This is a genomic window from Peribacillus sp. NPDC097225, from assembly GCF_044761955.1.
Lineage (GTDB): Bacteria > Bacillota > Bacilli > Bacillales > DSM-1321 > Peribacillus.
In genome coordinates, this window is record NZ_JBIWDJ010000005.1 from 115344 (window position 1) to 173014 (window position 57671).

At 43.2% G+C, this 57671-nt stretch carries 51 protein-coding genes, 1 pseudogene and 1 riboswitch (2 of these 53 cut by a window edge); of the genes and pseudogenes, 35 read left to right on the forward strand and 17 right to left on the reverse strand.

All coding sequences use genetic code 11. The features are described 5' to 3' along the window. Positions 1 to 225 carry the start of an ATP-binding cassette domain-containing protein gene (locus ACIQXH_RS15575; protein ID WP_402871994.1) on the reverse strand. 528 nt of this gene lie to the left of the window's left edge, so only the first 225 of its 753 coding nucleotides appear in the window; its start codon is at positions 223 to 225; its stop codon lies off the left edge, out of view. 162 nt (positions 226 to 387) lie between these two features. Between ACIQXH_RS15575 and ACIQXH_RS15580 the strand changes: the two genes are divergently transcribed. From ACIQXH_RS15580 to fosB, 3 genes are read left to right on the forward strand one after another with little or no spacing between them, the layout of a single operon-like run. Next, positions 388 to 1086 carry a LytR/AlgR family response regulator transcription factor gene (locus ACIQXH_RS15580; RefSeq protein WP_402871991.1) on the forward strand — a complete coding sequence of 233 codons (699 nt, stop codon included), beginning with the start codon at positions 388 to 390 and terminating at the stop codon, positions 1084 to 1086. Between the two features lie 12 nt (positions 1087 to 1098). Beyond that, positions 1099 to 2070: a sensor histidine kinase gene (locus tag ACIQXH_RS15585; RefSeq protein WP_403124434.1), complete on the forward strand. Its 972-nt coding sequence runs from the start codon at positions 1099 to 1101 to the stop codon at positions 2068 to 2070. A gap of 28 nt (positions 2071 to 2098) precedes the next feature. Beyond that, on the forward strand, positions 2099 to 2527 hold the full coding sequence (gene fosB, locus ACIQXH_RS15590; protein ID WP_402958644.1) for a metallothiol transferase FosB: 429 nt from the start codon (positions 2099 to 2101) through the stop codon (positions 2525 to 2527). Between the two features lie 148 nt (positions 2528 to 2675). On the opposite strand, the gene ACIQXH_RS15595 is transcribed toward fosB, so the two are convergent. Next, positions 2676 to 3236, reverse strand: coding sequence for a nitroreductase family protein (locus ACIQXH_RS15595; protein WP_403124437.1), 561 nt, complete (start codon positions 3234 to 3236; stop codon positions 2676 to 2678). A gap of 455 nt (positions 3237 to 3691) precedes the next feature. Between ACIQXH_RS15595 and ACIQXH_RS15600 the strand changes: the two genes are divergently transcribed. Together ACIQXH_RS15600 and ACIQXH_RS15605 are read left to right on the forward strand one after the other, a co-directional pair. Then, complete coding sequence (locus tag ACIQXH_RS15600) at positions 3692 to 5440, forward strand: ABC transporter ATP-binding protein (RefSeq protein WP_402958492.1); 1749 nt, start codon at positions 3692 to 3694, stop codon at positions 5438 to 5440. After that, entirely contained in the window at positions 5415 to 7196 is a 1782-nt protein-coding gene (locus tag ACIQXH_RS15605; RefSeq protein ID WP_403124464.1) for an ABC transporter ATP-binding protein, read from the forward strand. The genes ACIQXH_RS15600 and ACIQXH_RS15605 overlap by 26 nt, the downstream gene beginning before the upstream one ends. Before the next feature lie 57 nt (positions 7197 to 7253). On the opposite strand, the gene ACIQXH_RS15610 is transcribed toward ACIQXH_RS15605, so the two are convergent. Further along, positions 7254 to 7982: a MerR family transcriptional regulator gene (locus ACIQXH_RS15610; RefSeq protein WP_402958488.1), complete on the reverse strand. Its 729-nt coding sequence runs from the start codon at positions 7980 to 7982 to the stop codon at positions 7254 to 7256. A 341-nt stretch (positions 7983 to 8323) separates the two neighbouring features. Here ACIQXH_RS15610 and ACIQXH_RS15615 point away from each other — a divergent pair, with 341 nt between their 5' ends. From ACIQXH_RS15615 to ACIQXH_RS15650, 8 genes are all read left to right on the forward strand, one after another. Further along, on the forward strand, positions 8324 to 10372 hold the full coding sequence (locus ACIQXH_RS15615) for a carbon starvation CstA family protein (protein ID WP_402871971.1): 2049 nt from the start codon (positions 8324 to 8326) through the stop codon (positions 10370 to 10372). A gap of 19 nt (positions 10373 to 10391) precedes the next feature. Further along, positions 10392 to 10595 (forward strand): YbdD/YjiX family protein, encoded by a 204-nt coding sequence (locus ACIQXH_RS15620; protein WP_402871969.1) that lies wholly within the window; start codon positions 10392 to 10394, stop codon positions 10593 to 10595. A gap of 253 nt (positions 10596 to 10848) precedes the next feature. Beyond that, positions 10849 to 12063 (forward strand): ammonium transporter, encoded by a 1215-nt coding sequence (locus tag ACIQXH_RS15625; RefSeq protein ID WP_402871966.1) that lies wholly within the window; start codon positions 10849 to 10851, stop codon positions 12061 to 12063. Positions 12064 to 12077: 14 nt separating this feature from the next. Beyond that, a complete protein-coding gene (locus ACIQXH_RS15630) occupies positions 12078 to 12437 on the forward strand; it encodes a P-II family nitrogen regulator (protein WP_402871963.1) in 360 nt (119 codons plus the stop codon). Between the two features lie 24 nt (positions 12438 to 12461). Further along, positions 12462 to 12638, forward strand: coding sequence for a hypothetical protein (locus tag ACIQXH_RS15635; RefSeq protein ID WP_402871960.1), 177 nt, complete (start codon positions 12462 to 12464; stop codon positions 12636 to 12638). A 336-nt stretch (positions 12639 to 12974) separates the two neighbouring features. Continuing rightward, complete coding sequence (locus ACIQXH_RS15640) at positions 12975 to 13625, forward strand: LytTR family DNA-binding domain-containing protein (RefSeq protein ID WP_402871957.1); 651 nt, start codon at positions 12975 to 12977, stop codon at positions 13623 to 13625. Between the two features lie 130 nt (positions 13626 to 13755). Further along, entirely contained in the window at positions 13756 to 15282 is a 1527-nt protein-coding gene (gene scpC / locus ACIQXH_RS15645; RefSeq protein WP_402871954.1) for a succinyl-CoA:acetate CoA-transferase ScpC, read from the forward strand. Between the two features lie 340 nt (positions 15283 to 15622). Next, entirely contained in the window at positions 15623 to 16729 is a 1107-nt protein-coding gene (locus tag ACIQXH_RS15650) for an AI-2E family transporter (protein WP_402871952.1), read from the forward strand. A 55-nt stretch (positions 16730 to 16784) separates the two neighbouring features. Here ACIQXH_RS15650 and ACIQXH_RS15655 read toward each other — a convergent pair whose 3' ends face one another. From ACIQXH_RS15655 to ACIQXH_RS15675, 5 genes are all read right to left on the reverse strand, one after another. Further along, a complete protein-coding gene (locus tag ACIQXH_RS15655) occupies positions 16785 to 18203 on the reverse strand; it encodes an NAD-dependent succinate-semialdehyde dehydrogenase (protein WP_402871949.1) in 1419 nt (472 codons plus the stop codon). A gap of 283 nt (positions 18204 to 18486) precedes the next feature. Beyond that, positions 18487 to 19755 carry a dicarboxylate/amino acid:cation symporter gene (locus ACIQXH_RS15660; RefSeq protein ID WP_402958484.1) on the reverse strand — a complete coding sequence of 423 codons (1269 nt, stop codon included), beginning with the start codon at positions 19753 to 19755 and terminating at the stop codon, positions 18487 to 18489. 186 nt (positions 19756 to 19941) lie between these two features. Continuing rightward, complete coding sequence (locus tag ACIQXH_RS15665) at positions 19942 to 20862, reverse strand: ketopantoate reductase family protein (protein WP_403124626.1); 921 nt, start codon at positions 20860 to 20862, stop codon at positions 19942 to 19944. Between the two features lie 128 nt (positions 20863 to 20990). Continuing rightward, on the reverse strand, positions 20991 to 21542 hold the full coding sequence (locus ACIQXH_RS15670; RefSeq protein WP_402871940.1) for a 3D domain-containing protein: 552 nt from the start codon (positions 21540 to 21542) through the stop codon (positions 20991 to 20993). A 430-nt stretch (positions 21543 to 21972) separates the two neighbouring features. Then, positions 21973 to 23040, reverse strand: a complete 1068-nt coding sequence (locus ACIQXH_RS15675; protein ID WP_403124470.1) for a M20 family metallopeptidase — start codon at positions 23038 to 23040, stop codon at positions 21973 to 21975. Positions 23041 to 23203: 163 nt separating this feature from the next. Between ACIQXH_RS15675 and ACIQXH_RS15680 the strand changes: the two genes are divergently transcribed. Continuing rightward, on the forward strand, positions 23204 to 23710 hold the full coding sequence (locus ACIQXH_RS15680; protein ID WP_402871935.1) for a YflT domain-containing protein: 507 nt from the start codon (positions 23204 to 23206) through the stop codon (positions 23708 to 23710). A gap of 52 nt (positions 23711 to 23762) precedes the next feature. On the opposite strand, the gene ACIQXH_RS15685 is transcribed toward ACIQXH_RS15680, so the two are convergent. Beyond that, positions 23763 to 25754, reverse strand: coding sequence for a methyl-accepting chemotaxis protein (locus tag ACIQXH_RS15685; RefSeq protein ID WP_403124473.1), 1992 nt, complete (start codon positions 25752 to 25754; stop codon positions 23763 to 23765). 202 nt (positions 25755 to 25956) lie between these two features. Here ACIQXH_RS15685 and ACIQXH_RS15690 point away from each other — a divergent pair, with 202 nt between their 5' ends. Then, on the forward strand, positions 25957 to 26628 hold the full coding sequence (locus ACIQXH_RS15690; RefSeq protein ID WP_403124475.1) for an aspartate/glutamate racemase family protein: 672 nt from the start codon (positions 25957 to 25959) through the stop codon (positions 26626 to 26628). 31 nt (positions 26629 to 26659) lie between these two features. Here the strand turns inward: ACIQXH_RS15690 and ACIQXH_RS15695 are convergent, their stop codons facing one another. Next, positions 26660 to 28120: a PH domain-containing protein gene (locus ACIQXH_RS15695; RefSeq protein ID WP_403124479.1), complete on the reverse strand. Its 1461-nt coding sequence runs from the start codon at positions 28118 to 28120 to the stop codon at positions 26660 to 26662. A gap of 1 nt (position 28121) precedes the next feature. Next, positions 28122 to 28616 (reverse strand): PH domain-containing protein, encoded by a 495-nt coding sequence (locus tag ACIQXH_RS15700; RefSeq protein ID WP_402871923.1) that lies wholly within the window; start codon positions 28614 to 28616, stop codon positions 28122 to 28124. A 236-nt stretch (positions 28617 to 28852) separates the two neighbouring features. On the opposite strand from ACIQXH_RS15700, the gene dacB reads away from it, so the two are divergent. Further along, a complete protein-coding gene (gene dacB / locus ACIQXH_RS15705; RefSeq protein WP_403124481.1) occupies positions 28853 to 30301 on the forward strand; it encodes a D-alanyl-D-alanine carboxypeptidase/D-alanyl-D-alanine endopeptidase in 1449 nt (482 codons plus the stop codon). Here dacB and ACIQXH_RS15710 read toward each other — a convergent pair. Beyond that, positions 30257 to 30937 (reverse strand): HAD-IA family hydrolase, encoded by a 681-nt coding sequence (locus ACIQXH_RS15710; protein WP_403124484.1) that lies wholly within the window; start codon positions 30935 to 30937, stop codon positions 30257 to 30259. The two genes, dacB and ACIQXH_RS15710, sit on opposite strands and share 45 nt — an antisense overlap. Before the next feature lie 88 nt (positions 30938 to 31025). Between ACIQXH_RS15710 and ACIQXH_RS15715 the strand changes: the two genes are divergently transcribed. The 4 genes from ACIQXH_RS15715 to ACIQXH_RS15730 all read left to right on the forward strand — a co-directional run bounded on the left by ACIQXH_RS15715 (position 31026) and on the right by ACIQXH_RS15730 (position 35672). After that, positions 31026 to 31631, forward strand: a complete 606-nt coding sequence (locus ACIQXH_RS15715; RefSeq protein ID WP_403124487.1) for a uridine kinase family protein — start codon at positions 31026 to 31028, stop codon at positions 31629 to 31631. A 208-nt stretch (positions 31632 to 31839) separates the two neighbouring features. After that, a complete protein-coding gene (gene bluB / locus ACIQXH_RS15720; protein WP_402871915.1) occupies positions 31840 to 32481 on the forward strand; it encodes a 5,6-dimethylbenzimidazole synthase in 642 nt (213 codons plus the stop codon). A 37-nt stretch (positions 32482 to 32518) separates the two neighbouring features. Further along, a complete protein-coding gene (locus ACIQXH_RS15725; RefSeq protein WP_403124490.1) occupies positions 32519 to 33952 on the forward strand; it encodes an NAD(P)H-hydrate dehydratase in 1434 nt (477 codons plus the stop codon). A 394-nt stretch (positions 33953 to 34346) separates the two neighbouring features. Then, complete coding sequence (locus ACIQXH_RS15730) at positions 34347 to 35672, forward strand: aminotransferase family protein (RefSeq protein WP_403124493.1); 1326 nt, start codon at positions 34347 to 34349, stop codon at positions 35670 to 35672. Positions 35673 to 35852: 180 nt separating this feature from the next. Here the strand turns inward: ACIQXH_RS15730 and ACIQXH_RS15735 are convergent, their stop codons facing one another. Next, the gene (locus ACIQXH_RS15735; protein WP_403124496.1) at positions 35853 to 37895 is read right to left on the reverse strand and encodes a molybdopterin oxidoreductase family protein; all 2043 of its coding nucleotides are present in this window, start codon (positions 37893 to 37895) and stop codon (positions 35853 to 35855) included. 175 nt (positions 37896 to 38070) lie between these two features. Here ACIQXH_RS15735 and putP point away from each other — a divergent pair, with 175 nt between their 5' ends. The 4 genes from putP to megL all read left to right on the forward strand — a co-directional run bounded on the left by putP (position 38071) and on the right by megL (position 43600). Then, entirely contained in the window at positions 38071 to 39543 is a 1473-nt protein-coding gene (gene putP, locus ACIQXH_RS15740) for a sodium/proline symporter PutP (RefSeq protein ID WP_403124498.1), read from the forward strand. Between the two features lie 154 nt (positions 39544 to 39697). Continuing rightward, a complete protein-coding gene (locus ACIQXH_RS15745) occupies positions 39698 to 40972 on the forward strand; it encodes an ATP-binding protein (RefSeq protein ID WP_403124501.1) in 1275 nt (424 codons plus the stop codon). Positions 40973 to 41023: 51 nt separating this feature from the next. Then, positions 41024 to 42160: a DEAD/DEAH box helicase gene (locus ACIQXH_RS15750; protein ID WP_402871896.1), complete on the forward strand. Its 1137-nt coding sequence runs from the start codon at positions 41024 to 41026 to the stop codon at positions 42158 to 42160. Positions 42161 to 42424: 264 nt separating this feature from the next. Then, entirely contained in the window at positions 42425 to 43600 is a 1176-nt protein-coding gene (gene megL, locus ACIQXH_RS15755) for a methionine gamma-lyase (RefSeq protein ID WP_403124504.1), read from the forward strand. Positions 43601 to 43626: 26 nt separating this feature from the next. On the opposite strand, the gene ACIQXH_RS15760 is transcribed toward megL, so the two are convergent. Both ACIQXH_RS15760 and ACIQXH_RS15765 read right to left on the reverse strand, forming a co-directional pair. Continuing rightward, complete coding sequence (locus tag ACIQXH_RS15760; protein ID WP_403124507.1) at positions 43627 to 44355, reverse strand: tryptophan-rich sensory protein; 729 nt, start codon at positions 44353 to 44355, stop codon at positions 43627 to 43629. 223 nt (positions 44356 to 44578) lie between these two features. Next, positions 44579 to 45169 (reverse strand): GNAT family N-acetyltransferase, encoded by a 591-nt coding sequence (locus ACIQXH_RS15765; RefSeq protein ID WP_402871885.1) that lies wholly within the window; start codon positions 45167 to 45169, stop codon positions 44579 to 44581. 287 nt (positions 45170 to 45456) lie between these two features. Continuing rightward, a riboswitch (FMN riboswitch) is annotated at positions 45457 to 45587 on the forward strand. A 148-nt stretch (positions 45588 to 45735) separates the two neighbouring features. Here ACIQXH_RS15765 and ribE point away from each other — a divergent pair. The 3 genes and pseudogenes from ribE (at position 45736) to ribH (ending at position 47529) form a co-directional block, all read left to right on the forward strand. Next, complete coding sequence (gene ribE / locus ACIQXH_RS15770; protein WP_403124510.1) at positions 45736 to 46374, forward strand: riboflavin synthase; 639 nt, start codon at positions 45736 to 45738, stop codon at positions 46372 to 46374. An 18-nt stretch (positions 46375 to 46392) separates the two neighbouring features. Then, positions 46393 to 46995 (forward strand): annotated as a pseudogene (ribB, locus tag ACIQXH_RS15775) (3,4-dihydroxy-2-butanone-4-phosphate synthase); the annotation flags it as partial. 63 nt (positions 46996 to 47058) lie between these two features. Further along, positions 47059 to 47529, forward strand: a complete 471-nt coding sequence (gene ribH, locus ACIQXH_RS15780; RefSeq protein ID WP_402871881.1) for a 6,7-dimethyl-8-ribityllumazine synthase — start codon at positions 47059 to 47061, stop codon at positions 47527 to 47529. A 54-nt stretch (positions 47530 to 47583) separates the two neighbouring features. On the opposite strand, the gene ACIQXH_RS15785 is transcribed toward ribH, so the two are convergent. Continuing rightward, on the reverse strand, positions 47584 to 49089 hold the full coding sequence (locus ACIQXH_RS15785) for a methyl-accepting chemotaxis protein (RefSeq protein ID WP_403124513.1): 1506 nt from the start codon (positions 49087 to 49089) through the stop codon (positions 47584 to 47586). Positions 49090 to 49313: 224 nt separating this feature from the next. Between ACIQXH_RS15785 and ACIQXH_RS15790 the strand changes: the two genes are divergently transcribed. The 7 genes from ACIQXH_RS15790 to ACIQXH_RS15820 all read left to right on the forward strand — a co-directional run bounded on the left by ACIQXH_RS15790 (position 49314) and on the right by ACIQXH_RS15820 (position 56523). Beyond that, complete coding sequence (locus tag ACIQXH_RS15790; protein WP_402871875.1) at positions 49314 to 50483, forward strand: DHH family phosphoesterase; 1170 nt, start codon at positions 49314 to 49316, stop codon at positions 50481 to 50483. A gap of 192 nt (positions 50484 to 50675) precedes the next feature. Beyond that, on the forward strand, positions 50676 to 51464 hold the full coding sequence (locus ACIQXH_RS15795; RefSeq protein ID WP_402871873.1) for an ABC transporter ATP-binding protein: 789 nt from the start codon (positions 50676 to 50678) through the stop codon (positions 51462 to 51464). A 2-nt stretch (positions 51465 to 51466) separates the two neighbouring features. Then, the gene (locus ACIQXH_RS15800; protein ID WP_403079942.1) at positions 51467 to 52399 is read left to right on the forward strand and encodes an ABC transporter substrate-binding protein; all 933 of its coding nucleotides are present in this window, start codon (positions 51467 to 51469) and stop codon (positions 52397 to 52399) included. Between the two features lie 11 nt (positions 52400 to 52410). Continuing rightward, positions 52411 to 53409 carry a FecCD family ABC transporter permease gene (locus ACIQXH_RS15805; RefSeq protein WP_403079940.1) on the forward strand — a complete coding sequence of 333 codons (999 nt, stop codon included), beginning with the start codon at positions 52411 to 52413 and terminating at the stop codon, positions 53407 to 53409. Between the two features lie 19 nt (positions 53410 to 53428). Next, on the forward strand, positions 53429 to 54403 hold the full coding sequence (locus ACIQXH_RS15810; protein WP_403124629.1) for a FecCD family ABC transporter permease: 975 nt from the start codon (positions 53429 to 53431) through the stop codon (positions 54401 to 54403). Between the two features lie 834 nt (positions 54404 to 55237). Beyond that, positions 55238 to 55390: an aspartyl-phosphate phosphatase Spo0E family protein gene (locus ACIQXH_RS15815; RefSeq protein WP_403124633.1), complete on the forward strand. Its 153-nt coding sequence runs from the start codon at positions 55238 to 55240 to the stop codon at positions 55388 to 55390. A gap of 764 nt (positions 55391 to 56154) precedes the next feature. Continuing rightward, positions 56155 to 56523 (forward strand): hypothetical protein, encoded by a 369-nt coding sequence (locus ACIQXH_RS15820; protein WP_403124527.1) that lies wholly within the window; start codon positions 56155 to 56157, stop codon positions 56521 to 56523. Between the two features lie 151 nt (positions 56524 to 56674). On the opposite strand, the gene ACIQXH_RS15825 is transcribed toward ACIQXH_RS15820, so the two are convergent. Further along, positions 56675 to 57124, reverse strand: a complete 450-nt coding sequence (locus ACIQXH_RS15825; protein WP_402958890.1) for a MarR family winged helix-turn-helix transcriptional regulator — start codon at positions 57122 to 57124, stop codon at positions 56675 to 56677. A gap of 187 nt (positions 57125 to 57311) precedes the next feature. On the opposite strand from ACIQXH_RS15825, the gene ACIQXH_RS15830 reads away from it, so the two are divergent. Next, positions 57312 to 57671, forward strand: partial view of an alpha/beta fold hydrolase gene (locus tag ACIQXH_RS15830; protein ID WP_403124553.1) — the 5' end (the start) only. 495 nt of this gene lie beyond the right edge of the window; only the first 360 of its 855 coding nucleotides appear in the window; its start codon is at positions 57312 to 57314; its stop codon lies off the right edge, out of view.

Genomic DNA, 57671 nt, shown 5'->3' on the forward strand with positions numbered 1-57671 from the left:
CTCGTTGGGATGATCCAATGTATCGAATCCGGCCACTTTGATAGACCCTTCTGTCGGTGTCAGGAGTGTGGCAATCGAACGTAACAGCGTGGTCTTTCCGGCACCATTTTCCCCTAGTAATCCGACAATCTGGCCTTTTCCGATGGTAAGGGAAACATGTTTAAGGGCGGTGATGAATGTTTTTTTATCTTGGAATGTTTTTGTGACTTCATGTATTTCAATCATTTTTCTAACCTCCTACATCTCTTTTGGTTAACTCAATCATACAAATAAAGGAGAGGGGAATCTGTAGTTATGTCGCGAAAGTGCCGTTTTATGTCGCGAAAGTATCGATTTTCCATATTTTGATGGTAAAATAAAGGTAATTTCAGAGAAGGAGAGTTGTAGATGAAGGTAGGCCTTGTGGATGACCGGAAGATTGATTTGGATAAGTTGAATGGGATCGTGGCCCAAATGCCTGGCATCGAATTGGTTTTTTCTACGGATTCCGCTGAATATGCGTATGAGCAGATCAAACAGGAAACGATAGATTTGCTGATTGCGGATATCGAAATGCCTAACTTGTCCGGATATGAAATGGCCGACATCATCCATTCCCATGCATTGAACATAGCGGTCATTTTCGTGACAGGTACGAGCGGGTACGCCGTCCATGCCTTTGAGCTCAATGTGCATGACTATATTATGAAGCCCTATTCGAGAGACAGGCTCATCAAATCAATCGAACGGTTCCGGGAAAAGTCAAGAACCGCTGAAGTGGCGGGAAGGCTGTTTATAAAACAGAAAAATGATATTCATATTTTGCAGAAGAAGGACATTATTTTCATTGAACGTTCAGGGCGTTCAACGACCATACATACTAAAAACGGTCCTATCAAAACCTATCAAACATTGAATGAATTGGAGGGAGAACTGCGGGAAAGGGACTTTATCCGTTCACACCGTTCTTTCATCATTAATATTCATTTTGTGAAGAACTTTTCACTGTACGCCAAAAACTCGTATGTCGTCAGCTTTGACGGGATCCAGGAACAGGCGATGATCACGAAGGAAAGGGTGGACTTCCTGCAAGTCCAATACTTTTAAGGTGTGAAAACTATGTATGCATTCATTATAGCCATATTGGGGGTATGGCATCTCTACGAAATAATTAGACTATCACCTTGGCAGATCTCTCCTTCGCTAGTCATCCTTCTGATTTGTCTGATTGGCATGGGACTTTACCTCAAGTTCCGCCCCTTATATAAAAAAGCTTCCCTAGGAATCTATATGGAAGGAACTCTATGGGGCATGCAGCTTATCGTCATTCTTCTCTATTTTTCCATGCCACCCTCCCTTTCGTACTTAGGATTAGCTGCGACTTTTATAGGAATCGAAACGGTCCGCCTCCATATGTCTGGAATGGGGGATCGTCTAGAAAGAGAGCAAAAAGGAATGGAAAAGGAGCGACTGCAGGTCAATGAAACGTTCCGGGTGGTCCGCAGTCAGCGCCATGATTTCCTGAAACATGTATCAGCGTTGCAGTTTATGATGGAGCAGGACGAGATGGCTGCCGCGAAAGAATATATGAATGAGTTGGTGGATGGCTTTGAAGAAACGAATCTTTCCATTAAAGGAGAAAAGGGGGTCGTCGCCGGGATCCTGCATCAAATGTTCCGCAAGGCCAAGGAAGAACGGATCCAGATGACCTATCACTTCGATGTGCCGCTCTCGTCCCTCCCTTTTTATGATCAGGACCTTGTCGCCCTGATTGGGAACGTGCTTGCCAATGCGGTGGAAGCGGCAAAAGGATGGCAGGAAGAAAAAGGGGGCAGTGCTCAAGTCACGCTTCAGTTTTACAAACGGAGTGGGGTCTATATTCTGACTTGCACCAATCATTGCCTGACGATTCCTCCCTCCATCTTGGATACGATGTTTGAGAAATACGGACAAACGACGAAGGATGGTGAACACGAAGGAATGGGAACGAAAATCATCTCCGATATCGTAAGGAAACATCAAGGCCATTTGGACTTTACGTATAAGAACGAGGAATTCATATTGAAAATCAAGGTCCCGGCCATCGTGTAAGAGGTTATTTGTGCGAAAAGGGAGGAGGATGGTCATCCATATTCAAGGATTGAATCACTTATTATTTTCCGTTTCGGATTTAGAGAAGTCCATTGAATTCTATCAGGCCGTTTTTGGGGCGAAATTGTTAGTGAGAGGGAACCAAACGGCATACTTCGACCTGAATGGGATATGGCTGGCTCTCAATCTGGAAAAGGATATTCCGAGAAATGAAATAAAAGAATCGTATACGCATGTCGCATTTTCCATTACCGAAAAGGATTTTGATGGCATCCAGGACCGGCTTGAGCGTTTACAGGTGAATATTCTTAACGGCAGAAAGAGAAATAAGCGTGATAATAAATCCATCTATTTTACTGACTTGGATGGCCATAAGTTCGAATTCCATACGGGAACGCTAGAGGAAAGACTAGATTATTATAAACAGGAAAAGCCGCATATGAGGTTTTTCCAATAGATTGATATAATGCAGGGATTGACCGATAAATGGGACGACTTGACTGATAAAAAGTCCAGTTTGACCGATAAAGGACTTAATTTGACCGATAAAAGACAAAAACGGGTTGAAAAAGGAGCCTCCAATAAGCTTGGAGGCTCCTCCCGATTCAATCCATTATGGTGAGCAGTTCATCTATTGGTGTACGCGGACGGGGCGTAGGAATCATGTCCGGGTATCCGACGTGCAGGCTTCCGACGATCTTCTCCCCGGGTTTTACGCCTAAAGCTTCGCGGAATTCTTGGCTGTGAATCATGCCGTACGTTTCCCAAATCATGCCGATTCCTTGTTCCCAGGCAAGTAAACTGAAATTCTGGATCAAGGCGCTCGTGGCTGCATAATCCTCTTCGCGGGTCATGAGATTCGGATTTTCCTCCATGATGACCGCAACGAACATCGGAACGCCGTTCAGTTTATTGTACCCACGCTGACCGGCTTCTTTCTTCTTTGACGGATCCTTTTCTTTACCTGCCATAAAGGCCCGTGTCGCTTCTGCTAGCTTCACGCGGCTGTCACCGTGAACAACGACGAATCGCCACGGTTGGGTCATTTTATGATTGGGTGCCCACGTGGAAGTTTCCAAAAGTGATTGAATGGTTTCGAGGGGAACGGGTTGGTCCTTGAATCGTTTGATGCTCCGTCGTTCTTTTATGATTTGTTCTAGTCTCATATTTGTATTTCTCCTTATTCTTAATGATCTATGTATAGGAATTGTTTTTTTGAAAAAAAAGGACCCCGGATGCCTAATATGCTTTAAATTGAATAAACTGACTTGAATAAAGAGGGGGCAATATTCTAGTGACTTGCATTCGCAACTAAGCATATAATTTTTACTAGGCACAGAGAGACCGGGGCGACATTGTATCTATGTACAATATCAAATGGGTACGATAAGAAATTATCGTAGTACTTAACAAAATTCAGAGATCGATAATGAAATTGAAAATCATTATCAATTAGAATTTTCTCTTATTTCCTGTTTTTTGTCAAGAGGATCTCGAAAAAAATTAAAAAACTTTTTCCAATGCTAACCAAGCTTGCTAATTCTTTTATTAAATCTGTATAAAAATGTATAATGAAAAGATAAAAATGTTACCTACATATGAAGATTGAAGGGTGTCGTAGATGAAAAAACTGTTTTCGTTCCTTAAACCATATCGTCTCTTCATCGCTCTTGCTTTATTTTTAATGTTAGTCGAGCTCGGTGTTGAACTTTTACAGCCACTCTTCATTGCAAAGATCATTGATGATGGCATTTTACAAAAAGACCTTTCCGTCGTGATAAAGTGGGGAGCGATCATGGTCGGCCTATCGATATTTTCGTTCCTTGGCGGAATCGTCAATTCCTTTACAGCTTCTCATGTGAGCCAAAGTTTTGGACATGAAGTAAGGAAAAATCTCTTCGGCAAAATCCAGGCCTTTTCTTTTGCCAATTTAAACAACATCCCGACCTCTTCCTTGATCACCCGGATGACGAATGATGTGACGCAGCTTCAGAATACGGTATTTATGGGATTGCGTATCATGGCAAGGGCACCGCTGATTGTCCTTGGGGGCACAATCATGGCGATAACGGTCAATCTGAAGTTATCCCTTGTATTGATCATTTCGATTCCCGTTCTCGTGCTGTTCCTGGGATGGGTCATGAAACGTGCGGCAAAGCTGTTTCGACTTGTCCAAAAAAGGCTGGATAACGTCAATAGTGTCATGCGGGAAAATTTGATTGGGATGAGGTTGATCAAAGCATTTCTTCGTAAGGATCATGAAATCGGCCGTTTTGACGGGGCAAACGATGAATTGAAAATGAAGACCGTCCAATCGCTTCGCTTGATTGAAACGACGATGCCCGTGCTGATGCTAGTCATGAACGTGGCAATCCTTGTAGTCCTATGGTTCGGTAGCGGCTTTATCTCGACGGGAGATATCCAGGTCGGGGAAGTCGTGGCGATTGTCAATTATGCCACAAGAATCGCAGGCTCCTTATCGGTCTTTTCTTGGTTGATCATGGTCTTGTCCCGAGCAAAAGCGTCAGCTGACCGCGTGACCGAAATTTTCGAGACGCCCATTGATCTCGATGAAGGTAGGGTGGAAAGCAGGGGGGACCTTATCAAAGAGGGGCATATCGAGTTCGAGGATGTGTCATTCCGCTATCCTGGCGGCGATGAACAGGTATTGAAACACTTGGATTTCACCGTCGAAGCGGGACAAACTCTCGCGATTATCGGTGCGACTGGGTCGGGGAAAACCTCCCTATTTCAGCTCATTCCACGTTTATTCGAAGCGGAGAGTGGAACGATCACGATAGATGGGCAGGATGTGAGGGACATTCCTCTGGACTCACTCCGAAAAAGGATTGGCTACGTGCCGCAGGAAGCGATGCTATTTTCCGGGTCCATCCAGACCAATATCGCCTGGGGGAAAGAAGACGCGTCACTGGAGGAAATCATGATAGCTGCCCAACATGCCCAAATCCATGAAACGGTAATGAGACTGCCAAAGCAATATGAAACGCGGTTAGGACAAAAAGGAGTGAATCTCTCAGGCGGGCAAAAGCAACGGCTATCGGTTGCGAGGGCATTGGTCCGCAGGCCGAAGATCCTCCTTTTGGATGACAGCACAAGCGCCTTGGATCTAAATACGGAAAGTAGGCTGCTTACGGCATTGGAATCCTATACGTGCACGACGCTCATCATTACGCAAAAAATAAGTACAGCGATGAAAGCCGATAAAATCTTATTGCTTGAAGATGGCGAGGTACTCGCGGAAGGCAAGCATGATGAGTTGAGTAAAACGAATGCCCTTTATCGGAAAATCGTTGCATCACAATATGGGGAGGAGGAGATTTCCTATGAAACGAAAAACGTCTCCCGCTAAAAAGCCGTCCAATTCTGCAGGCACGGTCAAACGGATCCTCCCTTATTTAACGACGAATAGAAGTATGCTCGTCATGGTCCTGTTCATGGTCCTGGTCAGTTCAGTGTTAGGACTGCTTGGTCCATTTCTTGTCGGAATGGCCATCGACGATTATATCGTCACGAAGGACAGCGATGGTTTGATCAATCTGCTGTTTGGGCTCTTTGCGGTTTATGTGTTTTATTCACTGTCCATGTGGCTACAAAACTATTGGATGATCGGGATTGCCCAGGATACGGTTTATCTGATGCGCAACCAGCTGTTCAAGAAGCTCCAGCAGCTGCCGATTCCCTTTTTTGACCGTCGCCAGCATGGGGAACTGATGAGCCGGGTCACGAATGATATTGAAAATGTCAGCTCTACATTGAACAGTTCGGTCATTCAAATCTTTTCAAGCGTCCTGACTCTTGTCGGGACACTGGCTGTCATGCTGTATTTGAGTCCATTACTGACGATTCTAACCCTTTTCATTGTCCCGCTTATGTTCTTTGGGTTGAAATGGATTACGAACCGGACAGGCAGGCTTTTCAAGGAACAGCAGAAAAACCTGGGTGAATTGAATGGATTCATTGAAGAAACAATTTCCGGACAGCGCATCGTGAAGGCCTTTTCACAGGAAGAAAAAGTGATTCGTGATTTTATCACTTGCAGTGAGAACTTGAAAAAAGCCGGTTATTGGTCTCAATCCTATTCGGGATTGATACCGAAGCTGATGAATTTATTGAATAACTTAAGCTTCATCGTGATTGCTGCCGTCGGTGGCTATTTGGCCTTGGAAGGAATGGGTGGGGTCACCATTGGCGTGATTGTCATCTTCACCGAGTATTCCAGGCAATTCACGCGTCCGCTCAATGACTTGGCTAACCAGTTCAATACCCTGCTTTCGGCTGTCGCTGGTGCTGAGCGGGTATTCTCGATCCTGGATGAAGAGGAAGAGGGCATGGATGAGAAAGATGCGGGTGAACTACGGGACATCCGTGGAGAAGTTGATTTCGAAGGGGTGTCCTTTTCCTATGATGATGACGATCAAACAATCACCGATATTAGTTTCCATGCTGAAAAAGGAGAGACCATTGCATTAGTCGGTCCGACCGGTGCGGGTAAAACGACGATTATTAATCTGCTCGCCCGGTTTTATGAACCGAACAGTGGCAGGATCCTGGTCGATGGACAAGATATCCAACAGGTAACGAGGGCGAGCCTCCGTAAACATATGGGATTCGTTTTACAGGATTCCTTTCTATTTCAAGGAACAATTCGTGAAAATATCCGTTATGGCCGTTTGGAAGCCATGGATATGGAGGTAGTGGAAGCGGCCAAACTTGCCAATGCACATACCTTTATCATGAAACTGCCCAATCAATATGATACGGTTTTGACCCAAGATGGCAGTGGAATCAGCCAGGGGCAACGACAGCTCCTTTCAATTGCGAGGGCGATTTTAGCCGATCCGATTCTTTTGATTTTGGATGAGGCGACAAGCAGTATTGATACGATCACCGAAATCAAAATACAGGAGGCGTTACATCGATTGATGAAGGGGCGAACAAGTTTCGTCATTGCGCATCGACTGAATACGATTCAGCAAAGCGATCAAATACTGGTATTGGATGAGGGGAGAATCATCGAAAAAGGGTCCCATTCGGAGTTATTGAAGCAAAAAGGTTTCTATGCTGAACTTCATCGCGGTTCCTTAAATGGAAATCATACGGGATGAAAAAAAATGTGTGCCTCTTGGCGCACATTTTTTTTAGTTGGTCCAAAAAACTGGAACCTATCGGGTACATTCCGTTACCGAGGCAATTGCCTCATCCAAGAAGGTCAGCACATCTTCGTTTATCGGATACAAACCTGCGGAAGCGGATCCTTCCTTGGACTTTCGAATTTCCCAGAATTTCTCCTCAAGCTCTTTGTTTCCCTGAAATACCAACTCGGACAGCAGGAGGGAATCTTCGGCAATGAGCCGTCCTTCTTCCGATAAGGGGGAAACGCCTTTTTCAAGGGACCATTCGATTCTCTTCATGAGATTGATCCATTGCCTCGTGCTGATATCATTTTGTTCCATTTTGGGTAGTTTATTGATGGTTTTCTGTTCTTCCTCGTTGAAGTGTGACCCTCGATTATGCTCTTTTCTTTTGAATAATGGAAGCAGTAACTCCCAATTGAATTCCCCTTCGATTTCGATACTGTTTAATAAAGTCTGGATGTTCTTTAATGTATTTTCCTCTTCTTTTATATCGGCTTGTATTTGTTGTTGGTGCTGGAGAAGTAATTCTTTGAAGGATTCTTTATTCAATACGGTTTTGATATCGTCCAATGAAAAAGAAAGGGCTTTAAGCAGGCAGATTTTCTCAAGTCGCTTCAGGTCATTGGCCGAGTAATATCTGCGGCCATTGGCGTGCCTGTATTCAGGCGTTAATAATTGAATCTGGTCATAGTAACGGATGGTTCTTATCGTCACATTCGCTCGCTTAGACAATTGTCCAACGGTCAAAAATTCCATTGTCATACCTCCCATTCGTTCATCAGCTCAGGTGATGGCTAAACTTTCCTTTTTATTATAGCGGAATAGGCGATAGGAATTAAATAGGTAGTATGGAAATAAACGTTAAAAACGGAGTCTGGACGTAGGGGGAGGAAGTCTGGGTAGTCTGAAAAAATCGTAACGGTACATGCCGTGCTATTAATTTCGGCTAGTGAAGAAAACCTATTGCTTATTAACCATAAAATGACATATAATTCAGAATATATACAAAATTAACGTTGTTTAGTCGTTTTAAGGAGGCTGTGGAAAACGTTCAGGCACAATGAATTGGTAAATACAATGGGGTAGGAGATGAAAAAATGAAAGCGCTTAAATCAGTTGTTCTTTGGGGAATCATCTCTGCGTTGGGAGCTGTGAGCTTCGGTGTTGTCGCCTTAAATCGCGGGGAAAGCATTAATGCTATGTGGATTGTTACGGCTGCTCTCTGTGTCTATTCGATTGCTTATCGCTTTTATAGTAAATTTATCGCACAGAAAGTATTCGAGCTTGATGATAAACGTAAGACTCCAGCTGAATTGAATAATGATGGTAAAGACTATGTACCGACGAATAAATGGGTACTGTTTGGTCATCATTTTGCCGCGATTGCTGGGGCAGGGCCACTTGTAGGGCCTATCTTAGCGGCACAGATGGGGTATCTGCCGGGTACACTATGGCTCGTGGTGGGTGTCGTTTTGGCCGGTGCGGTACAGGATTTCGTCATTCTCTTCGGATCGATGCGCCGAAATGGTAAATCGCTTGGTGAAATGATAAAAGAAGAAATCGGTCCCGTCACAGGTTTCATTGCCATGCTAGGGATTTTTGGCATCATGGTCATTTTATTGGCCGTGCTTGCGCTAGTAGTCGTGAAGGCCTTGGTAGGAAGCCCTTGGGGGATGTTCACGATTGCTTCGACCATACCTATTGCGGTCCTTATGGGTGTTTACATGCGGTATATCAGGCCTGGACGAGTCGGGGAAGGATCCATCATCGGGATTATCCTGTTGATGCTTGCTTTGTACTTCGGACGTTTTGTAGCGGAAAGTGCAACATTGGCTCCCATGTTTACATACTCAGGTGAAACGATTGCCATCCTCTTGATTGTGTATGGTTTTGTTGCTTCTGTGCTACCGGTTTGGATGCTTTTGGCTCCGCGGGATTATCTAAGTACCTTCTTGAAAATCGGTACGATCATCGCTCTTGCACTAGGCATCTTCATCGTCATGCCTAATCTTGAAATGCCTGCGGTCACGCAGTTCATTGATGGAACGGGGCCGGTTTTCTCGGGTAACCTATTCCCATTTTTATTCATCACGATTGCATGTGGGGCGGTGTCTGGATTCCATGCGCTCGTTTCATCGGGTACGACGCCTAAGATGATCGAACGTGAATCCCATGCACGCCCAATCGGATATGGAGCCATGCTGACTGAGTCATTCGTGGCCATCATGGCGATGGTAGCGGCCTGCGTATTAACACCGGGTATTTACTTTGCCATTAATAGTCCGGGTGCTGTCATTGGGACGGAGCCGGCTCAGGTTGCGACGACGATATCTGATTGGGGATTTGTCTTGACGCCTGATATGATTACGGACCTTGCCGATGATGTCGGGGAGGAAACGATATTATCCCGTACTGGAGGAGCTCCCACGTTTGCGATTGGGATGGCGCATATTTTCTCACAAGTAGTCGGGGGTGCTTCCTTGATGGCGTTTTGGTATCATTTCGCGATACTATTCGAGGCATTGTTCATCTTGACGACGATTGATGCCGGTACCCGGGTGGGCCGTTTCATGATTCAAGATATTATCGGTACTTTTTATAAACCATTTGCGCAAACGAATAAATGGGTGCCGAACATCATCGCGACAGCCATTTGTGTTCTAGGGTGGGGATACTTCCTGTACCAGGGGGTCATTGATCCGCTTGGAGGAATCAATACACTATGGCCATTGTTCGGGATTGCGAATCAAATGCTATCCGCGATTGCGTTACTGCTTGGTACGACCGTCTTGTTCAAGATGGGCAAGAAAGCGTACACATGGGTCACACTTTTACCGACGACCTTTATATTAATTGCGACGATGACAGCGGGTTGGCAAAAGCTATTCCACGAAAACCCTGCAATTGGCTTTTTGGCGCATAAGGACAAATTCAAGGCTGCCTATGATGCAGGAGAGGTCCTTGCTCCGGCGGCGAATTTAGCGGAAATGAAACGAGTCATCTTCAATGATTATTTAGATGCAGCCCTTTGTGCCTTCTTTATGATCGTGGTCATCACTGTCTTGATTTCCGCGGTACGATTATGGATCAAAATCATCAAAAATGAAAAAATTGACATGCATGAATCTCCTTATATATCAAGGTGATAATGGAGGGAAGGAAACCATGTTAAAAAAAATTACCCGGATTCTTAGCTACCGAAAGCAATTCATTAGTCTACTTGTCGGAGTTCCTAGTTATGAAACGTATGTAGCCCATATGAAGCTGGAACATCCTGATAAAACGATTAAGACAAGGAAAGAGTTCTTCTGCGAAGCGCAGGACGAAAGGTATAACGCTAAGGATGGGAAGGTATCACGCTGTTGCTAGTCATATAGTTAGGAGGGGCCCTTATTATTAGGGCCCTTTTTTGCGCGGATTTTTATAAGAAGAGTATGAAACCATGTGAGGAAAGGACTAAGAATCTATTTCGTACCGTTCGTTTTCCGGTGCTTATTACATAGAATTTTCAAAAAAAGTAAATAAAATGGTTGAATTTTTTGAAAATTAAGTATATGATAAATTACATCACATAACAATGTTATATAACATAACATATTAAAAATTTAAGGGGGAAAAACAAATGCAGATGGCAGATTCGGTATTCATGTTTTTAGCGACAATGATGGTTTGGCTTATGACTCCAGGAATTGCCCTATTTTATGGAGGGATGGTAAAAAGCAAGAATGTCCTCAATACGGCAATGCATAGTTATATGCCACTCGCTGTCATTTCTATTCTTTGGGTGCTAGTTGGGTATTCATTATCCTTCTCACCAGGAAATACTCTCCTAGGCGGTCTGGATTGGGTAGGTTTAAAGGATGTCGGTTTCGCTCCTGGCCCATACAGCGACACAATTCCTCATAGTTTATTCATGCTATTCCAAATGACATTCGCAGTATTGACCGTTTCCATTATCGCAGGCGGGATCGCTGAACGAATGAAATTTTCCGCTTTCTTAATTTTCACCATTCTTTGGTCTTTATTCGTATACGCACCCGTTGCTCACTGGGTATGGGGAGGCGGCTGGTTAGCTGAACTTGGTACGCTTGATTTCGCCGGCGGTAACGTCGTTCATATCTCTTCAGGTGTTGCTGGTTTAGTGTTGGCTATCATGTTGGGGAAAAGGAAGGAATCAGGAAACAGTGCCCCGCATAATCTACCTTTAACATTCCTTGGTGGATCGTTGATATGGTTTGGCTGGTACGGTTTTAATGTCGGCAGTGCCTTGACGATCGATGCAGTGGCGATGAATGTTTTCGTGAATACGGCTGTTGCAGCTGCGGCTGGTATCATTGGCTGGTTAATCGTTGAGTACATGACAAATAAGAAGGCAACCTTGCTTGGTGCAGTATCGGGTGCCATTTCTGGATTGGTGGCCATTACACCAGCCTGTGGGTTCGTGACGACAGCATCTTCCATCCTGATTGGGGTCATTGGCGGAGCGGTTTGTTACTGGGGTGTATTCTTCCTTAAAAACAAATTGGGCTATGATGATGCACTTGATGCTTTCGGCTTACATGGCATTGGAGGCACTTGGGGTGGAATCGCGACGGGATTATTCGCGACTACTTCGGTGAATGAAGGGGGAGCCAACGGTTTGTTCTACGGAGACTTCAACCTACTCTGGAAACAAGTTGTAGCGATTATCGCCACATATATCTTCGTGGCTGTAGTCACATATATCATCGCAAAAGTCATTAGCTTGTTCGTTCCATTACGTGTCAGCGAAGAAGATGAAACAACGGGGCTCGATCTTACACTCCACGGTGAAAAGGCCTATCACGAATCAATTTAAAGGAGGGAATTCATATGTCTCAGGTATTGACGAAAATCGAAATCATTACGCGGCCAATCAAGTTTGAACAGTTCAAAGAGGAGTTGGCGAAGATTGGTGTCAGTGGTATCACGGTGTCAGATGCGAAAGGTACTGGGCTACAGAAGAGTTATGTCGAAACATATCGAGGCCGAAATCGGGAAATATCCTTACATGACCGAATGAAAATAGAGATTGTAGTATGTGAAGTCCCCGTTCAAGATGTAGTGGATGTTGCCAGGAAATTCTTAAGCACTGGAAAACCTGGAGACGGAAAGATCTTCATCTATGAATTAGCCAATGTGGTGAATATCCGGACAGGAAAAGAAGGGCACGATGCATTAAAGAACGACTGAGGAAAACATTAAAGGAGGGGACAGATGGGCAAGTTGATTGAGATTGTTTCCAGGAAAAAGCAAAAGATTGTGACTGAACTGATATCCGAAAACATTTACCAACCTACCGACAGGTCTTATTTATTAGAATTACCATTGAAGAATTTAGAATCAATCTTACTTCTCCGAACCAATTCCCCGTCTAAAAAAGCAGATGTCTAAGTTAGGAAGCCGTTTCTTCTATAAAAAGAGGAACGGTTTTTCCTGTGTTTTAGAGATAGTGGCAAACCTTTTCGGCAGCGTATTTGAATAGTTTATATCCTGGAAGTGAATTTTATAATAGAAGGACGGATTTTTTATTGGTTCCACCATAGAAATTGGTGGGAGTACCCACTATAATGAAATGGGACAGGTAATTTAAATCCTGTTTTCTGGCTTTTTTCGACGATTTTCGCTTATTTACTTCCATTTTTCATTAATATGGGAAAAATCAGAAGAAAGTCTTTTTCTTTAGAGTGAAAATAATCAATCAATATGTTCTTTATGGGGTGGGGAAAAATGGATCAATTTACGGTTAAATCCGTTTTAAATATCATTAGTGAGTTTGTTCCAAAAAACGCTTCGATTGCAGTGGCTGATTCTGAACAGTTTATCTATTATCAACCAAGCAAACAAATCGATGTCGGGATTAAACCTGGAGATTTAATAAGTGAAGGGACGGCCGCTTTCAAGGCATTGCAGAGCCGGAAGAAAATTGCCGTTCAAGTTGAAAGTGATGTATTTGGCGTCCCGTATTATGGTTTGAGCGTTCCCATCCTGGAAGGTGAAAATCCAATGGGCGCCGTGACAGCCATCCTTCCCTCCAAGCCGTTCGTGTTGCCGACTTCCTTTTTAACCGTCAAGACGGAAGACAGATGGATTCCGCTTCCTTATGAGGAAATCATGTTTTTAGAAGCGCAAAATAGGAAGACAAGGATCCAGTCTGAACGCGTGAGTGGTTTCCATAAATTGAATTTAAGTGAATTGGAGTTCGTTTTACCAAGTGAAATGTTTATTCGGGTGCACCGTTCCTATATTGTCAACATTCATTTCATTGAGGAAATCTTGCCTGACTTTCACTCTACATTCTTGCTTGTGATGAAGGATCATTCGAAAATTCAAGTTAGCCAAACGTACGCAAGCCAGTTCCGAAGAGCACTTGGTTTTTAGAGTTTCTGTTTCGTGTAATAAAAATGCTGTTTTGTGCTCCTTTTAAGGCTTTTCATTCATAAAAGAATGTGACAATTACACGTACTTGATAAAATTAGGTGTAAGAAAAGCGAAAATGGGGGTCTTTTGTATGAACGAAAGCGTTTTCAAAAAAATCCGCAATGAGCAACTTAAGGGGAAAGTTGTCACTGCAGAAGAAGCTGCTTCATGGATTAAAGATGGTATGAAACTAGGTATGAGTGGATTTACTCGTGCTGGTGATGCGAAAGTTATTCCAATGGCTCTAGTTGAAAGAGCGAAAACTGAAAAATTCAAAGTTGACGTATATACAGGTGCATCATTAGGACCTGAAGTCGACCAACATATGGCGGAAGCCGGACTCATAAATAAACGTTTACCATTCCAAGCGGATAAAGGTATTCGTAATAAAATCAATGCTGATGAAATCACTTATGTCGACCAACATCTATCTCATACGGCTGAATTAGTTCGTCAAGGGATTGTTGGACCAATCGACTTTGCTATCATCGAAGCAGTGGCTATCACAGAAGACGGATTAATCATTCCGACAACTTCTGTAGGTAACTCAGCTATCTTCGTACAAGAAGCGAAGAATGTCATCATCGAATTAAACGTGTCTCATCCAGAAGGATTAGAAGGCATGCATGATATATATTTACCAGCTCAACAAGGTGAGCGCCAACCGATTCCATTGACGAGTGCAAGTGATCGTATTGGTTCGATCGGTATTCCTGTTGATCCTGAAAAAGTGAAAGGGATTGTTGTGGCAACAGTTACGGATGCACCTTCTACAATCGTGCCTCCTGATGAAGAGACTGCTGTCATGGCCAATCACCTTACTAACTTCCTTCGCGAAGAAATCAAGGCTGGTCGTTTAACTGAATCGCTTGCACCACTTCAATCAGGTGTAGGTTCCGTTGCAAACGCCGTGTTGAATGGTTTAATTGATTCTGAATTCAAAGATTTAGAAGTATACTCTGAAGTGTTACAAGATGCAGTATTCGATCTTATCGATGCTGGAAAAGTTAAATTCGCTTCAGGTTGCTCCATTACTTTGGCTGAAGAAAAAGGTAAGCAAGTATATGGCGAACTTGATAAATATCGTGATAAACTCGTTCTTCGTCCACAAGAAATTTCTAACCATCCGGAAGTCATCCGTCGTCTTGGATTGATTTCTATCAACACTGCGTTAGAATGTGACATTTACGGCAACGTAAATTCAACACATGTTTCTGGTACAAGAATGATGAATGGTATCGGTGGTTCTGGAGACTATGCTCGTAATGCACGCTTAGGTATCTTCGTAACGAAGTCCTATGCAAAAGGCGGCAAAATCTCAAGTATCGTTCCTTTCGTATCACACGTTGACCACACTGAGCATGATGTGGATGTCATCGTTACAGAACAAGGTTACGCTGATTTACGCGGTCTAGCACCAAAAGAACGTGTACATGCAATCATTGAAAACTGTGCACATCCGGATTACCGTCAACAACTTCGTGATTATTTCAACGAAGCTGTCGCTCTAACTGGTGGACACCAAACACCGCATGTTCTTGAAAAAGCATTCTCTTGGTATACAAACCTTGCCAAGAACGGTACAATGCTTGAAGCTACTCTTCAAGATCAAAAATAAGAAGATGGACCCCGCTCATTGCAGCGGGGTTTTTTTGTGTGCTGAGATGGGGTTTGACCGATAAATAGGTTGAATAGACCGATAAAAGCCAAGTTTGACCAATATATTGATCGTTTTGACCGATAAAAGGGTTTCCCGCTCTAAAAGACTGCCTTGAGAAGGATGATTTTTTCCCAATGTAAATCCTGGGAATCATTGAAATAAATTTTATACAGAATTTTACGTTGTGGTAATGGAAGTATGGTAAACTTCTATCAATGATAGGTAGCATTATAAAATTTTACATACATAATGGATCATCTTTCTTTAGAAAAAGAAGAGTTATATAGGAGGAGATAACTTGTTCAAGGCTAAACTGCATTTTTGGACATTAGAGCTATTGCTATTGTCCGTGTTATTTTATGTGGGGACGAAGATTTCGTTTCTTTTTGAACCAATCGTGATTTTCACTTCAACTTTGTTCTTTCCAATACTCATTTCCGGTTTTCTTTATTTCTTGTTCAATCCGACGGTCGATTTGCTCGTGAAAAGGAGAGTGCCGAGGGGATTGGCGATTTTATTGCTGTATGTGATATTCCTTGGTCTAGTAAGTTTATTGGTCGGTCTTGTCGGCCCGTCCCTTTCACGTCAGGTCACGGATTTGATTAATAACCTTCCTGATTATTTTAATCAATCCAGAACGTTCATCGAAGATTTATCCAAATCAAGATGGTTCATGTGGACGATGGAACAGGATTATGTGTCTTTGAAAGAAGTGGGAGATTCCCTTCAAAGATACTTGACGGATCTACCGGGCAATATTACTAAAAGTCTGTCTTCTGTATTCAGCGTTGTCACGAATATAACGTTGGTAGTCGTAACGGTTCCATTCATCCTGTTTTATATGTTGAAGGATGGCGATAAGCTACCAAGCTCCATCATGAAATTTGTACCGGTCCGTTATCACAAACCGGCATTATCCGTTCTTAAGGAAACGGGAGAGACCCTTACGACATACATACAGGGGCAAATGCTAGTCTGCTTGTTTGTTGGAATTGGGACGTTCGTGGGGTATTTAATCATTGATTTGCCTTATGCCTTCCTGTTTGCATTGATAGGTGCCGTTACCAATATCATTCCCTATGTCGGCCCATTTATTGGAGCCGCTCCTGCAGTGATCGTGGCCTTGATTCATTCGCCGACACAGGCGCTTTTGGTCATAGTGGTCATCACGATTGTTCAGCAGTTGGACGGTAATGTCATTTCACCGCTGGTCATCGGGAAAAAGCTAAATACGCATCCGTTAACCATCATCATCCTTTTATTGGTTGCGGGAAACATCGCAGGCATCATTGGGATGATCCTGGCTGTACCGACTTATTCCGTCATTAAAACGATTGTATTGAATATCGTTAAGTTCATCAGGATCAGGAAAGAGGAAAAACTCGGGGAAGATTTAATTGAATGAAAAAACGGGATCGACTCTTTGAGAGTTGGTCCCGTTTTTTTTGTACCAATATTTATTATAGGCCTAGTGAAATATATTTGACCTCTAAAAACTCTTCAATCCCATGATGTCCGCCTTCGCGGCCAAGCCCACTTTGCTTGAATCCGCCGAATGGTGCCTGTGGAACGGAAGGGAGGCCATCGTTCAAGCCGACGATCCCGAATTCCAGGGCTTCGGTGACTTTAATGCCCCTTGAGATGTTCTCGGTGAAGACGTATGCTGCCAGCCCGAAAATCGAGTCGTTTGCACGTTGTACCGCTTCTTCATCTGTCTTGAAGGAAGCAATCGGTGCTAGTGGTCCGAATGTTTCTTCATTCATGCAAAGCATGCTATCGCTGACGTTGGAAAGGATGGTCGGTTCAAGGAAGAGTCCGCCAATCGATTTCCCACCAGCTTCGAGTTTGGCTCCGCTATTGATGGCTTCGTCAATTTGCTTTTGTACCTTTTCGACTGCACTTTGGTCAATAAGAGGTCCGATGTCGACGCCTTCTTCCAAACCGTTGCCCACTTTCAGTTCGTTCACTTTGGCAACAAGCTTCTCGATGAAGACGTCCTGGATGGATTCATGAACATAAATGCGGTTTGAACACACGCATGTTTGTCCGGCGTTCCGGAATTTCGAACTAATGATGCCCTCAACGGCTTTATCGAGGTCGGCATCTTCCAGAACGATGGCGGGAGCGTGGCCACCCAGCTCAAGCGATATCTTCTTCACGGTTTCGGCAGAGCCCTTCATTAAAGTTTTCCCGACTTCCGTTGAACCAGTGAAGGTCAATTTGCGAATCCGGGTATCTTGAAGCCAAGTTTCGCCGATTTCCGATGATTTACCTGTCACTACATTGATGACACCTTTTGGAATGCCTGCTTCTTCAGCCAATTCGGCCATTTTCAAAGCTGTAATCGGCGTCAGATTCGCGGGTTTAATGACAACCGTACAGCCGACGGCAAGTGCGGGTGCCACTTTTCGCGTAATCATCGCCGCCGGGAAATTCCATGGGGTAATGACGGCTACGACACCGACTGGTTGTTTGGTTACAAAAAGTCGCTTATTCGTAGTGGAGGCAGGAATCGTTTCCCCATACACCCGTTTTCCTTCTTCGGCAAACCAGGATAAAAATCCATTCGCATAGTTCATTTCCCCAAGGGCTTCTTTCAATGGTTTACCTTGTTCCTCTGTCATGATTCTAGCTAGTTCTTCTTTATTGTCGTCGATCAATTTATGCCATTTCCAGATCAAATCCGCACGTTCATAAACCGAGAGGGCAGCCCAATCAGTAAAGGCCGCATAAGCTGCATCGGCAGCTTTGGCTGCTTCCGTGGCTCCCCCTTTTGGGACAGTGGCGACAATTTCATCGGTTGCCGGGTTTTTCACTTCGATTTTTTCAAGTCCGTGATCGGACCATTCCCCATTAATGTATAATCCGTAATCTTTCATGATAAAACCTCCCGTTTCGTATTATTTTGTTCTTTATTTAGAGTGAATGTCTATAAGCTAATACCATCTGCTATATAAAAGTATAAACACTTTTCGGGAAATCTTAAATGAATATGATTGATAAGTTTTAAGAAATGGTGGTGGGTTCAGTCAATAGGGACAATAAAACGGAGTGATGAAGTGTTTCAAGGGAGAGTAAGGAAGTAAGAATGCATATGGAAAAGAGGATAGATGCGGGCAGAGAGTTCTACTTGCATCTATCCTCTTTCTTAATGTCCGTCCTTCATCGATCTGTGGAGGCGGCTACTTCATTCAAATTGTTGTAGTTTGAATGATTTGGATCAAATTCGCCTTCTGTTTTAGAAATGACAACTGTAGCAACACTGTTTCCGATCAGGTTCGTGATGGCACGAGCTTCCGACATGAAACGGTCGACCCCTAAAAGAAGTGCCATGCCTTCAACAGGAATCATCGGGAAAGCAGCCAATGTTGCCGCAAGGGTGATGAAACCGGATCCTGTTACACCTGCAGCCCCTTTAGATGTTAGCATCAGGATTCCAAGAAGGGTTATTTCCTGCCAGATGCTTAAATCCACGCCATAAGCTTGGGCGATGAAAATGGCCGCCATCGACAGGTAAATCGATGTGCCATCAAGGTTAAAGGAATAACCGGTCGGTACGACCAGCCCGACCACGGATTTTGAACATCCGTAATTCTCAAGCTTCTTCATCACACTTGGCAATGCGGATTCCGAAGAAGAAGTTCCCAATACCAATAGAAGTTCCTCTTTTAAATAAGCGATGAATTTGAATATGTTGAAGCCATAGAATTTTGCGATGCCCCCAAGGACGATGATGATGAATAACGCCATGGTAATATATACGCTAGCCATTAATTGTCCTAAAGAACTTAGAGAACCAAGCCCGAACTTACCGATGGTATAGGCCATGGCCCCAAATGCCGCCAGCGGTGAAAACTTCATGATGATCCCAACGATGCCGAAGAAAATATCGGCTATATGTTGTAAGAAGGAGACGACAGGTTGTACTTTTGGTCCGATCATTGCCATGGAGATACCGAACAAGACGGCAAAGAACAGAATAGGAAGCAAGTCGCCACCGGCCATTGCAGCGACAGCATTGTCCGGGATGATATTGGAGATAAAGGCTATGGCACCGTGTTCTGTTTCCTCAGCAGCGGTTGTATATTGCGATACATCTCCGCCTTCCACTGAATCGATGTTAAATCCTTTACCCGGTCCTAACAGGTTGACCACGATAAGACCAATCGCAAGGGCAACGGTGGAAACGATTTCGAAGTAAAGGAGGGCTTTCCCACCGATACGACCCACTTTCTTCATGTCACCCATGCCGCCAATGCCGATAACGACGGTTAAGAATATGATGGGTGCGATGACCATTTTTATCATTTTAATAAACAAATCAGCTAAGATTTTCAGCTGTTCACCGAAAGCAGGGAATAAGAAACCGACTGTAATACCGAGAATGATACCTATGATGACTTGGACAGTTAGATTTTTTAATAGTTTCATACTGTATTCTCCTTTGTTATATGATAGCGCTTTCTTTAATTAACTATAGTGTAACAGAAGGAAGAGTCAGAATATTCTTTTGGTGATATTGTTCTTTTTGGTCTTTTTGGTCTTGGAAAGTGAGAGAGAGGGAGAAGAGAGGAGGAACAAGAAAGCACCAGTTTTAAAACTGGTGCCTAAGAAAAATCATTGTTCAAAAGGCTTGATGAGTGCGTAGAGGGTTTCAATCACAGGAAGTTGGATATGGGCATTTTTGGCGAGCCTTAGGGCACCCCCTTGTAAATGCTCGACTTCAAGGGATTGATTTTTCCGACGGTCCTGATGCATGGAGGAGGTAGCTTCGTCGGGTAAAGCGGCTATGTCCTCCAGTGCCTGAGCGACATTCCTTTCCGTCAATCCAATGCCATGAGCGTTAGCGAGCATCTGCATTTCCACAAGCGCCTTTTCCAGTACCCGGTTCGTTTCTGGATAGTTGCGTATGGTCCCTATGGGAAGATTGGATGCTGTTGTCACGCCGGAGAAAGCAGTAATGAACATATATTTAATCCATAGACGAATTAAGATGTTTTCTGTCCTGCTTGCTCCCATGATGGCTGAACTAACTGCTTGTTCAAACTCATCGCAGATCTCTTGTTGAGAGGGATGAAGCGGGCCATAAATTAAGTCATGGTTCCGGTTAGAGTGTACGACATGGCCTTTTTCGTTTAAGGTAGCGATAATGAAGGCACTTCCCCCTATGACGTTCGCTTCGCCCAGTTCATCTTGAAGTATGGAGATATGCTCGAGTCCATTTAAAAGGGGAAGAACCTTTGCCCCTTTATCGACCAGGACCTTCAAGTCAGGCAGCGTCCCTCTCAGGTGGAACCCTTTTACCGTTAGGAGGACCAAGTCAACTTGTTGTATGTCATGTACGTCCTCTGTGAATTGAAGTTCGTTAAACTCATAGTTTCCATGAGGGCTTGTTATGTTCAACCCTTGCTCTCTCAATTGTTGGGCTCGGTTTTTACGGACGACGAATTGAACCTGTTGTCCTGCTTGCTGTAGTCTACCTCCATAATAGGAACCAAGTGCACCGGCTCCGATAACGACTATCTTCAATATGTACACCTCGCTTCTGATTGATGGACCAATCATACCATTAGCTGAATTTTCAGTAAATATGAATGGTGAAATAATGCTATAAAAGAAAAAAAGGCAAAAAAAAACAGCCTGAATTGTTACAAGCTGATTACTTTTTATTGATAGACTTTCACTTTTACTGTTTTTCTGCCCCAGTTAAGAGCTTTTGTTTTAGAAGAATAGAAGACGTCGATTTTTTTTCCTTTAATCGCACTGCCTTTATCTGCTGCTACGGCATCTCCGTAACCTTCTACATGAACTTTTGTTCCTAGTGGAATGACTTTAGGATCGACAGAAATAGCTTTGACTTTAGGGTTTTTCTTCAGGTTAAGGCCAGTTGCCGTAATCCCGCTGCACCCTTTGCAGTTAGCTGTATAGGCTGTAGCATTGACTGTGATAGTTTTATATTTCTTTGATGCTTTTTTTGCTTTGGGTTTTGCCTTCGTTGCAGTTTTCTTAACTTTTAAAACTTGTTTTGGTTTAATATGATCTTTTTTAAGGTTATTCCAACTCTTTAGTTGATTGACCGTTATGTTATGTTTACTCGCGATGCCCCATAGTGTGTCACCACTTTTAACTTTATATGTAGTAGTAGCAGCTGATGAAACTCCGGAAAAACTAAATACCAGGAAGAAAGCAGTGATAATAGGAAGTAGTATTTTTTTCAATTAATATTCTCCTTTGTTTTAAAGCGTAGACTTAGAATAACAGGTCTATATGACAATAATGTTTCGGTGGCATAGTAATTGTGTTACAAAAACATTTCATTGAAAAATAAACTAGGTAAAAGGAATGATATTAATTTGAACTTTTATCACGAAATACTTCACGATTTTTTATAAAATTTGGAAGATTACTTAATTTCATAACGTATTTTGTATGAATATGGAAAAATAAATGGAAAAAGTATGGGCTTAAAAGCCTACTTTATGGTTTTGCCATTTTAAGAGGGTATGACGAGTCATTTTTGAAAGAAAAGGCTGTCAATTATATGGAAAGAAGAGAATTTTCCGTTTTAAGAGGTTAGAAGTGACGTTCACGATGGATTCTTCTATAAAAAAGAAGCCGATAGATGGACATATCGGCTTCTTTCTATACTTATTTTTGTAAAATGAATTCAGAGGCAAAATCAACGAGCATTTTTTGATAGACTACGACGGATTCGAGATTGACGCATTCCCGGTCACCATGCCAATTCTCTCCTTTTGGACCGAATTCGATGGCTGGGATGCCGTAAGCTGCAAAGAAGATGGTGTCAGCGGAGCCATGTTGACCGAAGACGACCGCTTCCTGTTTCGTGTTCTTTTCGATAATCGGACGGAGTAGGGTGATGTAAGGATCGTTTTCCTCCGTATTAACGGGTTTACTATACATGTTAATATGGACGTTCTTGCCTACCACGGTTTCGATTTGCTCGACGATTTCCTCCATTGTCTGGGTCGGAAGATAACGAATATCGAGACTGAGTAAACAAGCATCCGGTACTTTATTGTACACATCTCCGCCCTTTATTTTTGCGAGATTGAGAGAGGGGGAAGCGTAAAGGGGGGTATGTTCCCGTGTGAAAGGAAGGGCCTTGATTTTCGTATAGATATCATAGGCCTTTTCGATGGCATTGACACCTTCCCATGGACGGCTTCCATGTGCGGATTTACCGGAAACTTCGATATCGAGGCGAAGGGAGCCCTTAGCCTGTAGGCCGATGCCTAACTGCGTGGGTTCTGCACAGATGACGAAATCGCCTCTATATCCATGCTTCGCTAGGTAGCCGGAGCAGTTCAAGCCCCCGATTTCCTCATCGGAAACGATTTGTAGCTGGATTTTCAACCCTAAGTCCCTATCTTTCAATTCGGCGAAGGCGCACATCATGCCTGCAACCCCCGCTTTCATATCGGCCGTTCCACGGCCATATAAATTCCCTTCATGCACCTCGGGGAAGAATTGATTAGGCGTCCCGCTCACTACATCAACATGGCCATTCCATATCAATGTTTTTTCTCCACTCCCGATTTCGCTAACGAGCATTTTGTACCCGTTATTTTCAATCACATCCACAGTCAATCCCTGGCTCTTAAGCCAACCGGCACAGAAATCCACTGCTTCATTGGCCCCTTCTTTGGAGGAACTGTCAATGGAGACTAAATCTTTCAGTAAATCGATAAGCATTAAAAAAAAACCTCCTATAAGTATGCAAACTATAATTTTATATACCCTTATAAATGGGCTTGAACCATAAATCTTTTCCGGTGGAAATGCGTTTAGTGCTTTGGATTCCGGGGGTATGTAAAGAGGGAGCGACAAACAACATTCTTTAAGGAGGATGATAGATATGGATAAACGTATAATTGGAGTTTATGATACTGGATCAGAGGCCATTCAGGCAGTTGAGGCATTACAGGCTCAAGGATATACTCAAGATGATATTTCGGTGGTTGCTAAAGATAAAGAAGAACTTAGAACGGTGAAAAAAGAAACAGGAACGAAAGTAGAGGAAGGGCTTGCTACTGGAGCTGCCACTGGTGGAGTTCTAGGCGGAACAGCTGGATTCTTAGCGGGAATCGGTGCTTTGGCCATTCCAGGAATCGGACCGGTACTTGCGGCTGGACCGATTGCAGCTACATTAGCTGGTGCGGCAGTAGGAGCTGGTACAGGTGGTTTGGCCGGTACATTGATTGGCCTCGGTATCCCTGAGCGTGAAGCCACTCAATATGAATCGGATGTTAAGAATGGGAAACTGCTTGTATTGGTGGATGCCGATGCGAAAAGGGGTAACTCTTCATACACAGGTATTACGGAAACGGATGAAACGCTTACGAATAGAAGAAGACCACTTTAATTTAGAGCGTGTAAAAAGAGCAGGGCCTTTTGGCTTCTGCTCTTTCTTTTGTTTAGTAGCTGAATTTCTGGATTTCCTTGTGCATTTCCTGCGATAGGCTGTCCAATTCCCCAGCCAGGGCATTTAATTGTTCCATGGAGGCATTCGTCTCTTCGATTGAAGCGGACACTTCTTCTGTGCCGGCAGCTGCCTCCTGACTAACGGAGTTTAGTTGTTTCGCGTTGCCTGATATCACGGCAATCTGGGCAATCATTTCGTGCATGGTACTTGTTATTTCATCAAAGTTACTGAATGTGGTAGAAATGATTGATGCAATATCACCAAAGGCCACTTCGGTGTTCGTGACGGATGTACTCTGATGATCGATTTTCTGGTTGACCTGATCAATCAAGCTAACCGTATTTGCGGTATCAGTTTGCATGGCAAAAATGATTTCTGCTATTTCCTTTAAGGAGTGTTCCGTTTGTTCGGCCAATTTTTTCACTTCATCGGCAACGACGGCGAAACCTTTTCCATGCTCGCCTGCCCTGGCTGCCTCGATGGCTGCATTCAAGGCGAGTAAATTGGTTTGCCCGGCAATCCCTGTTATGGTTTTGACGATATCGCTAATCGTATGGGATCGAACATCCAGTGATTTTACGGCTGTACTCATCTGATTGGAGATCTGGGCTGTAACATCGAATTGTTGTTTTAGGCCCTGAACGGTGATCATTCCATTTTCCGATGCCTTGAACATGTCATCGGAGGCAAGCGACATTTTTTCTGCCTGATTTTCCAGGTTGTTGATTTTGTCGGCCATGAGCTCTATGGCCGTTTCGTTATCTTGGCCGACTTCGATCTGATCAATGGCACCTGAAGCGATTTGTTCCATCGTCATGGCGACCTCGTTTGCGGCAGCCGAATTCTCTTCGGCACTGGCAACGAGCAACATGGAGGAATCGGCAACCTTATTGGAAAGGGCATGGACATTTTTAAGCATGGCACTCATATTCTCTGCTAAGGTGTTGGTGTCTTCTGCAAGCTTGCCGAGTTCGTCCCCACTGGAAATGGAAATCGTGGAGGCGAAGTCACCGCCAGCCATTTTCTTGATGGATTCTTGAAGGCGTTTAATGGGCTTTGTCAAAGAACGTGTGATGAAGATGGAAAAAATGGTAGCCAAAGTAAAAGTGACGATCATGGCCAGGATATTGTGCATGACCATAGAGCTTGCACGGTCCACCACTTCATCTCTATCCACGACTCCAACTATTTTCCAACCAGTAGTAGGACTGGATGAGTATCCGATGATTTGCCTTTTATCCTCAAAATCCAGGATCATAGATCCTGATTCACCTTTCATTTGCTGAAAAATGGGTTGAGCCGAAAGATCCTTCATGATTTTCGATTGATCAGGGTGGGCAAGGATAGACCCTTTCTCATTCAGTAGAATGGCATATCCCGTTTTCCCGAATTTCGTCTGATTGATCGTATTCAGTAACGTTTCCATCGCGATGTCGACACCAAGAACGCCGACCAATTTATCGCCATCATAGATTGCTTTTGCTGCCGTGATGATAAGGGAATTGGTCGCAGTATCCGTATAAGGCTCGGTCCATATGACTTCATTCTTTCCTTTCAAAGCGGCTTGATACCAATCTTGTTGCCTTGGGTCAAAGTCACCAGGTAAATAGGCTTTAGGGAAGATGATCGTCTGTCCTTCCTTCTCCGTCCCCATGTACAAGCTGATGATCTCTTCATTGGTCGTTTGGGTATTGGTAAACTCGGTAAGTATGGAATCAGCGTCTGAATGGGGTGTGGTCATGGCCATATCTTTGCTTATCCTGTCTAAATTCTTTTCCTTTTCTTGGAAGAAGCGATCAGATACTTCATTCATTGATTTTACTTGACCTTCTGTCGTATTTTTCAGTTCATCTGTCGTTAGTTCAATGCTTTGATCATAGGCTACGTAGGATATGAGAAATCCGCTAATAATAATTAAAGCTAAAAAGGGTATCAGTATTTGTTTTTTAAGAGAATTGAAGTACCAGTTTTTCAGACGTTTCATAGGTTTGCTCCTTTATATCTACTTCTTATGAGTTCTCTAGATATTTCGGCTTAGTTTCCCTATCTTTTAGTTTTTTTAGAAAATTCATAAGAATGACTTATATTAGGAGGTAAAGTGATTGAAACAGGAAAGAAAAGATTATCCAAGAAAGGAATTTTACTGGTAGAATAATCAGAAAGCATAATGAAGGGGGAATGGTGAGTTGAAAAAAAGATTAGGATGCCTTCATGCCCATTATTCAAATATAGAATATATTGAAAGAGCTCTTTCAATCTATGACATCGATCTCATGCATTTTGTGGACTCTTCCATAATGTATCGAATGACTTCTGTTGGGAATTACGATAAAACAGAAGCAAAGAAAAAAGTAAAAGAGCAACTGGATTGGATCGCTCAATGTGAAGTGGATGCTATCCTAATTACTTGCACGAACTATATCGCCCTTTTACAAGACCAACGTATGGTAGCATCCGTGCCCATCATTAAAATTGATGAACCTTACTTCGAATACATCTGTACGCTATCTCAACCTCAGATGCTCCTTTTTACGAACCCAGCAACAGTTAACGGTACCGTGGAGCGTCTTGAAAAGTATGCGGAAATCCATCAAAAATCCTTGGATTTGGAGATTATGATCATGGAAAATACTTTCGAATTAATCATGAAAGGATTGAAAGAAGAGTACAATGCTGAAATCATCAAGGTCTTACATCAACTCGTTCAAGATGATCAAAAGGCAATTTCTGTTGCTCAATTATCGATGGTGGATGCAGCCAAGCGATTCGAACAGCAGACATCTCATGGAATGATGAATCCATTAAAAATAGTAGTGACCTCCATTGTCAGCCAATTAGACTTACAAAAAAAGAGCTGACTGGATGCAGTCAACTCTTTCTTCTGGTTGGTTATTCGACTTGAATGTTTTTCGTGCGATCAATATACCATGTGTAAAACTCGTCGGCATATTCAAGGGAAACATCTTGTAGCTTGGTATGATGTACCGGTTTGGAACGGTTAATGGTTTCGATCGATGCGAGCCCAAAGCGTTTTTGCAGTCTTGAGCGTTCGACTTTAATCTGAATGACCTTGCTTCTTTTCGTGATGAACAGGGACGTTTCCAAACTTCCTGATTTAAATTGAATGAATTCGTCATGTAATAAATAGCGGCCATTTTTGTAATCTATGATTCTCGATGTATAAATGAGTACGAAAAGAATCAAGGAAATATACCATATCGCTGGCTTGAAAATAAAAATGGCAACCGTCACAACTATCCAGATATAGCTTGGCCTTAGCATTCGCACGATGAAAGCTTGTTTCGATAAGGGATGCATGGAGCGTTCCACCTTGTAAGAAGGCAAAATCTCTTCGATTATGGCATGGGCACGGTCAACCGATAAAAATGGATAGAGCGTATTCGTTTCCAGTTTTTCATCTCCTGTACTTCCCGCGCTTATCAGTTTCACCTCCGCTAATCCAAGCATTCTTTTGATGAGGGATTGGGTGATTTCCACCGCCTGCACCTTTTCTTTCTGAATTGAAAAGGCAGATTCATCGAGCACCCCTTTTTTTATATACACACGTTTGGCATCCGATGAAATTTCATACTTCCCATATTTCACGTACGTGGAAATAATTCCAAAACCAATAGCTAATCCTACTAAAACAATGAGAGCGATGGTTATGGTTAGCCATGAATTCAAAAATGATGCCACAGCCCCTTCGGCATTTTCCAGATTGAAAAAATCATCAAGTGTTTTATAAATCGTAGCGACAATCGGAATGATGGCCAGGAAGCTTAGTGACGTGAAGGAAGCTTTTAACACATCCCGTTTAGTCGGTGTGAAATGTATGGTTTGTTCAGCACCCGTTTCTTTCAAGCTGTCCTCTTCCAGATGACCTTCTTCTACAGCCGGGATTTCTTGTGAGGAAAATTCCGTTTCAAGTCGTTGGGCTTCTTTTAAAGAAATCGCCTCAAACAAGACAGAACCTTGGTCACCAGTCATTCCCGTTTCGAACGTTAAAGAAGTTAAGTGGAAAAACTTATGAAGGACGGTTGTCCGTCGTTGGACGTTTTGTATTTTGTGAAGCGGAACTGTCCGATAGGACTTGGAAATAAGCCCGGACTTGATCTGAATGTTTCCTTCTTTTATATGATATGTATAGGTGAACCAGTTCAAAGTCAATGAAATGACCTTCCATACGAAGTATAAGAGATAGATGAGTTGCAGCACGATCATATAAACCTTTTCCGTACCAAAATTCAATACATAAAGGAGGATAATTAAAAAGAATTCCTTCTTCAGCACATTCCACATTTCAAATGGGATTTTGAGCGGGTGTAACCGTTTGGATTGTTCCGCCATGTCATTCCACTTCCTTTATCTTGGCGTAGTGCGCAATTTTATCTCGAAGTTCATACGCCTCTTTCTCCGGAATGGCGGGTATGGTATGTGAGTCGCCCATGGTTCCGATACTAATCGTATAAAGGCCATACTTCCGTAGAAACGGCCCCTGGTTCAGCTCGACCGATTGAACTTTCGTCATCGGGATGAGTTCATGGGATTCGTACCACGCTCCATGTTTCGTTTGGATGAATTCTTCGCTTACGTCATATCGCCAATATTTTTGCAATAAAATGGGGGCGATGATGATGGACCAAATGGCGGAAAAGCATTCGATGATGGTCAGTCCGATTAAAACCCATCCAATCCACTCTTTCCAGGAAAAATAAGTATCAACGAATAATAAGATGCCGAGTATGACGAGAATAATGAGGTTGGTGATGGTTTCCGTCATCCGCCAAACCTTGATGGATTCTTTCGAAATTTTCTTTGTGGGCGCTTGAATCTTTGAATACATATGTTCACTCCTTACTGTGTCATTACTTTTATACGGATGATTCTTAGTAAAAGTTCCCTTTAGGGCTAAAAAAGTCCCTGAGGTGAGGCTTTCCTGGAATACGGAATACTGTGTATGCCTGATATGAAGGGACATGTGAATGAAATTTAAAAGTAGGTGAAATGGATTTGACCTTTATAAGGAAAGTATACATTATTTTCTTTCTGTTTTTGATGTGCTTTTTTAATGGGGAAACGATGCAGGCTGCTTATGAAGAGGAATCGATGGCTGGTGAAATCAAGCGTATCGTACATGAGTCGCCTGCTTTAACCGGGGCCTTAGCCGGAATTTCAATCCGTTCGGCAGATACAGGGGAATTGGTGTATGAGCATGATGCGGATATAAGGATGAGACCGGCATCGAACATGAAACTTCTGACAGCGGCAGCGGCACTTGAAACGTTAGGGGAGGAACATGTCTTCCAAACGGAACTATACATAAAAGGCATTCAGGTCGCGAACGTCCTTCAGGGGGATGTCTATTTGAAGGGAAAAGGAGACCCAACCCTTCTTGAAAAGGACTTTGATGGTTTGGCGAAGGTGTTGAAGCAACATCGAATCCACTATGTTCATGGAGATCTTATCGGCGATGATACATGGTATGACGATGAAGGCCATTCGCCTGATTTAATACGAAGTGATGAGCAAGAATACTACGGGTCGGCCGTTTCAGCCTTAACCGCCGCACCCGATGAGGAGTATGATACCGGGACAGTCCTTCTGGAGATATCACCAGGGAAAAGGGCTGGAAAAAAAGCAACCGTGACGATGCAACCGGAAACGGACTATGTAACAGTCGTTAATGAAGCGATAACAGTATCACCGGACGGAAAGCAGAAAATCAAGGTCGAACGCGATCATGAGCGAAATGTCTTGACGGTAACGGGGACTATGCCGGAACATGGCTTGCCGACAAAAGAATATATGGCGGTGATTGATCCTACCAAATATGCCCTAAGATTATTTGAACAATCGATGGAACGGCAAGGCATCAAGGTGTTAGGTACGACCAAACAAGGAAAAACACCCGCACAGGCTAGGAAAATTGCCAGCCATGATTCGATGACCCTTTCACAATTGCTGGTTCCCTTCATGAAACTGAGCAATAACACACATGCTGAAGTTTTGGTGAAGGAAATGGGGAAGGCAGCGAAGGGGGAAGGCAGTTGGGAGAATGGATTGAAGATAGCAGAAAGTAAGCTCGAGCTGATGGGGATGGACACGCAATCGACCATGATGCGGGATGGTTCAGGGATTAGCCAGGTCAATCTGATCTCAGCGAACGAATTGACCAAACTCCTTTATTCCGTTCGGGAAAAAACATGGTTTCCTTCCTATCTCAATGCACTGCCGGTTGCTGGGGTTAAAGAAAAGATGATAGGCGGTACATTAAGGAATCGGATGGAAAAGACGGCGGCCGTGGGAAATGTCCGCGCTAAAACGGGGACGATTTCCGCTACAAGCACTTTGTCTGGATATGTGACCACCAAAAGTGGGGAAGGCATCATCTTTTCAATTCTTTTGAACAACTTCGTGGAGGAAAAGGGAATCAGGGACATCCAAGATAAAATAGTGGTATGGCTAGCGGAACAGGAAGATCTGTTAGAAAGAGAGCGTAGATATTCGTTTAAAAACATATGCTTGTAATTCAAAAAAATCCGCGATGAGAAGATCTGCTTCCACCAATTCATTGACAGTCGCAAAACCAAATGGACAGCTGACGGCCACTAATCCATTTTCCTTTGCAGCTTCGATATCGGACTTTCGGTCGCCAACCAGGATGGCTTCTTCAATGTTATAGTTTCTCAACAACATGTGAACTAGATCCGTTTTCGAGCCTTTCAATGACCTTTCGATACTGTAAATGTCCGTAAGGTATTCATGCAGATGAAAATATGTACAGATTTCTTCCAAATACTTTTCAAGTCCGTTGCTGGCTATGAATATTGGAATACCTTGTTGTTTAAAGACTGACAAGGTCTCGATGACGTTTGGGTAAAGCTGACCTTTTCCTTCTTTGATCTCTTGATTCAAACATTCAAGAAAGAGTCGGTCGGCTTGATTCCGAATAGACTCGGCGTGATTTGGCAATAAGGTTTCCCATACGACCTTTAGTGGAACCCCCATGATTTTTTTGTATGTGGCAAGAGGGGCTTCTCCCTGCCAATTTCCTTCTGACCGAAGGACTTTGAACGTTCTTTCAAGTGATGAACCTAAAATCCTATTGGTTTGAAACAGGGTGCCGTCCATGTCGAAGATGACGGCAAAGGGAATGGAATTCATATTTTGTACCTTCTTTCAATTTTTTTGCGCGCCCAAGGAGGGTTTCTTGGGAGGGTGTAGAGAAATATATAGGAAGAGGAGGGGTTTGATGAATTTCCCAACAATTCGTGGCCAGTACACGATTTCCCAACTTATTGCTGAAATCCAGAATTCCCCTGGAAACCGAAGGCCATATTTAGTTGCCATAGATGGTCGCGGTGGTTCGGGGAAAAGTACCCTTGCTGCCTATATAAAAGCTCATTGTCAGGATGTCACAATTGTTCATATGGATGATTTCTATTTTCCTTCTTCTCAAAGGGCCCAGTTGCCTCCAGTCGGGAATTTGATTGGTGTGAACTACGATTGGTCCCGTGTCTTCAGTCAAGTTTTGGAACCGCTTACCTCAGGGAAAGAAGCGGTCTACCAACGTTATGATTGGGAATCGGATGCAATGGCTGAGTGGCATACCATCCCAGTGGGTGGGACTGTCATCATTGAAGGCACATACTCCACTCGCTATGAATTGGCTGCCTTCTATAATTTTACCATCTGGGTGGAGTGCCCCCGGGAGAAACGATTAGACCGTGGAATTGAGCGTGATGGGGAAGAGATGCGTTCCATGTGGGAAGATAACTGGATGGTCTATGAAGATCTCTATGTCGATGCACATCTTCCACGAGATAGGGTCAACCTGATTGTGGATGGAACGAGATGAATAGAGTCTCGTTCCTTTCCTTTCTCGCGGATGAAGGTCTTGTACCCCACGTCCATTTCCCCTAGCTATCCTTCATCGATTCCGGTTTTTGTCATAGAATAGGAAGGATGAGGCTGCTTTTCATTGTAAGGGTTTACCTGTAAAATTCATATTGAATATTAATATTTAGATAAATTTCTCTAAGAGACAGAGATAATGGAGGAGAAGTATGTTTACTAATGATGAACAAGCTGGTGTATATAAAGCGATTTATAGCCGGAGGGATATCCGGAGTTTTTTACCCGATCCCATCTCAAAGGATACCTTGCATAAGATTTTGGAGGCGGGACATCATGCACCGTCTGTTGGGTTCATGCAACCATGGAGTTTCATTGTCGTTTCGGACCAGGAGATTAAAGAGCGGTTGGCCTGGGCCGCGGATAAGGAAAGAAGGGCGCTTGCGGTTCATTATGAAGGGGAAAAAGAAAACAAGTTTCTTAGTTTGAAAGTAGAAGGCTTGAAGGAAGCCCCCTATACGATTTGTGTGACCTGTGATCCGACGCGGGGTGGCTCTCATGTGCTTGGACGCAACTCCATTCCTGAAACGGATATTTTATCGACGGCCTGTGCCATTCAGAATATGTGGTTAGCCGCCTGTGCGGAAGGGTTGGCGATGGGCTGGGTCAGTTTTTACAAGAAGAATGATATCCGGGACATTTTGGATATCCCTCCACACGTGGAGCCTGTCGCGCTCATGTCTGTTGGCTATACCGATCAATATCCCGATAAACCGATTCTTGAAACGGCCAATTGGGAAAAGAGACGGTCGATGGATGATTTGATTTTTAAAGATAAGTGGGGCCAAAACTAGACCTTGTAAGGATCTTGTAGAAAGCTGGTGTTTCGTTTTGTATATCTATCGAGGCGAGGAAATAAAAAGAATCGATCGAACTGCAGCGGATCATGGACTTGAAACGTTTACGCTGATGGAAAATGCGGGACGGGCTTTATTTGAAGCCATTGTCAAAAATGTGAGCAAATCGCAGCGAATCTTGATTCTTGCGGGAAAAGGGAACAATGGCGGAGATGGAGTGGTTCTCGCCCGTTATTTAAAGCAACATGGTTTCATATGTAAGCTCGCTATCCCACTAGGGGAACCTGTTTCTGAGACTGCAGAGCGCCACTACCGCTATTATCTCCACTGCGGATTTGAGGTATCGGAAATCAGTGAGGATTATGATGTGTTGATAGATGCGCTGCTTGGGGTCGGAGCGAGGTTGCCACTCCATAATGATATCGAACAGCTGATTGATTGGATGAATGAGCAAGAGGCCGTTCGGATGGCAATCGATATTCCGACAGGCGTTTTGGCGGATACCGGTGAAGTGGAAAAGGCTATAAAGGCTGACCGAACATTCACGCTCCACGGGTACAAACCATCGGCGTTTCTCGAAGGAAGTGTCGAGTATTATGGTCAGACCGAAGTGCTCGATATTGGCTTGCCACAGACATCCAATTGGCGGGTATGGACCAAAGGGGACGTTGCCGCAAGCTTCCCGAAGCGAAATGGTGCCTCGCATAAGGGGACATTCGGGACGGGACTGTTGATAGCGGGTACGGATGAAATGCCGGGAAGTGCCATGCTGGCGAGCCTTGCCGCGATGCGGAGTGGAATCGGGAAATTGACTGTGGCGACAACAAGGTTCGCTTCAGCAATTATCGCGAGCCGGGTGCCGGAATGCACATTTTTACATGATGGACTGGAAAAGGTAGCGGCTGGAGCGATGCCTAAAGGGATAAGGGGAGTGGCAATCGGCCCAGGATTGGATAATGAGGAAAAAATCGACCGGGCGTTACATGAAGTAATGAAAAGGGACCTGCCGATCATTATCGATGCAGGAGCCCTTAAGAAACGCGACTATCCCATGCGTGAAGCGATGACGATCGTCACGCCCCATCCTGGTGAGTTCAGTAAAATGACGGGTCTTCCGACGAAGGAAATCCAGAAAGACCGCCTGCGCCTCGCATCTGAATATGCGATCTCGAATAAGGTGACCGTTGTACTCAAAGGAAGAAATACGGTGATGGCGTTTCCCGATGGCGATGTATGGGTGAATTCGACCGGCAATGATGGACTTGCCAAAGGCGGGACAGGTGATACCTTGACTGGGATGATCCTTGCATTTATCTCATTCTATGAAGATAAGAAAGCGGCCGTGGCCAATGCTGTATACTGTCACGGGGTAAGCGCGGAGCAATGGAGTGAAACGAGGGCGAAGAGCAGTCTGCTCGCAAGTGATGTGAGTGAAAACTTGGCCTATGTGTTGAAGGAATTCGAATAGGCACTCGCTGATGGACGACATGAAGTGAGTGCTCGATAACAATAAAATAAAAAGAAAGTACCATGAAAAGGTAGGGAATCAAAAACTAGCTGTCATCTTAGCAGCTAGTTTTTTTTGCTCGTATCCCCGCCTTTTAGTGGGTCCCGGTATGCAGGTCTTCATGGCATGTAGCGATATCCTGGCTAAAGATTTTCGAAGTTTATGGGATAAAAAAAATACAAGAATAATACAATGTTAAATGAAATATTTCAGAAAATTAACTAGATAGAGAGGTTGACTTATCTCCTGATTATTTCCTGAATGGTTATGTTAGAACACAGTACCTCGGCATGCATCTTGTTAGCAGAATACATATCTCTGTATTAAAAATATCAGTAGAGAAGGGTGTTTCTACATGGTGAAAGAAAAGACGGATATTCAGCAATTGATTGATTGGGATAAAAAGCATTTTATCCATCCGACAACAGCGATCGAACAACAGCAGCAAGATGGACCGAGTTTCATTTTTACCGAGGGTAAGGGGATTTACCTAACGGACATCATGGGCAGGACGGTTATCGATGGGATGTCTTCCCTTTGGAATGTGAATATCGGGCATGGGCAGGACGAAATTGCCAAAGTGGCGAAGGAACAGATGGAGAAATTGGCGTTCACCTCTAATTTTGCCACCTTCAGTAATGAACCAGCCATTCGGTTGGCTGCCAAAATCGCTTCCATCGCACCCGGAAATTTGAATGCCGTGTTCTTTACGTCCGGAGGGTCGGAATCGAGTGATACGGCGATCAAGCTTGCGCGTCACTATTGGATCTTAAAAGGCCAGCCCAACCGGCAAAAAATCATTTCCCGTTCGAAGTCCTATCACGGGGTGGCGATGGGAGCGACTAGTGCCACGGGATTGAAGCCTTTCCGCGACTTCACGAATTCCCTTGCGCCGGATTTCTATTATGTGGATGGTTCCTCCATTGAGGAATTGCGCAAGACCATTGTACAGGAAGGACCGGAAACTATCGCTGCTTTCATAACGGAACCGATACAAGGGGCTGGTGGCGTGAATATGCCTCCTGAAGGCTACTTCAAGGAAGTCAGGGAGATTTGTGATGAGTACGGCATTTTGTTGGTGACGGACGAAGTCATTACCGGTTTTGGCAGAACGGGTGCGTATTTCGGAATCGAGCACTTCGGGGTCATACCAGACATGATGTGCTTTGCCAAAGGCGTGACTAGTGGATATGCCCAATTGGGCGGTGTTGTCCTGAATGATAGGATGTATCAGGATTTCATAGCCCTTTCTAAAGGGACGCTTTTACATGGCTACACGTACAGTGGCCACCCGATGGCTTGTGCCGTTGCGTTGAAAAATATCGAAATCATTGAACGGGAAAACTTAATTGAAAACTCGAAACAACGTGGAGTGGAATTGCTTGCAGGCTTTAAAATGCTTCAAGCTAAACACCCCATAATCGGGGATGTAAGGGCACTTGGACTTATTGGTGGCATATCGATCGTCAAAGACAAACAAACGGGGGAAAAATTCGAAACCCCTTTGGCTCCACGGATCGTTTCGGAGGCCGCTAAAAATGGTTTAATCTGCCGATCTGTTACATTCGATCAAGATACGCTCGTGTTTGCACCACCTTTGATCATCACTAAAGAAGAGGTTGAAAAGTTAATGGAAATCTTGGACGATACATTTGCGGCTATCGAAAAAGAAGGTATATAAGACGTGAAGATGATGGCATTCTAAACAAGAGGGTGGTTCGGATGCCACGAAAAAGGCTGCTTCCCCAGAGGGAACAGCCTTTTTTTGTGGAGCGAATGAATCCAGAATTTGAGTCAATATATTACAAGAATCGAGGATATTTCCCGGGAAACGAGTGAATGCGAGAAATAAAATCATCATTTACACTGCTTTTTCCACATCAACACGGCCGGAAAAGAAGACGGCACCATTTCCCATATCGGAGAGCCGGTCTGGCGTGAGGGCATTGATATGCTGCTTTCTGCCAGGTGTATTTGGCCATATGCCTTGGCTGACTAGGACACCGGCCAGGACATTTTCTCCTATGACGGCTTTTAATACACATTCGCCTCGTGCATTCCAGATACGGACCATATCGCCGTCTGTTATCCCTCGTTTTACTGCGTCTTCCGTATTCATATGCAGTTTTGGTTCTTTTTCCATCGATATATGTTTCTCGTTATTGGAAAAAGTCGAATTCAGGAAATTATGGTTCGGCGCCGGTATGAATAAGAACGGCAGGTCGCTGTCTTTCGCGATGGGTGTATAGGTAGGCAATGGTTCGTACCCATGCTGTTTCATCCGTTCGGAATAGAGTTCGATTTTGCCGCTCGGTGTCGGCAGTTTCCCTGGGAAGAGTGGTCGCATCTCGGCTTTTACAAACTGATGTTCAGAAAGAGCTTCATAGTTGATGTTTCCTAAATAAGGATTCTCGGGGAAGTCGAGTGCTTGACGGATCATGTCTTCCTCAGAGTCTTGAAAAGCTTGGTCCTCGAATCCCATGTTAGCAGCCAACAGCTTGAACAATTCCACATTTGATTTGGACTCTCCATATTTCTCCATGACTGGCTTTTGAATTTGTATGTAATTATGCCAGTAGGAAGTATAAAAATCCTCCGTTTCATAGGATGAAGAGGCGGGAAGGACCAGATCGGCATACTGCGCCGTTTCAGTTAAGAATAAATCATGGACGACCGTGAATAGGTCTTCTTGCATAAGTCCTTCCTTAACCTTGTTTGCATTGGGAGCGACAAGGGCAGGATTGGAGCTGTATACAAATAAGGAACGAATCGGGTTCTCCTTATCTAAAAGGGCTTCTCCGATTTGATTCATGTTGACGATGCGAGTAGTCTTGTTTCGCAAAAGCTCAGGGCGTTGTAAGGCATCTTTGTTAAATGCCAAATAACCGGAGTTCCCTTTCATCGCCCCACCGCCTTTAACAAGCCACTGTCCGGTAAGGGCGGGAAGGCAGGCGATGGTCCTTACAGCCATTCCGCCGTTATCGTGATGTTGCAGGCCATTACCGATTCGAACGAATGATGGTTTGGTCTGTCCATACATCCGGGCTAATGTATAAAGGTCTTCGATTGGAACGCCCGTGATCGTGGAGACGGTCGCCGGGTCATATTGGCGGACATGCTCACGCAATTCGTCAGAACCGACCGTATAGGCGTCTAGGAAAGGCTGATCGACCATATTTTCGGCATATAAAATATGCATGATGCCAAGGGCAAGTGCACTATCCGTACCAGGCAGGATGGGGATGAACCAATCAGCCCACTTCCCGGTCTGGTTTTTATGGACGTCGATCACCACAACCTTGGCGCCATTTTTCCGGGCCTGCTGGGCAATTGTCACTTGGTGCATATTGGTACTCACGGCATTAATCCCCCACATGATGAAAAGCTTTGTGTCTATCGTTTCCTCCGGATCGATTCCGAACGAACCGCCCATGGTATAACTGTAGCCGACCGAACCGGCAGAGTTACAAATGGAACGCTCCAGCCTACTTGCCCCAAGTTTGTGGAAGAAGCGACGATCCATGCCTTCAGCACTGAGGTTTCCCATGTTTCCATAAAAACTGTAGGGGAGGATGCATTCCGGTCCATGCTGGTCTATCAAGGCCTTCCATTTTGACGTGATCATCCCGATCGCTTCGTCCCAACTAATGGGGGCGAATTGCCCTTTTCCTTTTGGACCGATTCGCATAAGCGGTTGCGAAAGACGATGCGGATCATATAGACGGGCTGTCATATTCCGGACCTTGTTGCAGATATTTCCCTTTGTGACCGGGTGTTTGGGATCCCCCTGGACTTTCACGATTTTTCCGTCTTTTTTGTGAAGGAGTAAACCGCATTGATCGGGGCAATCAAGTGAGCAAACCGATGGGAAGATTCCATCCTGTTGTTTGAAATAGGGTTGCATGACTTTGTCCTCCTTGTTTTTTGGAACGCTTTTTTGAATAGTCTATTAATTGTATATTTTAATATATTGGGTATTAGAAAGAACTACTTAACTTATGTTTTTTTTTCTGATAAGCTTATTTTAATAAAATGAGCCTTCTCTATCGAAAGGTTCGTAAGTAATGGAGGAAGAATTTTTGGAATATGGAGCAATCGTTTCAATTGTCATATACATGGCAGGTATGCTGTTAATCGGGTACCTTGCTTATCGAAGGACCGCTAACCTGACGGATTACATGCTCGGAGGAAGAAACTTGGGTCCGGCTGTAACCGCTTTAAGTGCCGGTGCTTCCGACATGAGCGGATGGTTGCTGATGGGCCTTCCTGGAGCCATGTACTTGAATGGCTTAAGTGCCGGGTGGATCGTCATCGGTCTGTCAGTAGGCGCTTATCTAAACTGGTTATTCGTGGCGCCAAGGCTTCGTACATATACGGAGATCGCGAATAATTCTATTACTATACCAGACTATTTGGGGAATCGGTTTAAAGATAGCTCCCGAATTTTAAAAGTGGTATCGGCTTTAGTCATTTTAATCTTTTTTACTTTCTACACCTCTTCCGGTATGGTAGCAGGCGGGGAGCTTTTCCGGACGGCCTTTAACCTGGATTACCGATATGGAATCTGGCTGACGGCAAGTGTCGTCATTCTTTACACGTTATTCGGTGGCTTCCTTGCCGTGAGTTGGACGGATTTTGTTCAAGGAACCATCATGTTCATTGCCTTAATTCTAGTACCTGTCGTCACCATTGTAAATATAGGAGGCTGGACTCCAACATTTACGGAAATAAAATCAATTGATCCGACCCTTTTGCATGCGTTTGAAGGAATGTCGACGATTGGGATCATTTCGTTGCTGGCATGGGGACTTGGTTATTTTGGCCAACCGCATATCATCGTCCGATTCATGGCGATATCTTCCGTGAAAGAATTGAAAAGTGCCCGTCGAATCGGTATGGGCTGGATGGTGTTCGCCATTGTAGGTGCCATGTTCACTGGATTGGTCGGGATTTCTTACTTTAGCAAGGCGAATGCGCCTTTGGGGGAAGCGAATGCAGAATCAGTATTCATCCTCCTTTCTAAAGAGTTGTTCCCGTCTCTAATTACGGGATTCTTGCTGGCGGCGATTCTATCCGCAGTCATGAGCACGATCGCTTCTCAATTATTGGTGTCGGCAAGTGCGTTGACGGATGACTTCTATAAACAGTTCGTTCGTCCAAATGCTTCCGATAAGGAATTAGTGCTGGTTGGACGGTTGGGCGTATTGGCGATATCCGTGATTGCCCTTGTTTTGGCGTTCAACCCGAGCGGGACCATTTTAAAATTGGTTGGGTATGCTTGGGCAGGTTTCGGCTCGGCATTCGGACCGGTCATATTACTGAGCCTTTTCTGGAGAAGAATGACAAAATGGGGAGCCCTGGCTGGAATGATCATCGGTACGGTAACCGTGATCGTATGGGAATCCATCGACAAGTTCGCGGAAGTCTACGAAATCATACCTGGCTTTATCGCAGGTACGCTTGCCGTCGTGATTTTCAGTATGTTATCGGCGAAACCTTCTAAAGAAATAGACGAAGATTTTGATCAGGCTGTTAAAAACCTAACTAAATAGAATGCGCTGTTCAATTGAATGGATGGCACTCTCTTTTCAATCATTAGCAAAAATATGGTACAATAGCTGTAAAGTCCTTATGTGTAGTGCATGAGGACTTTTTTTTGAGTGAGTTGGGAATAATAAGCCAAAAAATAAATATAAAGGATACGCGATGAACCATTCACATAAAATTGCAGGTAAAGTAGCTATTATATATATGATCATTGGGGCCTTATGGATTTTTGTTACCGATTACATCTCGATGTCCCGCGCAAAAGAGAATGTTCACACCTATGCGATGTTCCAGCATTCGAAGGGGTGGATCTATATATTCATAACCGGGATCATTCTCTATGTCATCATCCGGTATTGGACAGGGAAAATGTTGCGGTCCCAACAGGAATTCAACTTGAAGGATGAGCAGTATCAATCCTTGTTTAAGCACAATCCAGATAGTGTTCTACAATTGGATCTTGAAGGCAGGATCATGTCGGTTAATCCAAAAGCCGAAAAGTTCCTCGGGGTCCGAGGTGAGGCATTAAAAGCAAAACAAGCGGGATACTTCATCGATTTGATCGAAAATGAAAAAGCATCTGATTATTTTATCAAGTCTTTGGAGGGAGAAGCTGTACACTTCGAAACGAATATCCAGAGGATGGATGACGAAAAGCGAATCATGCGTGTCACCTTTTTGCCCATCATTGTCCACAAGGAGTTACTTGGAATCTATGCCATCGTCCGGGACATTACCAAGGTCCGGCGTGAAGAGGAATTGATGGTCATGTCTGAAAAGCTCTCCGTCATCGGGCATCTCTCGGCAGCAGTGGCACATGAAATAAGAAATCCGTTAACATCATTAAAAGGGTTCGTGCAATTAATGGATATGTCCAAGGAAGTCGACCCGTTGCATACTGACATCATGTTAAAGGAAATTGAACGCATCAATATCATTTCGAGCGAGTTGCTCGTCCTTGGCAAGAAACAGGATGTCACCTTCCGTAAGCTGGACCTTGGGGATTGCCTGCATCAAGTGTATACACTCATGAAAGCTGAATCGAACCTGAACAATATTGAGATGGCCATTGAAGTGAAAGGGGCAGACCCCGTTTTAGTCATGGCCGATTCGATCGAGCTTAAACAGCTATTCATCAATCTCATCAAGAATGGCATCGAGGCTGTTGGTGAGAATGGAAAAATTGACATATCCCTGCAAATCATCGATGATCATGCTATAGTCATGGTCAGTGATAATGGGATCGGGATGGAGCCGGAGCGGTTGGAGCGAATTGGTGAACCGTTTTATTCGATAAAAGAAAAGGGAACGGGAATCGGGCTTACCATCTGTCAGAAAATTGTCCATCGATTGAATGGTGAGATGCGATTTGAAAGTGAGAAACATAAAGGGACGACGGTGACAATTCGGATTCCGTTGGCTACTACCCTATAACAAATGGTACTATAAAGGATATGAAAAGTTTTTTTATTAAAGGAGAACGATATGAGCGAATTACCTGTATTACTGAACGATAGAAAGCCATTTATCCAGGAAGTCTGGAAAAAGTCAGGCTTTGCACAACTTACGCCGGTACAAACGAAAACGATTCCTGTCATTGCACAAGGAAAAGACGTCATGGCCGAATCTCCAACGGGGACGGGAAAGACACTTGCTTATTTACTGCCATTGCTTGAAAAAATAGATCCTGAAAAAAAATCCCCCCAAGCTTTAATCTTGGCTTCATCACGGGAATTGGTGATGCAGATCAATGAAGAGATTCGGATTTGGTCGGAAGGTAGCGGTATTTCTGGAGCAGCCTTCATTGGTGGTGCCAATGTGAAGCGTCAGTTGGACAAACTGAAGAAGCATCCACAAGTGATTGCGGGAACACCAGGCCGTGTCTATGAATTGATTGCCCAAAAGAAGTTGAAGATGCATGAAGTGAAAACGATCGTACTCGATGAAGGAGATCAATTGATCATTCCCGAGCATATGCAAACAATCAACAATATTATCAAAACGACGCTTAAGGACCGCCAAATCATGGTGTTCTCGGCGACCCTTCCCGAAGAAACGGAAAAAGTGGCCCGAGGATTCATGAATGAACCAGAATTGATCAAGGTTGATAAAAGTGAAAAAATGGATTCGAAGGTCGATCATCTTTATTTTGTAGTCGAAAGACGCGAAAAGTCCAAAATCTTGGAGAAAATCACAAGATTGAAAGATGTGAAGGCATTGGCCTTTTTGAACGATATTGCCGAGCTTAGCGTGTTACATGAGAAGCTTAAGTTTAAAGGCATCGAAATGGGCGTACTTCACGGGGAGTCGAATAAAGTCGATCGTGAAAAAGCGTTGCGTAAGCTTCGTTCTGGAAAGTCACCGATGTTGATTGCAACCGATGTGGCGGCCCGTGGACTTGATATTAAAGGACTGACAGCCGTCGTTCATATTGATATGGCTGAAAACATTGACCAATATATTCATCGGTCTGGTAGAACGGGACGTGCCGGAGCGGATGGCACGGTCATCTCGATCGTGACGGAAAGAGAAGAGCGTGAGTTGAAGAAAATGGCTCGCGAACTTGAAATCCCCTTAACGAAAGTCACTTTCTATGGTGGGAATATCGTAGAAGAAGAATAGGCATGAAGAATGGAGATGGCCATGAAGGCTGTCTCTTTTTTTATGTTCTGTAGCGTAATCCGGCTATCCTCATTTGACGTTCCTATTTGATAGATTGCAAGCTTTTTAAAGGAAAACTGGCCGCTTCACAAGCTTTGTGGATGATTAACAAGGGCAACAGGACTGATCCTGTACGAATGCCCAGGCGACTTACATTGAAAACGCTTTCAAAATATGTTTTTTTAACATATGATAGATATAGCTATTTGGATAGGGGGAGTTAGAATGGGAGAGAAATATAAGCATATTGAAACAGCTGTGATTCATGAAGGATATGATTCGAAGGAGCATTTAGGAAGCTTGACCACACCTTTGTTTCAAACCTCGACATTTACGTTCGATACGGCCGAACAAGGGGAAAACCGGTTTGCTGGTTTAGAAGATGGATATATTTACTCGAGGCTGGGAAATCCGACGGTTCGGGTGCTGGAAGAGAAGATTGCGGCCTTGGAAGGCGGTGAAGCGGGACTTGCGTTCAGTTCAGGGATGGCTGCCGTGTCTGCGGTCCTTTTTGCTTTGACCAAAGCCGATGACCATATTGTTTGTTCAAAAGGGTTGTATGGATGTACTTTCGGCCTTCTTCAACTGATGGAGGAAAAATACCGAATCACCCACGATTTTTGCGATATGGAAACGGAGGACCAGCTAAGGAGCATGATCCGTCCGAATACGACCTGCATCTATGTTGAGACGCCGATTAATCCGACGATGAAAATGATCGATTTAGGATTGGTCATGAAAGTCGCCAAGGAGAATAATGTGCCTGTCGTGGTCGATAATACGTTTTCCACTCCATATTTACAGAAGCCACTGGAATTTGGATGTGATGTCGTCCTTCATAGTGCTACGAAGTATCTTTGTGGACATGGGGACGTTGTGGCCGGTCTGATTGTCGGAAAGAAGGAGTTTATCAATCAGGTGGCCATGACAACACAGAAGGATATCGGAGGGATTATTTCGCCATTTGATGCATGGTTGCTGTTGCGGGGATTAAAGACGTTGCCAGTCAGGATGGATCGTCACGCTTCTAATGCAACGGAGATCTTTCGCATGCTGAAACAGCATCAACGGGTTAAGGCCGTCTATTATCCAGGCGACGCAGAATCAGGGGATTATCGGATCATGGAAAAACAGATGAAATCCGGTGGAGGCATGATTTCCTTTGAACTGGAGGGGACAAAACAGGATGCCCAACGATTCCTCAATAACTTGAAGCTTATAAAAATCGCGGTCAGCCTAGGAGACGCTGAATCCTTGATCCAGCATCCCGCTACGATGACACACTCGTCCATCCCAAAAGAATCAAGAACGCAGATGGGCATCACCGACCAACTCATACGGCTCTCCGTCGGCCTAGAATCCTGGCATGACATCTGGTCTGACCTTGAACAGGCGTTTTAGGGGTCTGACCCCTTTTATTTCCTGAATTATTTCCTGAGGTTCCTGATCAGGACGGTTATGGATAGGATGAGGATGAGGGCGGCCAGGATATAGGATGTGGTGGTGATTGTCGGATGGGGCGTGCTGTTCCTTACGCCGATTCCGATGATGGCCCAGACGAAGACGAGTGGGTAGCACCAGTCCTTGTTTTTGATGGCAAAGAAGAATGCCAGAGCCGTGGCTACGAGTAAGAGGGCGATCGTCCATGCTACATCGGAAATCCCGAAACCATTCCAGCCGATATAGGTCAGATAGTAGGAAATGTTAGCAATGGTCGCGACGCTCACCCATCCTAGATAGACGGAAAAGGGCATCAAGTCGAGAAAGGCATGCCTCACTTTTATAATGTTTGTGTAAATGACAATCAAGGTCAATAAAAGTGTAATGATGATGATGACGGATAACAGGAAGTATTCGTAATGCCAAGCTAATAGCCAGGCTCCGTTAAATACACAGCTTAAGGCGAACCATGGGAAAGAGACCATATATGCGGGACTTGTTTGGTGTTTCCCCATAAACTGTCTGGCTACCCAGATGGCAAGAAGAAAATAAATCAATCCCCATATCGAGAATACATAGCCGGCTGGGGTAAAAAGAACGTCCAGTTTCCCGGAAACTTCTCCTGAGGTTTGGCCGTTGAAGGGAAGGTAATTAGCCAGGAAATTCATCGTGATGACGAATAGATAGGCAACAAGGTTGATAAGAACAATTAGCATGTGTCTTCCTCCTTTGAATGAAATTGGGACATATTATCTTATTCCTTTTAAATTGGAGAGATAACCTTTTTTAGCACATCGGAAGGAAGGATTCTTACTTGGTGGATAAAAGAAGGTATTCAAGATCTGTAAAGGGATAAAGGTACAACACGTCTAAAAAATAAGGACCTTGCTACTTTTATTGCAGCAAGGTCCTTTAAAGGTGTTTAATTAATTAGTGAAATTAGGATTTAGCGTTAACAACCGTTTCATCCTTTTTTTCGGGGGTTACATATTCTTCTTTTAATATGGAATAATAGGCGCTGTCTAATAATGTACCCTTCGTCATGTGGCTTTTACGGTGAATCCCTTCACACTTCATGCCTAAGCGATCCAATACTTTCCCGGATGCGGCATTTATCACATCACATTCAGCAAATACTCGCTCCAAATCCAAAACATTGAAGGCTAACTCCAGTATTGATTTTCCCGCTTCGGTCATATAGCCTTTACCCCAGAAATTCCGGTTTAAAGTATAACCCAGTTCTCCACATTTGTTCGATTCATGCACCCTGAATTCGATAGCCCCAATCATTTTGTTGTCTTCCTTTAACACGAGTGCATATTTGCCGATAGGCTCTTCCAAGAAATAGTTCGCTATGAAGTTCTTAGTCTGGTCCAAATCTTTATGTTTGTCGTAAAGGTAACGTGTCGTTTCTTCATCAGATGTATATTCATACATATCCTCAGCATCATCAAGCGAAACCGGACGTAAGATGATACGCTCACTTTCGATATGATTGTGCTGAACCATTAAAAGGTTTGTCTTTCCCATTTGAATTCCCCATTTATTCTTGATTTTCCAATTATTATATCATGATTTGTCACATTTATAAGAAAATAATGGAATCAAATTTTAGCATCTCTCTTGGATCGTGTATACGAGATTTGTATTATGGCAGGGATCCGTTGATATGTAAGCACCACGGCTATAGTCGCTTACATAGGATGGATTCCTCCCTTTTCTTATAGGATTTGCTTGCAACTATCGATTCATTTTAGGATAGATGTTTTACATCCGTACTTTAGAGTGTTAAAATAATGGAAGATTCAAAAAAATAGTTAGTCCTTCGGGGTCGGGTGAAAATCCCAACCGGCGGTGATGAAGCAATTCTAAGCCCGCGAGCCTGATAAAGGCAGGATTTGGTGAGAATCCAAAGCCGACAGTACAGTCTGGATGGGAGAAGGACGTGTGAAATCCAAGTGTATACGTACGCCTATTTTTTCAGAATATGAAATGATGGGTTTATTAGGTATACCATTTTTTTCACTCATTTCTCCTGCTAACTCCTTAGGCCATCCTAAGGGGTTTTTTATATGTGTATAAAAGGGGGAGAAACTATGTTTACCGGAATCATTGAGGAGATCGGCACGGTTCATTCCATGAAAAAGGGAAGAAGCAGCATGGAACTGGCCATTTCCTCTAAGAAAGTACTGGAAGATGTCCATCTTGGAGACAGCATTTCCGTTAGCGGGGTCTGTTTGACGGTGACTTCCTTCACACAGACTTTATTTACGGTCGATGTGATGCCTGAAACGGTGAAAGCTTCATCGATCCGGATATTGAAACCAGGTTCAGAAGTGAATCTTGAACGTGCGATGAGTGCTAATGGACGTTTCGGCGGCCATTTCGTTTCAGGTCATATTGATGGAACGGGCACCATCATGAAAAAAGAACGAAAAGAAAATGCCGTCTATTATGTGATCCAACTGGAAGAAGGGCTCAGTACATACTGTATGCCAAAAGGATCTGTTGCCATCGATGGGACAAGCTTGACGATATTCGGCATCGAGGGAAATTTGCTGACTGTATCACTCATTCCCTTGACCCATCAGGATACCATTTTGGGCAGGAAGGCGGCAGGCGATATCGTAAACATTGAAAACGACATGTTAGGGAAATATATCATACATCAAATGAAAAACAGCGAATCAAAACCAGGACTGGATTTAGCATTCTTGTCTAAGCATGGATTCTAATAAATGGAGGTGTACAGGATGTTCCATACCATTGAAGAAGCGATTGAAGATTTGAAAGCTGGGAAAGTAATCATCATTTCCGATGATGAAGACCGCGAAAATGAAGGGGATTTCGTGGTGCTTGCAGAAAAGGCGACACCCGAAGCCATTAACTTTATGGCGACGCATGGCCGTGGGTTGATTTGTACGACGATTACCGAACAGTTAGCGAAAAAGCTGAACTTGCATCCGATGGTCAATGATAACACCGATCATCATGGGACGGCCTTCACCGTAAGTATCGATCATAAAAGCACGTCTACCGGAATCAGTGCGTTCGAGCGGTCCATTACCATCCTTGAGCTTTTGAAGGAAGATTCGGTTGCCGAGGACTTTCAACGCCCGGGGCACACTTTTCCGTTGATAGCCAAGGCAGGGGGCGTGTTAAGCCGCACGGGACATACGGAAGCCTCCGTCGACTTGGCCAAGTTATGTGGGGCTGCTCCAGCAGGTGTCATTTGTGAAATCATGAATGAAGATGGAAGCATGGCACGTGTATCCGACTTGGAACTAATTGCGGATAAATTCAACCTGAAATTCATTACGATTGCGGACTTGGTACAATACCGTAAGCAAAAGGAATCATCGCAAGAACAGGTATACATTCAAAATGCATGATGTTTTTAAAATGAGGAGGAAATAGACATGGGGAAAATTATCGAAGCACAATTAATCGGATCGGGACTGAAAGTGGGAATCGTGGTTGGAAGGTTCAATGAGTTCATTACAAGCAAGCTATTGGGCGGAGCATTGGATGGTCTGAAACGCCACGGTGTTGACGAGGATGACGTGGACATCGCTTGGGTGCCAGGAGCATTTGAATTGCCGCTCATTGCCAAGAAACTTGTGAACACGGGGAAATACGACGCAGTGATTGGATTAGGGACGGTCATCAGAGGTTCTACTTCGCATTATGATTATGTCTGCAATGAAGCAGCGAAAGGAATGGCCTCCGTTGCTTTGGATACCGGAGTTCCGGTCATCTTCGGATTATTGACGACGGAAAATATCGAGCAGGCCATTGAACGGGCCGGCACGAAATCGGGAAATAAAGGATATGAAGCAGCGGTCAGTGCCATAGAAATGGCGAACCTTGGAAAACTGATTGAACAATAAATTAGATAGAAAGCCGCGGAAGGGCAACCATCCGCGGCTTTCTTCTTGAACAAATTACTTCTCGCTGACTGTCAGCTTTTCCAGGCTTCTTAAAAGGTCTTCAAAACTGGAGAAGTTACTTTCCATTTGGGTAATGAGGGTATTCTGATCCACCACGCTCGCGGCGACTTCCTCAAGGGAAGCGGCATTTTCCTGTACGATGCTGGCAATATTGGTCACTTCATTCGTTGCCGTACTCGAGTTTTGCGTCAAAGCTTGAAGCATGGTTTGAAGCTTGATCGATTGTTCCATGACTTGGAGCGTGTTTCCTTCCATCTCTTTGAAAACGTGTTCGACATCTTCGGACTTTTCCTTTATCATGCCTGCAACATCCAAGCTCTGATTCACGCCATCTGTCACCTCATTAGACTTGATGGAGATATGATGTAAGATTTGCTGGATTTGATTGGTCGCCTGTCGGCTGTTTACAGCAAGCTTCCTGATCTCATCCGCAACCACGGCAAAGCTCTTCCCATGTTCCCCCGCTCGTGCCGCCTCAATGGAGGCATTCAAGGAAATTAAGTTCGTTTGGTCCGAAATGTCTTCGATTGTTGCCAGAATCGTTTGGATCTGCTTATTTTGTTGATTCAATTCTTCCATTAAGAAGGCGGTCTGTTTAGCCTTTTCCCCCACGGATATAATATCTTGGGCAAGGATGATCATCGCCTGACGTCCATCTTTGGTGCTTGATTCATTTTCTACCGTATGGACTTTCATTTTATCGGATGCAAGGGTGGCCTGTTGAACCTCTCCATCGAATGAATCGATGGAATCTTTCACCTCATTGGCGCTTAATGCCTGGGATTCAATATTCCTTGTGACTTCTATAAAGGCATTCGTGATTTCCTTGGAGATATTTCCAGTGACTTGGACATTGGCTTGCAGCTCATTGTAAAAGTCGGTCAATCCATGAACGGATTTAGTGATTTCGTCAAGCATATCCTTTGTCTTGATTTCCGTTTGTCGGCTCTTTGCAAGCTCGACCAAGGCGACATTAATCGAAGCACTACCGATTAAACTGAAAAAGACGGATAAAATGGCAGTTAAAATAAATAAAAGAACGATACCAAGTACAGTGACGCCCTTTTCAGATAAAACCAAGGAAAAAGGTTCTGACCATAAAATCAGGTAAATCAGGAACCCTGAATATAGGACGATCGACAAGATGACATGATAATAATCGTAATAAATGGACGCAAAAAGAAGCCCTAGATATAACAGGACCAATGACAAAGGGCTACTGGACTGGATGATGATCGAAGCGAATAAAAGGTTGATCGTGATGCCGATAAGATAGGGAACCCCGAGTGTCCATTTTTTTAGCTTGATCAAAATGGAGGCCACAACGACGGGGATGATGCTAAAAAGGGCAATGATTCCAATGTTTAGAGTCGGTATGCCGACTGTGAATGATAATAGGAGGCCGGCAGCAATCGTGAATAGCGTGTAGATGATGATGGCCGAGTGTCTTGAGTTATTTATTATTTCTCTTGATGCACGATCTGATCTGAACTGATACATTGTCATACCTCGATTTCTATTTAGTAACTCATCTATATTACGATGTAAATATTACAAAATAAAGAAAAAAATTGAAGGTGTCCGGTTTTTTTTTACGTTCAAAGCGGTTTTGGGTGGAACCGTGTTAAAATAGTCGGATGTGATTATGCTACAATTGTAAAGATTGCAATTGAAAATCATTTCTTAGGGAAAAGTAAATATATTAGTTTTTAGGAGGGGTTTATGTGTACTATCTTTTTACACATAATGATTTAGACGGGGTCGGCTGCGGAATCGTCGCGAAGCTTGCATTTGGGGAAGACGTGGTAGTTAGCTATAATTCAATCGGCCGCCTTAATCAGAATGTCGAAGCATTTCTTGAGCAGGCGAATATCGAGGATACATTGATTGTTACCGATCTTTCGGTAAATGAAGATAATGAAAAAATGATTACGCAATTCGTTGAGGATGGAGGACATGCACTTTTAATCGACCATCATAAGTCGGCGCTGCATTTGAATGAACATGACTGGGCATCTGTTACGGTTGAACAGGAAGACGGCAAACAAACGGCAGCCACTTCTTTATTCTATCAATATGCGGTGGATCAAAAGTGGCTGGAGCCTTCACGGATTTTCTCTGAATTCGTTGAATTGGTTCGACAATATGATACATGGGAATGGCAGGCCAATAATAATGTAACGGCCAAGCGGTTGAATGACTTATTCTTCATGATTCCGATTGAAGAATTCGAAACGAAGATTGCACATAAGCTCTCATCAGCTGAAAGCTTCGCGTTTGATGAAGTGGAACAGACTCTTTTGGGAGTGGAAGAGAGTCGTGTGGATCGGTACATAAATAGGAAAAAAAGAGAAGTGTATCAGGCTACGGTCGGTCCTCATACAGTTGGGGTGGTCCATGCCGAGTCTTACCATTCGGAATTGGGTAATGAGCTATCAAAAGAATTTTCCCATCTGGATTATATTGCGATCCTTATGGTCGGAAGCAAAAGAATCAGTTTCCGCACCATCCATGATGAGATAGATGTAGCTGAGGTTGCAGGGAAATATGATGGGGGCGGCCATCAAAAAGCCGCAGGTTGTACGATGTCGGAAAAAGCATACAGCCAATTCGTCGAGAAGACCTTCTTCTCTGAACCGATTAAGCGCGACGCTCATAAGAACCAATTGAATGTGAAGAATTCACCAGAAGGTTGCCTATATTCAACGAGAGATAAACAGGATATCTTCATTTATGAAAATGATGAAGAAGAAGAGTGGATCATTGAAGTGAATGGAAAACTGATAAAGAAATCGTTTGATACGTTCGAGGAAGCGGAAAAATACACGAAACGTAAATATGTAGCCTGGCTTGCGAACGATGAAAGATACGAAGAGTTTGTGAATAGAGGGTAAGGCAATGCAGCTGTCCAAATTTGGGCGGCTGTTATTTGCAGTTGTTATATGGAGGGAAAAAAAACGAGGGTAGTACCTTAGTTCTTTTCTCCTAAAAACGCTTGACAAAGATTCGATTATACTGAATAATCTTATTGTTGAGTAGTTGATAACGATTATCAATTTCAGCGTGAAAGGGGAGGTAATGATTACATGCGAATGAACGTTAGTAACGTTGAAGTTGGATACGATAAAAAAGTGATCGTTAACGGCTTGACGATTGAAATTCCCGATGGTCAAATTACTACAATCATAGGATCTAATGGGTGTGGAAAATCAACGTTATTAAAAGCTTTAACAAGAATCATTCCCTATCAAAATGGACAGGTCTTTCTTGATGGAGCAGAAATACAAAAAAAGAATACGAAAGAATTGGCGAGGGAACTGTCGATCTTGCCACAAACACAGGATAGTGCAGTAGGACTTTTAGTCGAGGAACTGGTTTCATATGGTCGTTTTCCATATCAATCAGGGTTCGGTGGCCTAAAAAAAGAAGACAAAGAAATCATTGATTGGGCCATGAAGTCTACTAATACATATGAATTTAGACACAACTCTGTAGATGAACTTTCCGGAGGTCAAAAACAGCGGGTGTGGATTGCCTTGGCACTTGCGCAAAACACGGACATCATTTTTTTGGATGAGCCTACAACCTATCTGGACATGGCCCATCAACTTGAAGTATTGGAGCTTTTGCAGAACTTGAATGAAAAGGAAAATCGGACCATTGTGATGGTTCTACATGATTTGAATCATGCAGCCCGGTTTTCACATTTCATGATCGCTCTTGAGAGTGGGAATTTAATAAAAGCGGGCACACCAGAAGAAGTGATGAGTCCAGATGTACTGAAGAAAGTGTTTAAAATTGACGCGGAAATCAGTAAAGACCCCCGTACAGGTAAACCAGTTTGCATCACATACGATCTAATAAAAGGAGAATGAACATGAAAAAATGGCTTTTATTCTTAGTTGCAGCATTAATGGTTATTTTAACGGCTTGTGGAAATGATGAATCATCGACTAAAGAAACATCGCAAGGTAAGGATGATGCAAAAAAATCGGGTACGATCAGCTATAAATCGGAAAACGGTACGGTTAAAGTTCCCGCCGATCCAAAACGCGTAGTCGTTTTATCGTTATTCGTGGGAGATTTAATGGAAATGGGTGTCAACGTAGTCGGAATGGATTCATGGTCAAAAGATAACCCGGATTTCGCCAAAAAATATCCGGATGCTGAAGTGGTAGCGAGCACGGATTATGAGAAAATCATTGAACTTGATCCAGATTTGATCATCGGTTCTAATGATGTGGAAGACGTTAAAAAATTACAAGAGATTGCGCCAACCGTAATCTTCACATACGGTGCTTTGAATTACATCGACCAACGTATCGAAGTGGGTAAAGTAGTCAATAAAGAAGAGGAAATGACTAAGTGGGTTAAAGATTTCCAAGCACGTTCGAAAGTAGTAGGAGACAAAATCAAAGATAAAATCGGGGAAGATGCTACTATAACGGTTGCTGGTAACTCTGATAAGCAAATCTATTTATTTGGCGATAACTGGGGACGTGGAACGGAAATCCTGTATCAGGAAATGGGATTGAACATGCCAAAGGCTGTTAAAGATGTTGCCCTTGAGCCTGGATATTTTGGAATTTCCGAAGAAGTATTAGGTGACTATGTTGGGGATTATTTAGTCCTTAATTTAGTGAAAGAAGGACAAGATACTTCATTCATGGACTCAACTTGGTACAACAAAATACCGGCGGTTAAAGATAAAAAGGTATTTTATGCGGAAGGCTCTGCATTCTATTTCGCCGATGCCCATTCTTTCGATAAACAACTAGACTTCTTCGAAGAATCTTTTCTAGGTAAATAAGGGGAGATTCGATGAAAGTCTCCTATTCTATTATAAGCAAAATGGTTTTATCGTTCGTTGTTTTGATGGTGGTCGTGGTCTTGGCGTTAGGGTATGGTGCAGCAAATACGAGTTTTCAAGATTTATATGAAGCTGTTATCGGAAGAAGCGGTGGACCCTATTATGATGTGCTAAGAGAAATTCGTCTTCCTCGTGTCATCGCAGCATTCTTCGTGGGAGCCGCGTTGGCAGTTGCCGGGGCCATCATGCAAGGGATGACAAGGAATCCTCTTGCCGATCCGGGTCTACTCGGTCTGACTTCAGGTGCTACTTTAGCTCTTACCCTGGCATTGGCCTTCATTCCCGGAATCACCTTCTTAATGCTTATGTTCAGTTCTTTTATAGGTGCAATGATTGGTATGCTACTTGTATTTGGAATAGGTATCACGTCTAGAAACGGTTTATCTCCGCTAAAGCTCGTTTTAGCGGGAGCGGCCGTTTCTCTCTTTTTACAGGCCATTTCAAGTGGTATAGCCATTCTTTTCAATGTATCGAAAAATGTCAGTACATGGACGGCTGGAGGGTTGATCAGCACAACATGGGATGCTTTGATCATTGTCCCCTTCATCATCTTTGGTTTAGTGTTGGCGACTGTCTATAGCAAACCATTGACCGTCCTTAGCTTAAATGAAGAAGTGGCGAAAGGGCTTGGACAGAAGACGAAGAAGATCAAAGTGATTTTGATGTTCGTGGTCATCGTTTTAGCAGGAACGGCAGTAGCCCTAATAGGGAATTTGTCGTTCGTGGGCTTATTCATTCCACATATCGTCCGGAAGATCGTGGGGGCGGATTACCGTTTGATCATCCCGATGTCGATTATAATCGGCGGATCCTTTATGGTTCTAACAGATTTCATTAGTAGAATCGTAATTGCTCCATTGGAAATCCCCATTGTTGCATTGGTCTCATTAATCGGGTTCCTATTCTTCCTGGTCTTGGTAAAGAAAGGAGGTCGAACTTTCTTTGCGTAAAAAAAGTAATGTACGATGGATGTATAGCTTAACGACCCTATTACTGATCATAAGTATCCTTGCCGGCATCAGCTTAGGACCTTCCTCAGTCGGTATCTCTCAAATCATTCCGACGATATTGGGGGATGAGACATTCAAAGAGGAATTCATTCTCTTTTCCGTTCGGTTTCCTCGCGTCCTGGTCCTAACTTTAGCAGGGATGTCGCTGGCATTATCTGGTGCCATTTTACAGACATTGACCAAAAATGATTTAGCTGATCCAGGTATTATCGGTATAAATGCTGGAGCAGGGGTTGCAATTACCTTATTTTACTTGTTCGTTGACGCCAATTTAGACTCCTATACCTATCAGTTACCGGCAGTAGGTTTCTTAGGTGGGATCATTACAGCCGGGCTGATCGTCCTCTTCACGTTGGACAGGAAAAACGGTATCCAGCCGATCAAGCTCGTGCTGATGGGGGTCGGGTTTGCCTCGGCATTATCGGGATTAATGATCATCTTGGTTTCAGGCGCTAAACAGGAGGATGTCCAATTCATCTCCAAATGGCTTGCAGGGAATATATGGGGAGCCGATTGGCCCTTTATTCTAGCGCTTCTTCCCTGGCTACTGGTGGCGATACCGTTTTTACTTTGGAAGCAAAAGGCAATGAATCTCCTCGCTCTTAATGAAACGGTGGCGAAAGGGCTGGGCGTTTCCCTGAACCGGGATCGGGCCCTTTTGCTGATCATTGCGGTAGCATTAGCGGCCTCGGCGGTTTCGGTCGTTGGGAGTATTAGTTTCATTGGATTGATTGCTCCTCATATCGCCAAACAGCTGGTCGGTTCCAAGCATCAGAGCTTTTTATTCTTATCTCCCATAATTGGTGCAGCCATCTTAGTTTTCGCTGATACAATAGGCCGCATCATTTATAGTGAACAAACCATTCCAGCTGGAATCATCGTCGCTATTATCGGAGCTCCTTACTTCCTATATTTATTAAGGAAGACAGCTTGACCGGATTAAAAAACCAAGTTGCCATGAACTGTGCCCCATAAAATGAACAGTCTAAAAAGACCTATAGTTTAAACAGCTAAACGATGACTCCTGTATTGTGCAGGAGTCATTCTAAATTTAGCTCCATTGGTACGATTTGTATTGAAATTCCTCTAAGCATAACTCCTCAATTTGAACAACTATAAGTGCTAACTGTGATCTAGAATGAAGGAATTATCGACTAAAGGGAAGTTTACTGGCATGGATCTCGACTCTTTTATTGTTCAACAGTTAGATATGGAGGATGAAGATATTGGGCCCGTTCATGATCCAGATATTGTGTATCTAAAAAGATAACGGCTTTTTTGATTTTTCAAAAGTAATCTCTCCAATGGATACCTTGAAGAAAAACTGAAGAGCATAAGGGATTTTTGCTATCACCGAGGGTGCTAGGTTAGGCAAAGCCTAACAAAACCGTGATAGCACGAAAATCGCATGTGCAATACGTTTGCAATACACAAGCAATACATTTGTAATACACTTTTCCCTTATGTGCAATACATTTGCAAGCATGCTTGCAAATGTATTGCAGCGATATAAATGACCTTAAAATTCAAGAATACATAAACCGATAAGTTGAATTATGTTAACTACCTATTTATTTTCGTAATAGCATTAAATTTTTATCTATCACGCTTAATTTTTTGTTGCACAGTTTCAACGAACTGTGACGAAGTTTAGATAATACGAGTACATCTCATGCCATCTGTATATTTAGTTCCATAAATGTAATACACTTGCTTAAGAAAGATACTATTTATCTATTAAGGAGCTTTAAATTTGTGCGAAATAAAATTGTATAGAGAATTAGAACTAAAAATAAAAGAATTTAGAAAAAAACTTCTAGAAACAGGTATTGAAAAAGGTCTAAATCATAAGGAAACTCTGAAATGTAGTCAAAGGCTAGATAAATTGATTTTGAAACAATGTTTAATAAGTAAGCAATAAAAATTACATAAACTAGAGTAGATTATATTCCCACCATTGGAAGGGGTAAGTGTAATTTGAGATATGAGTAAATCATTAAATACTGTACATGATAAATTAATGTCATACGGAAATATGACATGATGAACCTTCGACCTGAAAGTGAATTATGTATGGAAGGGCAACTCTTTTTAGGGTTGTCCTCTTCCTTAGGTAATGTGTTGTTGACTAATATGGTCAAAAATAAAAAGCTGGCCAAGGGCCAGCTTTCGAGTTCGGGGATTAAATAACCCAATTTAATATAATTGAAATTACTAAACTTTGAAGTAAAAGGGTTACTATTGTTTTTTTATTATATCCTTTTTTATTACTTACAATAATTCTATGACCTATATAATTAATAAATAAGACAATTAAAAAAGTTACAATAAATGCAAGTAAAAAAGGGATTTTGTATGTAGTTATTTTCCTCACCTCTTTAAAATTGTATTGATGTACATGATCACAATACCATTTTTATATTAAAAAGGAAAAAACATTAAAAATCGCCTATAAACTCTCTTTTTATAGTAGTTGAAATGGAATGGAACGAGTAATCTATCTACACTAGTTCTGATAAGCACACCAATCTTCTGTAAACTCTGCTATACCGATAATAAGGGTTTATGTTAACTGGATCTATTTTGCCCTTTATTGAGGGAGGTTAGTTGAACAAGGATTTTTCATTATAAATACCGAATAAGAAAAGTATAGATATAGATTTAAACAATTTAAGAAGGTGTAATATGGAAAGACCTTTAGGAATATCTTTTATTAGTTATTTTTACATTTTTGGTGCAATTATATTAATCTTTACAGCAATATTTTTTGAACCTAATGCAGATGAATTAGGTTTAGTAGAAAGATTTGGAATAGACTACCTTCCAGAACGGCTATTTAGAATTTTATTGGCTGTTTTTACTTTTATTATGATTTATGGTTATATGCGATTAAAAAGATGGGGATTTTGGATGATGATTTTGTATTCAATTGGATTTGGTTTTATAAGCTATATACTAACTCCATCATTCAATCAACAACCTTTTATAGGCAATGTTATTTGGTCAGGTATAATGTTAATTTATTCATTCTCTATTAGAAAGTCCTTTCAATGACTTTTGCTTATTAAACTAACGGGGGCTTTAGCTCAACAAGGATTTCAATAATAACCAACCTATTTACAACACAACGGGTCCCCGAATAGTTATTAACCGATGCATACGAAAAATCCACTCTTAGGTAATAGAGTGGATTTTTCGTATGCATCTATTTCTCGTCTTTTACATTCAGCAGGTGTAACAGACGCATTATTGTCTTGTTTATTTCACCCAGTTCCTTTTTACTCATACCAGAAGCGTCGAATAAGGATTGAGGAACGCACGATGCCTTCTCCTGTAGAGCTTTGCCTGCTTTAGTAATGAGAATGTTCACGACGCGTTCGTCCACTGTGTCACGGCGACGCTCGATGAGACCGGCAGCTTCCATACGTTTGAGTAGAGGAGTCAGTGTACCGGTATCAAGATTAAGCGCTTCACCTAGCTCTTTAATTGTGCTTTGTTGCTTCTCCCACAACGTAACTAAGACCAGATATTGAGGGTAAGTGAGTTGAAGTTCATCTAGGTAAGGGCGATAAAGTCGTAATATAGCCCTTGAACAGGCATACAACGAGAAACATAAGTGATCCTCTAAGTTAAGATTATGCGGGTTAGTCTCCATGGTTGCACCTCGAATAATCAGTATTTTCTTCATTAATATTTTAACATAACTCGTGGACAATAAAAAATGTTTTGCAAAATTAAATTGTTGACAATATTTTGTAAATAGACTAAGATAAATTCACAAATTATATTTTGCAAAATACAATTTTGTAAAATATAAAATACTGATAATGGAGGAATTTATAATGAGTAATATTACAGTTGGATTTGAAAATGGTGCACCTATTGAGCTTCACTACGAGGATGTAGGATCTGGAAAGCCGGTCGTGTTGATTCATGGTTGGCCACTCAGTGGAAGATCTTGGGAAAAACAAATTCCTGCACTTGTGGAGGCTGGTCACCGAGTTATTACGTATGATCGACGAGGGTTCGGACAGTCTTCTCAGCCCTGGAATGGTTATGAGTACAATACGTTTGCGGCTGATCTGCACAAACTGCTGGAGCATCTTGATCTTCATGACGTGACTTTGGTTGGATTCTCAATGGGTGGCGGTGAGGTGGCTCGTTACATTGGCACCTACGGAACGGATCGTGTATCGAAGGCT

What these genes read in the sequence shown, in the direction of transcription:
- ACIQXH_RS15695 (WP_403124479.1), bottom strand. Translation starts at nt 28,120, where the DNA reads ATGGCGGAACAATCCAAACGGTTACACCCGCTCAAAATCCCATTTGAA.
- ACIQXH_RS15680 (WP_402871935.1), top strand. Translation starts at nt 23,204, where the DNA reads ATGGATAAACGTATAATTGGAGTTTATGATACTGGATCAGAGGCCATT.
- ACIQXH_RS15580 (WP_402871991.1), top strand. Translation starts at nt 388, where the DNA reads ATGAAGGTAGGCCTTGTGGATGACCGGAAGATTGATTTGGATAAGTTG.
- ACIQXH_RS15805 (WP_403079940.1), top strand. Translation starts at nt 52,411, where the DNA reads ATGAAAGTCTCCTATTCTATTATAAGCAAAATGGTTTTATCGTTCGTT.
- ACIQXH_RS15745 (WP_403124501.1), top strand. Translation starts at nt 39,698, where the DNA reads ATGAACCATTCACATAAAATTGCAGGTAAAGTAGCTATTATATATATG.
- ACIQXH_RS15750 (WP_402871896.1), top strand. Translation starts at nt 41,024, where the DNA reads ATGAGCGAATTACCTGTATTACTGAACGATAGAAAGCCATTTATCCAG.
- ACIQXH_RS15630 (WP_402871963.1), top strand. Translation starts at nt 12,078, where the DNA reads ATGTCTCAGGTATTGACGAAAATCGAAATCATTACGCGGCCAATCAAG.
- ribH (WP_402871881.1), top strand. Translation starts at nt 47,059, where the DNA reads ATGGGGAAAATTATCGAAGCACAATTAATCGGATCGGGACTGAAAGTG.
- ACIQXH_RS15660 (WP_402958484.1), bottom strand. Translation starts at nt 19,755, where the DNA reads ATGAAACTATTAAAAAATCTAACTGTCCAAGTCATCATAGGTATCATT.
- ACIQXH_RS15620 (WP_402871969.1), top strand. Translation starts at nt 10,392, where the DNA reads ATGTTAAAAAAAATTACCCGGATTCTTAGCTACCGAAAGCAATTCATT.
- scpC (WP_402871954.1), top strand. Translation starts at nt 13,756, where the DNA reads ATGAACGAAAGCGTTTTCAAAAAAATCCGCAATGAGCAACTTAAGGGG.
- ACIQXH_RS15810 (WP_403124629.1), top strand. Translation starts at nt 53,429, where the DNA reads ATGTATAGCTTAACGACCCTATTACTGATCATAAGTATCCTTGCCGGC.
- ACIQXH_RS15685 (WP_403124473.1), bottom strand. Translation starts at nt 25,754, where the DNA reads ATGAAACGTCTGAAAAACTGGTACTTCAATTCTCTTAAAAAACAAATA.
- ACIQXH_RS15640 (WP_402871957.1), top strand. Translation starts at nt 12,975, where the DNA reads ATGGATCAATTTACGGTTAAATCCGTTTTAAATATCATTAGTGAGTTT.
- ACIQXH_RS15635 (WP_402871960.1), top strand. Translation starts at nt 12,462, where the DNA reads ATGGGCAAGTTGATTGAGATTGTTTCCAGGAAAAAGCAAAAGATTGTG.
- ACIQXH_RS15710 (WP_403124484.1), bottom strand. Translation starts at nt 30,937, where the DNA reads ATGAATTCCATTCCCTTTGCCGTCATCTTCGACATGGACGGCACCCTG.
- ACIQXH_RS15785 (WP_403124513.1), bottom strand. Translation starts at nt 49,089, where the DNA reads ATGTATCAGTTCAGATCAGATCGTGCATCAAGAGAAATAATAAATAAC.
- megL (WP_403124504.1), top strand. Translation starts at nt 42,425, where the DNA reads ATGGGAGAGAAATATAAGCATATTGAAACAGCTGTGATTCATGAAGGA.
- ACIQXH_RS15760 (WP_403124507.1), bottom strand. Translation starts at nt 44,355, where the DNA reads ATGCTAATTGTTCTTATCAACCTTGTTGCCTATCTATTCGTCATCACG.
- ACIQXH_RS15820 (WP_403124527.1), top strand. Translation starts at nt 56,155, where the DNA reads ATGGAAAGACCTTTAGGAATATCTTTTATTAGTTATTTTTACATTTTT.
- ACIQXH_RS15655 (WP_402871949.1), bottom strand. Translation starts at nt 18,203, where the DNA reads ATGAAAGATTACGGATTATACATTAATGGGGAATGGTCCGATCACGGA.
- ACIQXH_RS15765 (WP_402871885.1), bottom strand. Translation starts at nt 45,169, where the DNA reads ATGGGAAAGACAAACCTTTTAATGGTTCAGCACAATCATATCGAAAGT.
- dacB (WP_403124481.1), top strand. Translation starts at nt 28,853, where the DNA reads ATGCAGGCTGCTTATGAAGAGGAATCGATGGCTGGTGAAATCAAGCGT.
- ACIQXH_RS15615 (WP_402871971.1), top strand. Translation starts at nt 8,324, where the DNA reads ATGAAAGCGCTTAAATCAGTTGTTCTTTGGGGAATCATCTCTGCGTTG.
- ACIQXH_RS15625 (WP_402871966.1), top strand. Translation starts at nt 10,849, where the DNA reads ATGCAGATGGCAGATTCGGTATTCATGTTTTTAGCGACAATGATGGTT.
- ACIQXH_RS15585 (WP_403124434.1), top strand. Translation starts at nt 1,099, where the DNA reads ATGTATGCATTCATTATAGCCATATTGGGGGTATGGCATCTCTACGAA.
- ACIQXH_RS15715 (WP_403124487.1), top strand. Translation starts at nt 31,026, where the DNA reads ATGAATTTCCCAACAATTCGTGGCCAGTACACGATTTCCCAACTTATT.
- ACIQXH_RS15825 (WP_402958890.1), bottom strand. Translation starts at nt 57,124, where the DNA reads ATGGAGACTAACCCGCATAATCTTAACTTAGAGGATCACTTATGTTTC.
- ACIQXH_RS15700 (WP_402871923.1), bottom strand. Translation starts at nt 28,616, where the DNA reads ATGTATTCAAAGATTCAAGCGCCCACAAAGAAAATTTCGAAAGAATCC.
- ACIQXH_RS15675 (WP_403124470.1), bottom strand. Translation starts at nt 23,040, where the DNA reads ATGCTTATCGATTTACTGAAAGATTTAGTCTCCATTGACAGTTCCTCC.
- ACIQXH_RS15795 (WP_402871873.1), top strand. Translation starts at nt 50,676, where the DNA reads ATGCGAATGAACGTTAGTAACGTTGAAGTTGGATACGATAAAAAAGTG.
- ACIQXH_RS15600 (WP_402958492.1), top strand. Translation starts at nt 3,692, where the DNA reads ATGAAAAAACTGTTTTCGTTCCTTAAACCATATCGTCTCTTCATCGCT.
- ACIQXH_RS15595 (WP_403124437.1), bottom strand. Translation starts at nt 3,236, where the DNA reads ATGAGACTAGAACAAATCATAAAAGAACGACGGAGCATCAAACGATTC.
- ribE (WP_403124510.1), top strand. Translation starts at nt 45,736, where the DNA reads ATGTTTACCGGAATCATTGAGGAGATCGGCACGGTTCATTCCATGAAA.
- ACIQXH_RS15735 (WP_403124496.1), bottom strand. Translation starts at nt 37,895, where the DNA reads ATGCAACCCTATTTCAAACAACAGGATGGAATCTTCCCATCGGTTTGC.
- ACIQXH_RS15605 (WP_403124464.1), top strand. Translation starts at nt 5,415, where the DNA reads ATGAAACGAAAAACGTCTCCCGCTAAAAAGCCGTCCAATTCTGCAGGC.
- ACIQXH_RS15610 (WP_402958488.1), bottom strand. Translation starts at nt 7,982, where the DNA reads ATGGAATTTTTGACCGTTGGACAATTGTCTAAGCGAGCGAATGTGACG.
- ACIQXH_RS15730 (WP_403124493.1), top strand. Translation starts at nt 34,347, where the DNA reads ATGGTGAAAGAAAAGACGGATATTCAGCAATTGATTGATTGGGATAAA.
- ACIQXH_RS15800 (WP_403079942.1), top strand. Translation starts at nt 51,467, where the DNA reads ATGAAAAAATGGCTTTTATTCTTAGTTGCAGCATTAATGGTTATTTTA.
- bluB (WP_402871915.1), top strand. Translation starts at nt 31,840, where the DNA reads ATGTTTACTAATGATGAACAAGCTGGTGTATATAAAGCGATTTATAGC.
- fosB (WP_402958644.1), top strand. Translation starts at nt 2,099, where the DNA reads ATGGTCATCCATATTCAAGGATTGAATCACTTATTATTTTCCGTTTCG.